Source organism: Pseudomonas sp. BN102, assembly GCF_029871245.1.
GTDB lineage: Bacteria > Pseudomonadota > Gammaproteobacteria > Pseudomonadales > Pseudomonadaceae > Metapseudomonas.
This window is the reverse complement of sequence record NZ_SSON01000059.1, coordinates 1-55,957: the sequence shown is the minus strand read 5'-3', so window position 1 is coordinate 55,957 and position 55,957 is coordinate 1. Positions and strand designations below refer to the sequence as shown.

Below are 55,957 nucleotides of genomic sequence, written 5' to 3'. Positions count from 1 at the left end.
TCACGGATGGCAACCGAGGTGTGGGTCCAGGCGGCAGGGTTGATCAGGATGCCGGCGCAGCGACCGCGCGCCTGGTGGATCCAGTCGATCAGTTCGCCTTCATGGTTGGTTTGGCGGAAGTCCACCTCGAAGCCCAGCCCGGCTGCGGCGCGGCTGCACAGGGCGGAAATGTCGGCGAGGGTTTCATGGCCGTAAGTGGCGGGCTCACGAGTACCGAGCATATTCAGGTTCGGGCCGTTGAGGACCAGGACAGTGCGAGTCATTACAGCGATATCTCCATTGTTATTCTGGCCCGGCCAGGAAGCCGGGACGGGATGACAATGAAAATGTACTAACTAGTTAATTAGGTCAATTTGCCGCAGGGATTAGCGTGCGGTTATCGGACGGGAATAGGTGGGGTCGCCGAGGGCCGGCCCGGATTCGAGGCATGCCGTAGGGTGCGCTGCGCGCACCGGAACCTCTGCGCGAGTACTTTGGTGCGCGCGGCGCGCCCTACGGATGGGGTCATGCTTGGTGCTTGAACGCCAGGCGGAACCGATGCAACAGCGGCTCGGTGTAGCCGCTGGGCTGGGCGCAGCCTTCTAAGATCAGGGCGCAGGCGGCCTGGAAGGCGATGGAGGCGTCGAAGCCCGGCGCCATCGGCCGGTAGTTCGGGTCGCTGGCGTTCTGCTGGTCTACCACCTTCGCCATGCGCTGCAGCACGTCCAGCACCTGCTCGCGGCTGACCACGCCATGGCGCAGCCAGTTGGCCATGTGCTGGCTGGAGATGCGCAGGGTGGCGCGGTCTTCCATGAGGCCCACGTCGTGGATATCCGGCACCTTGGAGCAGCCGACGCCCTGTTCCACCCAACGCACCACATAGCCGAGCAGGCCCTGGGCGTTGTTTTCCAGTTCTTCGCGTATGGCGTCCGGACTCCAGTCGGGAATTTCGGCGACCGGCACCGTCAACAGGCCGTTCAGCAGCCCTTCGCGCTCGGCGGCGAGATCGATACGCTCCAGCACCTGCTGCACCGCCTGTACATCCACCTGGTGGTAGTGCAGTGCGTGCAGCGTCGCGGCGGTGGGCGAGGGCACCCAGGCGGTGTTGGCGCCGGCCCTGGGGTGGGCGATCTTCTGCTCCAGCATGGCGGCCATCAGGTCCGGCATGGCCCACATGCCCTTGCCGATCTGCGCCCGGCCGCGCAGGCCAGAGGCCAGGCCCACCAGCACGTTGTTGCGCTCATAGGCCTGAATCCAGGCAGTGGACTTCATGTCGCCCTTGCGCAGCATGGGACCGGCTTCCATGGCGCTGTGCATCTCGTCGCCGGTGCGGTCGAGGAAGCCGGTATTGATGAAGGCAACCCGTGCCGCGGCCGCGGCGATGCAAGCCTGGAGGTTGGCGCTGGTGCGTCGCTCCTCGTCCATGATGCCCATCTTCAGGGTGTGGCGGGGCAAGCCCAGCAGGTCTTCGACGCGGCCGAAGAGCTCGTCGGCGAAGGCGACTTCGGCCGGGCCATGCATCTTCGGCTTGACGATATAGATGGAGCCGCGCCGTGAGTTGCGCCGGCTCTTCAGGTCATGCAGGGATGCCAGGGTGGTGATCACGCCGTCGAGGATGCCCTCGGGGATCTCCCGGCCTTCACCGTCGAGGATCGCCGGGTTGGTCATCAGGTGGCCGACATTGCGCACGAACATCAGCGACCGGCCGGGCAGGCTAAGCGCCGAGCCGTCGGCGGCGGTGTAGCCACGATCCGGATTGAGGCTGCGGGAGAAGGTCTTGCCGCCCTTGCTGACGGCCTCGGTGAGGTCGCCCTTCATCAGGCCCAGCCAGTTGCGGTAGACCTGCACCTTGTCGGAGGCGTCCACCGCGGCCACCGAATCCTCGCAATCCATGATGGTGCTGAGGGCGGCCTCCAGTAGCAGGTCCTTGACCCCGGCAGCGTCGGTCTTGCCTATCGGGTGGGTGGCGTCGATCTGGATCTCGACGTGCAGGCCGTTGTTCTTCAGCAGGATGGCGCTTGGTGACTCGGCTGGGCCCTGGTAGCCGACGAAGCGCTGCGGATCGCGCAGGTTGCTCTGGAGGTTGCCGAGGCTGACCTGCAGCCGGCCGTCCTCCACCCGGTAGCCAGTGGCCTCGGCATGGGAGCCGGCGGCGAGCGGCGCGGCCTGGTCGAGGAAGGCGCGGGCGAAGGCGATCACCCGCGCGCCGCGCGTCGGGTTGTAACCGGCGCCTTTCTCCGCGCCGCCATCTTCGGGGATGGCGTCAGTGCCGTAGAGCGCGTCGTAAAGCGAGCCCCAGCGCGCATTGGCGGCGTTCAGCGCATAGCGCGAATTGGATACCGGCACCACCAGCTGCGGTCCGGCCTGTTCGGCGAGTTCAGGGTCGACATTGGCGGTGCTGATCCGTTCCTGCCTCGGTTGCGGCACCAGGTAGCCGATTTCGTCGAGAAAGGCACGGTATGCCGGCATGTCACGAATCGGACCGGGGTTGGCGCGGTGCCAGGTGTCCAGTTCGCTCTGCAGGCGGTCGCGTTCTGCGAGCAGGGCACGGTTCTTCGGCGCCAGGTCATGTACCAGGGCGTCGAAGCCCTGCCAGAAGGCGGCCGGTTCCAGGCCGGTGCCCGGTAGCGCTTCGTTGTCGATGAAGGCGGCCAATTCGGCTGCCACCTGCAGGCGGTGGCGGGATAGGCGTTCGGTCATGCTGTTTCTCCGATGAATGTCAGGCCAGGCACTGGGCGCCGGCACGGGCGATCTGGGCATCCTGCTCGGCCTTGACGCCGGACACGCCGACGGCGCCGACCACCTGGCCGTCCACCAGCACCGGCACGCCGCCTTCCAGGGAGGTGAGCAGTGGCGCCGAGAGGAAGGCGCTGCGCCCGCCATTGACCATGTCTTCATACGCCTTGGACTCGCGGCGGCCGAGGGCGGCCGTGCGGGCTTTCTCGGTGGCGATGTAGGCACCTATCGGCGCGCAGCCGTCGAGGCGCTCCAGGGCCAGCGGATGGCCGCCGTCATCGACCACGGCGATGGCCACGTTCCATTGGTTGGCGTCGGCCTCGGCACGGGCAGCGGCGAGGATTCGAGTGACTTCGGTGTAGCTCAGGATGGCTTTGTGCTGCATGGGGGCCTCGAAGGGTTGTTCGATCTGTTTCCCCTCTCTCACGAGCGGGGCATCGGCTTGTGCTCGTTGGGCTTCGCTCCGCTCAGCCCAACCTACAAAGGCACCGGGGTCACCCGTAGGTTGGTGCTGAGCCTGCGAAGCCCAACATTGCTGGCAGGGTCTTTCTTCAGCCCATGGCTTCGTCCACCAGTTCGATCCAGTGCCGCACCGGTGTACGGCCGGCGCCGTCCAGGTGGGTCTGGCAGCCGATATTGGCGGTGGCGATGACCTGGGGTTGGCCGCTCTCCAGGGCGTTGAGCTTGTTGTCACGCAGCTGCCGCGACAGCGCCGGCTGGGTGATGGAGTAGGTGCCGGCGGAGCCACAGCAGAGGTGCGCGTCCGGCACCGGCGTCAGGTGGAAGCCCAGACGGGTGAGAACGCTTTCCACCGCGCCGCCGAGCTTCTGCGCGTGTTGCAGGGTGCAGGGGCAGTGGAAGGCCAGGCGCAGGTCGCCGCGGATGCCGAGGCTTTCCAGCGGCGCGTCGCGCAGCACTTCCACCAGGTCGCGGGCCAGCTGGCTGACCCGCTCGGCCTTGGCGGCATAGCGCGGGTCGTCCTTGAGCAGGTGGCCGTAATCCTTGACGAAGGCGCCGCAGCCGCTGGCGGTCTGCACGATGGCTTCGGCGCCGTCCTCGATGGACGGCCACCAGGCGTCGATATTGCGCCGGGCTCGGTCGAGGCCGGCGGCCTGGGCGTTCAGGTGGTAATCCACGGCGCCGCAGCAGCCCGCCTCGCGGGCCGGTATGACGCTGATGCCCAGGCGGTCCAGCACCCGCGCGGCGGCGGCATTGGTGTTGGGGGAAAGCCCCGGCTGCACGCAGCCTTCGAGCATCAGTACATGGCGGGCGTGGCGGACAGCGGGGCGTGGACGGGCCGGGCGAACCTCACGCGGCAGCTTGGCCTTGAGCGCTTCCGGCAGCAGCGGGCGGAAGGCGTTTCCGGTGTGCACCAGCGCCTTGAACAGCCCGGCATGGGGCACCAGGGTGCGCAGCCCGGCGCGCAGCATGCGCTCGCCAAGGGGGCGTGGCACCTGTTCCTCGACCACCGCGCGGCCGATATCCAGCAGGTTGTGATACTGCACGCCGGATGGGCAGGTGGTCTCGCAGTTGCGGCAGGTCAGGCAGCGGTCCAGGTGCTGCAGGGTGCTGGCACTGGGCTCATGGCCTTCCAGCACCTGTTTCATCAGGTAGATGCGCCCGCGCGGGCCGTCCAGTTCGTCGCCGAGCAACTGATAGGTGGGGCAGGTGGCATTGCAGAAGCCGCAGTGCACACAGCTGCGCAGGATGGCTTCGGCCTCTTCGCCGCGCGGCAGGGCGCGGGCCTGTTCACTCAGATGGGTTTGCATGTTCGGCCTCAGACCTCTGCGTACATCCGCCCGGGGTTGAAGATCCCCTGCGGGTCCAGTTGCGCCTTGAGCTGGCGGTGATAGCGCAGCAGCGCGGCCGGCAGCGGCTGGAAGGGGTTGTCGCAGGCTGCGAAGCAGGTGGCGTGGCCTCCGGCGCGGCTGGCGACGGCGCGAATCTCCTCGGCCGGTGCCTCGGACTTGAGCCAGCGCTGGGCGCCACCCCAGTCCACCAGTTGGGCGCCGGGCAGGTCCAGGGCCGGGGTGTCGTTGGGCAGGGACAGGCGCCAGAGCGGGCGGGGATCGGCGAAGAAAGGCAGGCGCTGCTCCTTGAGGTCTTCCCAGAAGCCCGGCTCCACGGTTTCGCAGCCGAGACGGTCGCGGGCGGCGGCTACCGAGCCCTCGCCACCTTCCAGGCGCAAGTGCAGAAAGTCGCCATCATGGCAGGCGGCGCTGATGGGCAGCGGCTGCTGGCCCCATTCGGCAAGCTTGCGCAGGGCTTCCGCCACCTCTACCGCCAGGCGCAGATTGGCCACGGCGCGGGGCTTGGGCAGCACCTTGAGGGAAACCTCGGTGAGTACCCCGAGACAGCCGAAGCTGCCGGCCATCAGCCGCGACAGGTCGTAGCCGGCAACGTTTTTCATCACCTCGCCGCCGAAGCGCAGGTGCTTGCCGCCACCGGTGATCACGCGCGTGCCGAGGACGAAGTCCCGCACCGAACCGGCCCAGGGCCGGCGCGGCCCGGACAGCCCGGCGGCGACCATGCCGCCCACAGTGGCGCCGGCGCCCAGGTGCGGCGGCTCGCAGGCGAGCAACTGGCCCTGGGCGTCCAGCGTCTGCTCCAGCTCCACCAGCGGCGTGCCGGCGCGCACCGTCACCACCAGCTCGGTGGGGTCGTAGGTGACGATGCCGCGGTGCTCGCGAGTCTCCAGCAGTTCGCCGGCCACTGGCCGGCCGAGGCGCGCCTTGCTGCCGCCACCCTGGATACGCAGCGCACGGCGCGCGGCGATGGCGTCATTGACCTGTTCCAGCAACCGGGCGCTGGCATCGAAGGATGTCTGGCTCATCAGAAGCGCTCCAGTTCGGGGAAGGGCAGCTGTCCCGCGTGCACGTGCATGGCGCCGAACTCGGCGCAGCGGTGCAGGGTGGGGATGTTCTTGCCGGGATTGAGCAGGCCGCTGGGGTCGAAGGCCGCCTTCACGCCGTGGAAGAGGGTCAGCTCGTCGGCATTGAACTGGGCGCACATCTGGTTGATCTTCTCGCGCCCGACGCCGTGCTCGCCGGTGATACTGCCGCCCACCGCCACGCAGAGTTCGAGGATTTTCCCGCCCAGGGCCTCGGCCCGCTCCAGTTCGCCGGGCTGGTTGGCATCGAAGAGGATCAGCGGATGCATGTTGCCGTCGCCGGCATGGAACACGTTGGCCACTCGCAGCCCGTACTCGGCCGAGAGATCGGCGATTCCGCGCAGCACGCCAGGCAGCTCGCGGCGCGGGATGGTGCCGTCCATGCAGTAGTAGTCCGGTGAGATGCGCCCCACCGCCGGGAAGGCGTTCTTGCGTCCGGCCCAGAAGCGCACGCGCTCGGCTTCGTCGCGGGCCAGGCGTACCTCGGTGGCGCCGGCCGCTTCCAGCACCTCGCGCACACGCTCGCAGTCGTCGTGGACGTCCGCTTCCACGCCGTCCAGCTCGCAGAGCAGGATAGCTTCGGCGTCCACCGGGTAGCCGGCATGGATGAAGTCTTCGGCGGCGCGGATGGCCAGGTTGTCCATCATTTCCAGGCCGCCGGGGATGATGCCGGCGGCGATGATATCGCCCACCGCGCGGCCGGCTTTCTCCACCGAGTCGAAGGCCGCCAGCAGCACCTTGGCCACCTGCGGCTTGGGCAGCAGTTTCACCGTCACTTCGGTGACCACGCCGAGCAGGCCTTCCGAGCCGGTGAACAGCGCCAGCAGGTCGAAGCCGGGGCTGTCCAGGGCGTCGGAGCCCAGGGTCAGCCGCTCGCCTTCCACCGTGAGGATCTCCACCTTGAGCAGGTTGTGCACGGTCAGGCCGTATTTCAGGCAGTGCACGCCGCCGGCGTTCTCCGCCACGTTGCCGCCGATGGAGCAGGCGATCTGCGAGGACGGGTCCGGTGCGTAATAGAGGTCGAAGGGCGCCGCCGCCTGGGAAATCGCCAGGTTGCGCACGCCAGGCTGGACGCGGGCGTAGCGCCCGGAGGGGCTGACTTCGAGAATGCGGTTGAAGCGCGCCATCACCAGCAGGATCCCCTGTTCCAGCGGCAGCGCGCCGCCGGACAGGCCGGTGCCGGCGCCACGGGCCACCACCGGCACGCGGCGCTGGTGGCAGAGCCTGAGCAGCTGCTCGACCTGCTCGACGCGCTCCGGCAGCACCACCAGCATGGGCGTGGTGCGGTAGGCGGAGAGGCCGTCGCATTCGTAGGGTTTGAGGTCTTCCTCGCGGTGGAGGATGTCCAGGTCCGGCAGGCGCTCGCGCAGCTCGGCCAGCAGCGCGGCCTTGTCGACTTTCGGCAGCGCGCCGTCCACGCGCTCGTCGTAGAGGATGTTCATCGCAGGCTCGGTCTTGTTGTTCTGGCTCCGGCGGTTGCCGGGCATTCCTGAATCCATCATTGGCCCTGTTTTCGCCTGTCGTCCACCGGTTGCTCGACTGGTCCTACCAGTTTTTTCGCCGAGGGAGGCAAAGGTGCTTCATTCGTTTTCCGGCTGTATCTATGCTGTAGGGCGTTTCATACAGGTCGTGGAAATGTGGTTGGTAACTGGTCCTACCAGTTGGAGGAAAGACCGATGCCCGGCGAAAAGCCCGCTGAACGCCGCCAGGTCGCCGATGTGGTGGCCGAGCGTATCGAGCAACTGATAGTCGATGGCGTGCTCAAGACCGGGCAGGCGCTGCCTTCCGAACGGCGCCTGTGCGACAAGCTGGGCATTTCCCGCTCGGCGCTGCGTGAGGGGCTGAAGGTGCTGCGAGGGCGCGGCATCATCGAGACCCGCCAGGGCAGCGGTTCCTATGTCGCCGAGCTGACCGGCCCACGCGACGCCAGCCCGCTGATGCACCTGTTCAGCTCCCAGCCGCGCACCCTCTACGACCTGCTGGAAGTGCGCGCGCTGCTGGAGGGCGAGTCGGCCCGGCTGGCGGCGCTGCGCGGTACCGATGCGGACTTCGTGCTGATCACCCGACGCTACGAGGAAATGCTGGCGGCCCACGCCGAACCCGAGGGATTGGACTCCCAGGCCCATGCCCACCTGGACCACGCCTTCCACCTGGCCGTGTGCGAGGCCTCGCACAACCCGGTGCTGGTGCACACGCTGCAGTCCCTGACCGATCTGATGCTGAGCTCGGTGTTCGCCTCGGTGAACAACCTCTACCACCGGCCGCTCAGCCTGAAGCAACTCGACCGCCAGCACTCGCGGCTCTACCACGCGGTGATCGAGCGCCTGCCGGAACAGGCCCAGCGCGCTGCCCGCGACCACATCCACAGCATTCGCGACAGCCTCAGGGAGATCGAGCAGGAGGAGCAGCGCCTGGTGCGGGCGACCCTGCGATTAGAGGGCTGGACCTGATTCGGATCTGCTGTGCGGAAGATGGCACTTCGATCCCAAAGGAGCACAAGGCCGTGTTCGAGCCCTATATGACGAAATGGAGCCTGCAACTCGACGGCGCGCCTATCCGCACGTCCGGCAGCGATCTGCTGCCGGTGCGCCATGAGGGGCTGCCGGCCATGCTGAAGATCGCCCGCGACAGCGAGGAGAAGGTCGGCGCCTTGCTGATGTGCTGGCCTATGCCGGGCTGCCGCCGCTGAGGCGGAATGTGCCGAGGCTACCAGATTTGCGGAATATTCAGGATGGGGCTGGACAAGAGCCCGGATGAAATCCGGGGAGGGCTGCATCGAGCCTCCAGGATTCCATCCGGGCTGCGGGTGCGGCTCAGGACCGCGAGTTGCGGGTGATCACCACTTCCAGGTACTCGCTGGGCACGACCAGGGAATCCGGCCCGGCCCGATTGCTGCGCTCCAGCAGTTCGGTCAGGTCGCGCTCCAGGGCTTCGGCGCCATCGGCGGGGAGGGCGGCGAAGGCCTTGTGGACCGGGCCGTACCAGGTGCGGAAGACCTCGATGAAATGCGCGGCCGAGCGGTAGCGGAAGTTGAACTGGCGGCGGGTCACCGAGATCGACCGGGCGCTGTCACCGAACAGGCTGTGCAGGTGCTCCTCGACGCCCCAGCGCGACGGCGGTTGCACCCCGGGTGGGGGCGGCAGGTGGCGGCCGAGGGTCTTGAACACCTGGCCGATGAAGCCTTCCGGCGTCCAGTTGGCCAGGCCGATGCGCCCACCGGGGCGGCAGACCCGCGCCAGTTCGGCGGCAGCCTTGGCCTGATCGGGGGTGAACATCACGCCGAAGGTGGACAGCACCACATCGAAGCTGGCGTCGTCGAACGGCAGGGCTTCAGCGTCGGCGGCCTGGAAGTGCACATCGAGGCGCTCGGCCCGCGCGCGTTCCTGGCCACGTTCCAGCAGGGCCGGCACGTAGTCGGTGGAGGTCACCCGGCCACCGCGGCGCGCGGCGGCGAGGGTCGCGTTGCCGTTACCGGCCGCGACGTCCAGCACGCTTTCGCCGTAACGCAGGTCGCAGGCCTCGGCCAGTAGCTCGCCGACGAGTTGCAGAGTGGTGCCGATCACGGCGTAGTCGCCGCTGGCCCAGGAGGCCATCTGCCGGGTTTTCAGGGCGCTGAAATCAGTTTCGCTGGTCATTTTCTGGGCTCACTCGGCTGTAGTAGGGTCGATGATCGAGCTGATGCGGGAGATGCGATTGGCGGGGAAGCCGCCTTGTCGGGCGTGCTCCCTCACCAGCTCCTCGCTGGCGGCGATGTAGACGCAGTACAGCTTGTCGTCGGTGACGTAGCTCTGGACCCACTGCACGTCTGGTCCGAGCTGGGCGAGCGCCCGGCAGGATTTCTGCGATATGGCCTTGAGGTCTCGTTCCGTGAGTTTTCCAGCTTCCGGTATCTCTCTTTCGATGAGGAACTTGGGCATGGTGACCTCTTGATCTTGGCTTGCGGGCACGCTTCGGGTGGATTGGGCAGCAAGGGGCGTGCAGGCGAACTATCCGCCTCCGGCGTGCCGCCGTCCTGTCCGAGCGTCGGCGAGGCTTGTCCGATCGTCCGTGAGTGCGTCCATTTATCCGGCCGGCAGTCGCGTTGCGCCGCTGGCGCCCAGAATTGCAGGGTGCGGCCTGAGGTGCGGGCGGATGGACGCTCTGTCGGAAACCCTGCGCGTCGTCCATCTGGTCGGCGCCATCTTTATCAATGCCAGGTTCAGTGCGCCCTGGTGCTACCAGTCGCCCCGCGCAGACAGCGTGGCGCCGCTGCTGGAGCCCGGCGCCGAACGGCTGGTGATCTTCCACCTGATCACCGAGGGCGAATGTTTCGTCGAGCTCGGCCGTGATGCGCCAGTGCGCCTGGTGGCTGGCGATGCGGTGATCTTTCCCCAGGGCCATGCCCATCGGATGACCTCCCAGCCCGGCCTGCCGCCGGCCACCGGCGCGCGCCTGGACGCAGTGCTGGCACGCCGGCCACGGCAGCTGTCCTACGGTGGCGGAGGCCCGATCACGCGACTGGTGTGCGGTTACCTGGCCTGCGATACGCGGCTGGCGGAGCTGCTGCTGGCCGGTCTGCCACCGCTGGTGCGGGTCAATGTGCGTGGTTCCAGCGCCGGGGCCTGGCTGGAGGCGTCGGTGCGCTATGCCCTGGCCGAGGCCAAGTCGCCGAGGCCGGGCGGCGAGGGCGTATTGGCCAAGCTGGCGGAGGTGCTCTTCATTGAGGTGCTGCGCTTGTACATGAACGAGCAGGCCGAAGGTCGCACCGGCTGGCTGGCCGGCCTTGGCGACCGCATCGTCGGCGCGGCCCTGAGCGCCTTGCACCGCAGCCCGGCCCAGGCCTGGACCCTGGAAGAGCTGGCACGTACCTCCGGCACCTCGCGTTCGGTGCTGGCCGAGCGCTTCCAGCTCTTGGTAGGCAGCTCACCGATGCAGTACCTGACCCAGTGGCGGATGCTGCTGGCGGCCAATCTGCTGTGCCGCAGCAACGCCCCGCTGGCGCGCATCGCCGAAGATGTCGGCTACCAGACCGATACCGCCTTCAGCCGGGCCTTCCGCCGCGAGTTCGGCGCGCCGCCGGCGGCCTGGCGGCGCAGCCGGGCGCAGCGCCAGCCAGCGGGATAATCCAGGCGCAATGGGTAGGGGCGCCGCGCGCACCAGCGATTGGTGCCAGCTCGGTGTCCACGGCCACTTGACCTGGTGCGCATGGCGCACCCTACGGACCGAGTCCGACTTCAATCCAGCACCACATGGGTATCGGGCGCGCCGGATGCCTTCGGCGGCCGGCGCAGGAGCAGCAAGAGGGGCAGGGCGGCGAGGGTGATGAACATCATCAGGCGGAAGTCCTGCAGGTAGGCCAGGGTCGCGGCCTGGCGGGTCACCTCGACGTTCAGCGCCGCCAGCCCGGCGGGGCTGGAAAGGTCGATGGCACCGGTTTCCGTGGCATGGGTCAGCGCCTGGTTGAAGGGGGTGATGAAATCGACGAATGCCGCATGGTTGGCCTGAGTGCGCTGGGCCAGGTAGCTGATCACCACCGAGATGCCGATGCCGCTGCCGACGTTGCGCATCAGGCTGAACAGCGCCGTACCGTCATTGCGGTAGCGCGGTGCCAGGGTGGAGAAGGTCAGGGTGGAAAGCGGCACGAAGATCAGCCCCAGGCCGAAGCCCTGGACCACCCCGGTGCGGATGATGTCGTAGGCGCTCACCTCCGCGGTGAAGTAGGTCATCTCCCACAGGGACTGGGCGGTGAGCAGCAGGCCCAGGCCGATCATCCAGCGCGGGTCGACCCGGGTGATCAGCCGGCCCACCAGCATCATCGCCAGCATGGTGCCGAAGCCCCGCGGGGCGAGCAGGTTGCCCACGTCCAACACCGGGTAGCCCATCAGGTTCTGCATGAAGGGCGGCAGCAGCGTCATGCTGGCGTACAGCATGATGCCGATCATGAAAATGAACAGCAGGCCGATGCTGAGGTTGCGGTCCCTGAACATGGCCGGTTCGATGAAGGGCTGGCGGTGGGTCAGCAGATGGACGATGAACAGATAGAGAGCGAGGCCGGCGAGCACGCCTTCGATCAGGATTTCGCGGCTGTGGAACCAGTCCTGGGACTCACCGCGATCGAGCATCAGCTGGAAGGCGCCGATGGCCAGGGCGAGCAGGGCGAAGCCGAGCAGGTCGAAGCGACGATCCCGCTCGATCGGGGTTTCCTTGAGGAAGGTCGCCAGGCCGAACCAAGCCAGCAGGCCGAAGGGCAGGTTGATGTAGAACACCCAGCGCCAGTTGTAGTACTCGGTGAGCCAGCCGCCGAGGCTGGGGCCAAGGATGGGCCCGACCATTACCCCCACGCCCCAGATGGCCATGGCCGAGCCGTGCTGCTCGGTGGGGTAGGTATCCAGAAGCACCGCCTGGGATAGCGGCACCAGGCATGCGCCGAACACGCCCTGGAGCAGGCGGAAGAGCACTATCTGCTCCAGGCTCTGGGCCGCGCCGCAGAGCATGGACGCGACGGTGAAACCGACGATGGACCACATGAACAGCCGCTTGCGGCCGAAGCGCGCGGCGACGAAGCCGGTCAGTGGCATGCAGATCGCAGCCGCGACTATGTAGGAGGTCAGCACCCAGCTGATCTGGTCCTGGGTGGTACCCATGCTCCCCTGCATGTGCGGCAGGGCGACGTTGGCGATGGTGGTGTCCAGCGCCTGCATGATGGTCGCCAGCATCACCGAAACGGTGATCAGCCAGCGGTGCGAGCCCGCGTCACGGGCGGCGGTCGCGTTCATCGCGGGCGTCCCTCAGGGCCACAGGCTGGCGAGGCTGCGCTGGTGGCCTGTGTCGATCTCGACCACCGCGCTGAGGCCGGCGCGCAGGCGCGGCAGGTCGGGGCCGGGTTGCAGGTGGATGCGCACCGGCACCCGCTGGGCCACCTTGACCCAGTTGCCGGTGGCGTTCTGCGCCGGCAGCACCGAGAACTCGGAGCCGGTGGCCGGGCTCAGGCTTTCCACCTCGCCCGGCCAGGTGCGGTCCGGGTAGATGTCGAAGCGCACGTCCACGCGCTGGCCGGGTCGCACGTAGGTCAGCTCCTTCTCCGGGAAGTTGGCTTCCACCCAGAGGTTGCCGTCGGCCACCAGGGTCATGGCGGTATTGCCGGCGCTGATGTACTGCCCCGGTTGTGGCACCTTGCTGACGCTGCCGGGCAGGGAGGCGCGCACCTCGACCCGTTGCAGGTCCAGCTTCGCCTGGTCCAGTTCGGCCTGGGCGGAGAGGTAGCTGGGGTGCTGCTCGATGGGCAGGTCGAGGCTGCCGCCGAGGTTCTCGGCGATGCGCTTGAGGTCGTGCTCACGGGCGTCGATCTCCTGCGCGGCCACTTGTGTGGCCTGGCGGGATTCGTCGAGGCGGGCAGGGGAGAGATAGCCCTTCTGCGCGAGGTTGGTCTGGCGTTGCAGGTCCTTCTCGGCAAAGGCGTGGCGGGTGCGGGCCAGCGCCAGTTCGGCGGTCTTCTCCTGGTAACCGGCCTTGAGCGCGGCGAGGTCGGTACGTACCTGGGCGAGGCGCGCCTCGGCCTTGGCCACAGCGATCCGGAAGCTGGCCGGATCGATGCGGAACAGCACCTGGCCGGCCTCCACCTGGTCGTTCTCGCGGGCCAGCACCTGGACGATGGTGCCCGAGACATCGGCGCTCACCGGTACTTTGTCGGCCTTGGCGTAGGCGTTGTCGGTCTCGACGTAGCGGCCGCCGTGGAGGTAGGCGAACAACGCCGCCACCACCACCAGCGGGGGGACGCCCAGCATCAGCACCACGCGCTTGAGGCGAGGCTGGGTGGCCACCGCTGCATCCTGCTCCGGAACTATGACGGTATGGGTGTTCATCGCATTGCCGTTCCTTGTGGAGTCAACGGGAGGACAGGTTTGCGCGCAGCTTGCGCAGCGCACTGGCAAGCACCATCGCCTCGGTTTCGCTGATGCCTTGCAGCGCCGTGACATGGATGGCGGCGCCGGCCGCGCGGATATCTTCCAGGGCCTTGTCGGCCTGCTCCCGGAGGTAGAGGCGGTAGGCGCGGCGGTCGTCCGGGTCGGCGCGGCGCTCCACCAGTCCGGCCTGCTCCAACTGGTCCAGGAGGCGGGCGAGGGTGATGGGCTTGATCTCCAGTTGCTCGGCCAGCTCCACCTGGCGGCAACCTTCGTTGCGCGCGACATGGGCCAGGGCGCGGGCCTGGCCGAGGGTCAGGGTGCTGCCGGTAATCTGTTGTTCGAAGGCGCGGCGCATCAGGCGCGAGGCGTCAGCGAGGAGGAATCCCAGGCTCTCTTCAAGGGCGGCCATGCTAAGGTCTCCATATAATAAGCATTGCTTACTATATCTCCGTGCGACGCGGCTCGTCAAAACGGGATGGATGGGCCGGTACCCTGTAGGGGCGAATTCGCCCCTACAACTGACCTTGGCCGTACCGCGCGCGGCTCGCCTGGACCACCCGGTGCGCCGGCACCCGCAACTGCGCCAGCAGGTACTCGGCGAACTCCTGCGAGAAGGGCTGCAGGGCGATGGCGCGTTCCATGCAGCCGAGCCAGGCGGCGCTGCCCGCCTCGTCGATCGGCCATTGGGCATGGAAGGTGGGGATGGAGATGGGGCCGTACTTCTCGCTGAACAGCTTCGGCCCGCCCAGCCAGCCGCTGAGGAAGCAGGCCAGCTTGTCGCGGGATTGCTCCAGGCTTTGCGGGTGCATGCGGCGCAGGTCGGCGGCTTCGGGCAATTCGTTCATCAGCCGGTAGAAGTCGTCGACCAGGCGGCGCAGGCCGTCGATGCCGCCGGCGGCCTGGTAGGAAGCGTCGCCGGTGCCGAAGGGGGGCGTGCTGCTCACGGATGGACCTCGTCGAATTTCGGGGACGGCATCATACCCGCCGTGCCACCGGATGTTCAGCCGCCAGGTCGTCGCGGTCCTCGATGAATTCGGTGGGCACCGAGCCGTCGGCGTTCAACTGGAAGATGCGCGCCGGCCGGCCCTGGGGGTCGAAGAACACCTGACCGAGGCCGGCGGAGTTCCACAGGCGCTCGCCGGCCTTGCTGTGCTCCGGCGTACGCGGCACCACCTTCATGGGCCGGCGCTTGGTGAACCAGTTCAGCGGCGAACGCGGTGAATAGAGCCACCGGTTGAGCCGGTCGAATACATCCAGCAGGCGGCGGGGGAACTCATTCTTGATGCCGCTGCTGGTGATCTGCCAGATCTTTGGGCCCTGCTGGCGATGGCGGATCAGCACTTCGTAGACGAAGGAGTAATGCACGTCGCCGGAGAGGACCACGTAGCTGCCCGGTGTGCGTGAGTGGCGGAAGATGTTGAGGATCACCTGCGCCGCGCCCCGATGTGCCATCCAGTTCTCCGCGTCCACCAGCAGCGGGTTGCCGAACCAGCTGAATACCCGCTGCACCGTTTCGATCAGCTTGACGCCGAAGATCGGCGCCGGTGACACGATGATGGCCGACGGGTGATCCAGCAACTCCTGCTGCAGCTCGCTCAGGGCCTCCCAGTCCAGCAGGCCGGACGGACGCTTCAGCTCGATTTCGCTGCGCCAGCGGCGGGTGCGGGTGTCCAGCACCACCAGTGCCGGTGTGGTGGGCAGCACGTATTGCCAGCGGTTGAAGCCCAGCAGGCGGTCGATCAGCCCGTCCTGGGGAATGCTGTCCAGGTGGCCGTCACCGGCGGCGGTGGCACTCAGGGCCTCGGCCCGGTCCAGCAGTTCGCCGAAGGCGTCCGGGTCATTGCCCCAGCCCTGGCAGAGCATGTAGGCCAGCAGCGCGTTGCCGATGATGCGTTTGGAAAAGGGATGGCCGTAGGCGGTCTGCTCCCACTGGGCGGAGAGGTTCCAGTCGTCGGTGATGTCGTGGTCATCGAAGATCATCAGCGTCGGCAGGTGGGCGAGCACCCGCGCCACGCCGGGCAGGCCGGCGCGGAAACCAGCCAGGCGGGATTCCTCCAGCCGGTAGCGCTCGATCTTGTCCGCTTCCAGGGCGGGCATCTGCGGGTCGACCAGGGTCCAGGGCACCGGCGACCAGACCAGCAGGTACATGGCCAGCACCTCGGCGAACGTCACCAGGTGGTTTTCCGCGTTGCTGCTGGTGAAGATGGGTTTGCGCGCACCGCCGAAGAAGCGCTCGCGCAGGGTTTCGTTGCTTTCCAGCGCCGGCAGCAGGTCGGCTCGGTGGTAATAGCTGGCCGGATGGGTGTAGAGCGCCGCGCTGTCGCTGACCACGGCGCCTTCCAGGCGCTCGTCGAACAGGCCGAGGCGCGCGATCAGCTGGTGGATGGCGCGCAGCATGGGGCCGGCCACATCGTCGGCGTAGACCTGGTCGCCGCTCATCAGCAACAGCGCGGGTCGATCCTCGGGCGCCGGCCCGGCAGCCAGCAGGCGATCGGCGCACAGCAGGCCGTCCGGCGCCGGATGATGAGGCTTGCGGCAGGAGCCATGGAGCAACTGGTCGATGCGTTTACGCAGTACGAAGCTCGGCTGGCGCGCCTCGCCATAGACCAGGTGTGGCGCCCAGTCGGCGATGCCTTGGCCATCGATCAGCAGGTCGTAGTCCACCTGCTGGTCCAGGGGCAGCGAGGCCTCCAGGCGCAGGTCGATCAGGTGCAGGAAGGCATGCCGCCCCAGGGCGATCACGCGGCAGGCGTCACTGTCCAGGCTGTACCCCACGCCACCGTCCAGCGACAGCCGCAGCACCGGCGACAGCGGGCGCGACGCCACCAGCCAGAGCACCAGGCGGCGGGCTTCGATGCGGCGCAGCAGGGGGCCGGCAAGGACGGAGGGGAGGTTTTCCTGGGAGGAGACTGCGGACATCGGGGCAACGGAACCTGTGCGAACGAGCGCAACAGGATACCGCGAGTGGCGCGGATGGCTCCGAAACGGCTTGAAAAAAACTCAGCCCAATAGTGCGTTTAATTCGATTGGCAGTGTGCGCGAGGGGCTTCTAGCATCCTTGGGTCCGCCCCGCGCTGGCGCCTTTGATCCGCCAGTCGCCCAGCCCTGATGGAACGGCCTGCCCACGGAGGCAACCATGCTTCAGGTTCTGCTCGATGGCCCGCTGGCCCACGACACCCCAGGCACGATTCCCGAAGCCCATTCCGGCGCTCCCTGATCCAACCCCCATCCCTTTTCCTTCCAGGGCCGCCGTATCGCCCTGGCCAACCGTAGACCGCCCGCAACGACGGGCGGCCGTCCTGATGAAAACCACTAGGAGGCGATATGGCCCTCACCCTGAAGATCAATGGCACCGAGCACAGCGTCGATGTCGACCCCGATACGCCGCTCCTCTGGGTACTGCGCGACGTGCTGGGCATGACCGGCACCAAGTTCGGCTGCGGCATGGCACTCTGCGGCGCCTGCACCGTGCACATGAATGGCGCGGCGGTCCGTTCCTGCGTGATGCCGGTGAGCAGCATGGTCGGCGCGGAAATCACCACCATCGAAGCCATCGGTGAAACCGACGCCGGCAAGCGCGTGCAGGAGGCCTGGCTGGCCACCGAAGTGGTGCAGTGCGGCTACTGCCAGTCGGGGCAGATCATGTCCGCCAGCGCGCTGCTGGCGACCAACCCGAACCCCAGCGATGCCGACATAGACGGCGCAATGTCCGGCAATATCTGCCGTTGCGGCACCTACCTGCGCATTCGCGAGGCCATCAAACTGGCCGCCCAGGCGCAACCGGCCAAGGCGGAGGATGCGGCATGAACGACCTGACCTTTTCCGGCCTCAGCCGCCGTGGTTTTCTCAAGGCCAGCGCCGCCGTGGGTGGCGGCCTGCTAATCAGCTTCAGCCTGCCCGGCCTGATGGGCGATGCGCAGGCGGCGGAGGGCGAATTCAGCCCCAACGCCTATATCCGCATTGACCGCAGCGGCAAGGTGTTCTTCATCATCCAGCCGGTGGAAATGGGGCAGGGCACCTACACCTCCATGCCGGCGCTGATCGCCGAAGAGCTGGAAATCAGCCTCGATCAGGTGGTGATCGAACACGCGCCGGCCGACGACAAGCGCTACGCCAACCCCATGCTCGGCTTCCAGGTCACCGGCGGTTCCACCTCGGTGCCGGCGAACTGGAAACCCCTGCGCCAAGCCGGTGCCACGGCACGCGTCCTGCTGGTGACGGCGGCGGCGCAACAGTGGTCGGTGCCGGTGGAGAGTTGCCAGGCCGTGAATGGCGCTGTGGTGCACGCGGAGAGCGGCCGCAAGCTGGGCTACGGAGAGCTGGTGGACGCCGCCGCCAAGTTGCCGGTGCCGGGTGAGGTGCCACTGAAGGACCCGTCCCGGTTCACCCTGATCGGCACCCCCGCCAAGCGCACGGACTCGCCGGACAAGGTGCGTGGCAAGGCGAAGTTCGGCATCGATGCCCGCCCCGAAGGGGTGAAGGTCGCCGCGCTGACCATCTGCCCGGTGATCGGTGGCACCCTGGCCGAAGTGGACGACGCCCCAGCCATGGCGGTGAAGGGCGTGCACAAAGTGGTGCGCACCAAGGATGCGGTGGCGGTCATCGCCGACCACACCGGCGCGGCGCGCAAGGGCCTGGCTGCCCTGTCGATCAAGTGGAACGAGGGCGCGAACGCCAAGGTGTCCAGCGCCGAGCTGCTGAAGAATATCGAGGAAGCCTCCAGGGGCGAAGGTGTGCAGGCCCGCGCCGAAGGCGATGTGCAGGCTGCCATGGGCAAGGCGGCGAAGAAGGTGGAGGTGACCTACCAGGTGCCCTTCCTCGCGCATGCCTGCATGGAGCCGGTCAACTGCACTGCCCATGTACGCAAGGACGGTTGCGACCTCTGGCTGGGCATCCAGGTGCCAGCCAGGGCTAAAACCCTCGCGGCGCAGCTCACCGGCCTGCCGGAAGAATCGGTGCAGGTACACAACCATCTGCTCGGCGGCGGTTTCGGCCGGCGCCTGGAAACGGACTTCGTCGGCCATGCGTTGGAGGTGGCCAAGCAGGTGGATTACCCGGTGAAGGTGATCTATTCCCGCGAGGAAGACACCCGCCACAGCACCCTGCGACCTTTCCACTACAACCACCTCGCGGCGGGCCTGGATGAGCAGGGCCGGCCCATCGCCTGGACCCACAAGGTCACCGGCGGCTCGATCATCGCGCGCTGGGCGCCGGCGCGCTTCACCAATGGCATCGACGGCGACGCGGTGCGCGACGCCTGCGGCCCCTACGGCTTCCCCAACCTGGCGGTGCACTACGTGCGCCACGAGCCGCCCAAGGGCATCACCCCCGCCTTTTGGCGCGGCGTGGGGCACACCCAGAACGCGTTCATGGTGGAGGGCTTCATGGACGAGCTGGCGGCCATGAACAAGGTCGATCCTTTCAGCTACCGCTATCCGCTGCTGGAGAAGCACCCGCGTGCGCTGAAGGTGCTGGAAACCCTGCGCGAGAAATCGGGCTGGGATTCGCCGCTGCCCGCCGGACACGGTCGCGGCCTGGCCCTGACCTACTGCTTCAGCACCTATGCCGCGCAGGTGGCGGAGGTCAGCGTGGACGCCAGCGGCGCGGTGAAGGTGCACAAGGTCACCTGCGTGGTGGACTGCGGCATCCCCATCAATCCCGACTCGGTGGTGGCGCAGATGCAGGGCGGTACCGTCTTCGGCCTGACGGCGGCGCTGTACGGCAACATCACCTACAAGGATGGCCGGGTGGAGCAGGGCAATTTCGACAGCTACCGGATGCTGCGCATCAACGAGGTGCCGCCCATTGAAACGCACATCATCAACAGTGGCGAATCCCCCGGCGGCCTTGGGGAGGTCTCCACCGTGGTCATAGCCCCGGCGGTGGTCAACGCCATCTTCGCCGCCACCGGAAAGCGGCTGCGCTCGTTGCCGATCGATCCACAGCAGCTGCGCCAGGCCTGAGTGGCGGGAGCTTGACCCGGTGAAGCTGCGCTGGGGGAGGTTGGCGACGTGAAGGGCCGGACGAGGATGCCGGCCCCGGGTCAGTCTCCCTCGGCGGTCGCCAGCTTGTGCTGGAAGCTTTCCAGGAACACGTTCTCGGCAATGGTCATCTTCTGCTCGCGGTTCCACAGCAGGAAGATATCGACATCGACTATGCCTTCCACCGGTGGCAGCCGCCACAACAGGCCGTCGTCGATGTCCTTGCTCAGCAGATGCTCCGGCAGGCAGCCGATGCCGTATCCCGCACAGACCAGGCGGTGAATTTCCTCGAAGCTCGATGAAGAGGCGACTATCCGTCCGGTAAAGCCCTGCTGGTCGCGGAACACCGCCAGGGGCGAGAGATTGCCGCCGATCTGGTCGCTGACGAAGCTGACGAAGTTCTCGCCCTGCAGCTCCTCCAGGGTCACGTCGCTACGCCCGAAGAAGCGGTGGCGCCTGCCGCAGAAGAACGCATAGCGCTGGCGCAGCAGTTGGCGCTGCTCCAGCTTCGGCTGGGCGAGGCGGCGGATCAGGTTGCTGATGTGCATGAAAGGTCTCGGTGAGGAGTGCTGGCGTCGCCGATGGCGCCACGCCTGCGGCCGCGCCGTGAATCGCCGGGTGCGGACTTTCGCTTGCGGAAAACTCAACCAGAAGTGGTCTTTATATCGTTTGTCGGGGTTCCGCCCGATGTCGACCATAGCTCCAGTCCAGAGCCGTTCGCGCGGCTTAAAACAACAGGAGGTCGACATGAACCCGCTGCCATCCCTCTGGGGGAGCGATAGCCCCCCGCGCCTGCTTGGCTCCCGTCATATCGCCAGCGGCGAGTTGGTGTTCCCGGCGTTGCCGGGGCACTCCCCACTGGCTGACCAGTACCGCATCGAAGCGCTGGCCGACGAGGGCAGCTTGTACAGCTTCAGCATCATCCACCCGAGCCCGAAGAGCGGTCTCGTGCCCTTTGCCCTGGGCTACCTGGACATGGAAGGCCCGCTGCGCCTGTTCGGCCGCATCGGCGGCAGCCAGCGCCCGGTGATCGGTGGCCGCTACCGCATCCAGCCGGATGAGACCTATGGCTATGTGTTCGAATCCGTGGAGGCCTGCCAATGAGCCAGATGCACGTAATGGGCGGGGCCATGACCCGCTTCGGCCGCCACCAGGGCGTGATGGCGCCGGAACTGGCCCAGCGGGCGATCCTCAAAGCCGTGGCTGACGCCGGCCTGGCGCTTGCGGACATCCAGGCGATCTACTGCGCCAACGTCCTCGGCGGCATGATCCTGGGGCAGGTGATCGTGCGCGACCTGGGCCTTGCCGGCATTCCCGTCTACAACGTCGAGAACGCCTGCGCCAGTGGCGCCACCGCCGTGCACCTGGCGCGCCACGCACTGCTGGCCGGACAGTACGAGCGAGTGCTGGTGTTTGGTATCGAGCAACTGACCCAGCTGGGCGGCGGCACCATCCCGATGCAACGCAATGACGAGAAGACCGACCTGTTCGCCAAGGCCGGCATGGTCCTGCCGGCGGTATATGCCATGCGCGCCACCCGCTTCCTGCATGAGCGCGGCGCCGTCCCGGCGGACCTGGCCCGGGTGGCGGTGAAGAACCGCCATCACGGCTCACTCAACGAATACGCCCAGCAGTGCAGCGAAGTGACGCTGGAAGAGGTGCTGGGCTCGCGCATGATTGCCGACCCGCTGACCCTGCTGCAGTGCTGCCCGTCCCAGGTGGATGGCGCGGCGGCCCTGGTGCTCGGCACCCGGCCCGGTCCACATGGGAAGGACGTGCGCGTGCTCGGTTCGATCGTGGTTTCCGGCCTGCGCGAAGGCGCCCGCGACGACATCCTCGATGCCGAGATCACGGCCCGCGCGGCGCGCCTGGCCTACGAGCAAGCCGGCGTAGCCCCGCAAGACGTCGGCGTGGTCGAGCTGCACGACGCCTTCACCATCGCCGAACTCCTCTACTACGAGGCCCTGAGCCTGGCGCCCCATGGCGAAGCCGTGGCGTTGCTGCAGTCCGGCGCCACCGCCCTTGGCGGCCGAGTGCCGGTGAACCCCAGCGGCGGCCTGCTGGCCAAGGGGCACCCGCTGGGCGCGACCGGCGTGGCGCAGATGGTCGAGCTGATGTGGCAACTGCAGGGGCGTGCCAGCGGTCGTCAGGCCGGCAGTCCGAAGATAGGCGTGGCCCAGTGCACCGGTGGCGGCATTGCCGGCGTCGATCACGCGGCGTCTTCCGTTCACGTGCTGGGGGTGTGAAATGAGCGTTCAACGATTCCATCGCGGCCAGGTCGCCGCCGTCACCGGCGCTGCCCGTGGCATCGGCCTGGGCATTGCCACCCGCCTGGCGCGCCAGGGTGTGACCGTCTACTTGCTGGACCGCGATGCGCCGGCCCTGCTCGATGCCGTCAATCTGCTGCAGGATCAGGGCCTCGCTGCTCACGGCATCGCCCTGGATCTCACCGACGGCGCCGCCGTCGAGCACGGCTTCGGGCAGATCCGCGAGGCCTCCGGGCGCCTGGACTTCCTGGTGAATAACGCCGGCGTGGTGCGCGACAAACGCTTCCTGAAAATGACCGAGGAGGACTGGGACCTGGTGGTGGATACCAACCTGCGGGCACAGTTCCTCTGCTGCAAGGCGGCCCTGCCGCTGATGCTCGAGCGCGGCTTCGGGCGCATCGTCAACCTGTCGTCCCGCGCCTGGCTGGGCGGTTTCGGCCAGGCCAACTACTCCGCCGCCAAGGGCGGGGTGGTGAGCCTGACCCGCAGCCTGGCCATCGAGTTCGCGTCCAAGGGCATCACGGTCAACACCATCGCTCCTGGTATCGTCGACACGCCGCTGTTCCAGGCCTTCGAACCGGAGGTGCAGGCCCGCCTGAAAGACACGGTGCCGGTCAAGCGCATCGGCACCCCGGAGGACATCGGCAACGCTGTCGAATTCTTCCTCGACCCGGCCAGCTCCTACGTCACCGGGCAAACCCTTTATGTCTGTGGCGGGCGCAGCCTGTCCTCGGCCAGCGTGTAAGGAGGCCGCCATGCCTGTCCATCTGCAAATCCATGGCGCGGTCGCCTTGCTCAGCCTCGACCGCCCGCAAGCCCTCAATGCCCTGGATATCGATTCGCTGCGCAGCTTGCGCGAACACCTGGCGGAGGTCCGTGACCGCCGCGAGATTCGCGCGGCCATCCTGATGGGAACCGGTGAACGGGCCTTCTGCGTCGGCGCCGACCTGAAGAGCACCCGCGAATCCTCGGCTTCCTATGCAGAGGCCCTGTTCCTCGGCAAGCAGCAGGCCGCCGACGCCGGGCTCTACATCCGCCTGATGGACCTGGCCGACCTCGACCTGCACAAGCCGCTGATCGCCGCCATCAACGGCCACTGCCTGGGCGGTGGCCTGGAGCTGGCGTTGCAGTGCGACCTGCGCATCGCTTCCGGCAACGCCAGCTTCGGCTTGCCGGAGGCGGTGGTGGGTTCGATACCGGCGGTGTCCGGGTTGCATCGCCTGCAAAAGGCGGTGGCGCCGGCGCACGCCATGCAGATGGCGCTGACCGGCGAGCGCATCGACGCCGCCAGGGCCTTGTCCATCGGCCTGGTCTCGGAGGTACTGGACGGCCCGGCGGCGCTGCTCGACCGCGCCTTTGCCCTGGCCGAACGAATCGCCGCCCAGGCACCGCTGGCCGTGCAGTCCCTGCAGTCGCTGGCGCGGCAGACCGCGCACCTGTCCGACGCCGACGCCCAGCGCCTCACCGAGCTCTACTGGGGCGTCCTGCGGGATACCGAGGATCGTCTCGAAGGGCGCGCGGCCTTCGCCGAGAAGCGCGCGCCGCACTACAGGGGGCGCTGACCATGGACCTGCACAATCCCTTCCTCCAGGGCCTGGGCATCGAGCTGCTGCACTGGGGGCCGGGCGAGGCGACGTTCCGCCTGGCTATCGACGACCGCCACCTCAATCGCCAGGGCGCCCTCCATGGCGGCCTGATCGCCACCCTGCTGGATGCCGCCTGCGGTTATTCCGGGCTGCATGCAGGGGAGGACGAAGAGGAGGTCCATGGCCTGACCGTGATGCTCAACATCGCCTACCTGCAAATGGCCCGCGAAGGCACAGTCACCGCCCGCGGACGGGTGCGCCGCAGCGGCCGCAGCCTGTATTTCGCCGAGGCGGAACTCAGCAATGCCAGGGGCGAGCTGCTGGCCACCGCCCAGGGCAGCTTCAAGCGGCCGTCGCCGCGTGGAGGGAACCATCATGTTGCGTGACGCCTTGCAGGGCCTGAGGGTACTGGACTTCACCCAGATCGCCGCCGGTCCCACCTGCACCATGCTGCTGGCCGACATGGGTGCGCGGGTGATCAAGGTCGAGGCGCCGGAAGGCGACCTCGGCCGCAGCCTCGGGCCCGCCTGGGTCGGTGACGACAGCGCGCTCTACCACAGCTTCAACCGTGGCAAGCTCGGCCTCTGCCTCGACCTCAAGCAGCCCACGGGGCTGGCCGTGGCGCAACGCCTGGTGGCCGAGGCCGACGTGCTGATCGAAAGCATGCGCCCGGGTGTGATGGAGCGGCTCGGCCTGGGGTACCAGGCCGTGGCGCAGCTCAACCCGGCGCTGGTCTATTGCTCGATTTCCGCCTACGGCCAGGAGGGGCCCTACGCCGACCGCGCCGGCGTGGACGGCATACTCCAGGCCGATTCCGGGCTGATGAGCCTGATCGGCACTCCCGGCGCGCCGCCCTGCAAGGTGCAGGCGCCGGTGGTGGACGTGGTGACCGGCTACATGGCCTGCATGGCGATACTTGCCAAACTGCAGGCCAGGCACCGAGACGGGCAGGGCGGGCACCTGGACGTGAACCTGATGAACTCCGCCCTGGCGTTGCAGCAGTCGTCCATCACCAGCTACCTGCGGGACGGCGAACTCCCTACCCGCATCGGCAGCGCCGCGCCCTACTCGGCACCCAACGAAGCATTCCAGACCGAGGACGGCTGGATGATGGTGGCGGCCTACAACGGCAACCGTTGGGAGCGCCTGTGCGCCGTGCTCCGTCACCCGGAATGGGCGAGCGACCCGCGCTTCGCCAGCTCCGCCCAACGAGTGGTGCACCGCGCCGAAATGCAGGAGGCGCTCACCGCCGTGTTCCGCACCGAGCCCACCGCGTACTGGTTGGATCGGCTGCGCGAGTCGGACATCCTCTGCTCCAAGGTGGCTGACTACAGCGATCTGCTTGAACATCCCCAGCTCGCCAGCAACGGCATGCTGGCGTCGATCGAGCATCCCCGCCACGGCGATCTGCGCGTGCCCGGCTTCCCGGTGAACAGCCTGGAGGCGGCGGAGTGTCCCTACCGGCCGGCGCCGGACAAGGGCGAGCATTCGCGGGAGCTGCTGCTGGAGGCAGGCTTCAGTGAAGGGGAAGTGGATGAGCTGTTTGGGTGTGGGGCGGTGATCTGAAATCGCTAACCAACTCACGAGATGAACCGTAGGGCGCACCCTACGGTCCTGTCTTGCAGATCTGGAGGGGGCTCCTATCCCAAGAATAATCCCGGCCAACTGGCCGGGATTTTTCCCTTCAGCTCATCACACCCGCTCTTCGATCCTCACCCCTGCCAGCCCCTCCAGTACCTGCACTACCTGGGTCATATCCCGGCTCGGCTCACCGGTATTCACGGCCTGGTCGAAGAACTGCTTGACCACCGCGCAGGTGAAAGCCGGCGCGCCGTTGGCCTCGGCTTCGGCGAGGAACAGGCGGATGTCCTTGCGCATCAGGTCCAGACGGAAGCCGAAGTCGAACTCGCGCCTGAGCACGGTGCCGGCGACGATATTTTCGCTGGCGTAGCTGCGCGCCGTGCTGGCGTTGAGCATTTCCAGCATTTGCTGCGGATCGAGCCCCGCCTTGATGCCGAACAGCACCGCCTCGCTGGTGGCCACCAGGGTGGCGCCGACGATCATGTTGTTGACCAGTTTGAGGGTCTGGCCCAGGCCAGCCTCGGTACCGATATGCACTACCTTGCGGCCGAACGCCGCGAACACCGGTTCGCAACGGGCATAGGCGTCGGCGTCGGCGTCACCGCCGACCATCACCGACAATGTGCCGGCTTCGGCGCCGGCGACACCGCCAGCCAGGGGCGCATCCAGGGCTTTGATGCCGCGCGCCCTGAGCGCCTGTTCCAGATGGCGAGCCATGCTCGGGCCGGTCGTCGAGTGGTCGACGAGCACGCGCACCACTTCGCCCCGGATCACGCCGTTCTCGCCCAGCACCACCTGCTCGACGATCTCCGGCGTCGGCACGCAGACCAGCACGATTTCCGCAGCATCGCCCACTTCCCGTGGCGAGCCGTGGCTGCGTGCGCCACGGGCCAACAGGGGCGCCAGGGCCCCGGGGTTGGTATCGAAGAGTTCCAGGCCGAAGCCGTGGTCCAGCAGGTGTCGCGCCATTTTCTGGCCCATGGCGCCGAGGCCGATGAAGCCGATGCGTTCGCTCATTCTTGTTGCTCCCGTTTTGCGAGGTGAGGTTCCGGCGGACGGGAGGGCGGTGCCTGGGCGCCGCCGGCAGTCAGCCGGACAGGCCCATCCTAGAAAGCGGCGAACGGCGCGGACAAAGCACTTTTTGGCGCGGAAGGCTTGAAGAAATCTCAATCGGAGTGGCGGGTCTGCCGGGCCTGTTCCAGCAGCCATTGGCGGAAGGTGGCCATGTCTTCGCTCTCCGCGCGGTGCCTGGGGGTGAGCAGGTAATAGGTGTAGGCGCCCATGTCCACGGTCTGCTCGAAGGGCCGCACCAGGGTGCCTTCGCGCAGCTCCTTTTCCACCAGGAACAGCTGGGCCATGGCAAGGCCCTGGCCGCCGGCGGCCGCCGCGTAGGCCATGGAGGAGCTCTGGTAGGTCATGCCGGCTCGCGCATCCACCGCACTGCCGACGCCGGTGGCTTGCAGCCAGTGGGCCCAGTCATCGGGGCGGGCGATGGAGTGCAGCATGGTGTAGTCGCCCACATCGGCCGGTTCGTGCAGGCCCGGGCCGGTGACGAGCAGGGCGGCGCTGCATACCGGCGCGAGGATGTTGTCGCTCAAGGTGTAGCAATTGCAGTTGGGCCAGTCGCCGGAGCCCAGGCGGATGGCCGCGTCGAGGTCTTCCTTGTAGAAATCCACCGGGTCCAGCGAGGCGGTGAGCAGCACCTCGATTTTCGGATTCTCCTGGTGGAAGCTGGCCAGCCGCGGGATCAGCCACTGCATGGCGAAGGTGGTGTAGGCGCGTACCTTGATCTGCCGGCGCTTGGTAGGACGCTTGAGTTTGCGGGTGGCGCTGCGCAGGTCCTCGATTATCCGCGCCACCGCCTTGAAGTACTGCTCGCCGGCGGGGGTGAGGGTGATCTGCCGGTGGCCGCGGAGAAACAGCGGCTGCTCCATGTAGTCCTCCAGGGCGCGGATCTGCCGCGATACGGCTCCGGGGGTGACGTTCAGTTCATCGGCGGCAAGGGTGATGCTGAGGTGCCGGGCGACGGCTTCGAAAGCCCGGACGGCATTGAGGGGCGGCAGTCTGTCCATCATCGGCAACTTCTTCTTGGAAGCCAGGAATGGCGCGGAATCTTACTCTAGTTCTGATTGAGTAAATCTCAAGCGAAAACGCTGTTTTAATCGTTTGTCGCGGCCTTCGGCGGGTTCCTAGCATCGGTTCCGGACCTATCACAACAACAAGAGAGTGCCGCTCCATGACCATCCCCAAGCGGGTCGATCATCTCGACCCTCGCGCCTTGCTTTTCCTCATCCCGATCATGACCAGCACCCCGGCCTGCGCCGAGTTCTTCAAGGACTCCAAGGCCAGCCTGGAACTGCGAAACTTCTACTTCAACCGCGACTTCCGCCAGGCCGGCGCCGCGCAGAACAAGGCCGAGGAATGGGCTCAGGGCTTCCTGCTGCGCTACGAGTCCGGCTTCACCGATGGACCGGTCGGCGTTGGTGTCGACGCCCTTGGCCTGCTGGGGGTGAAGCTCGACTCCAGCCCCGACCGCACCGGCACCGGCCTGCTCAAGTCCGACCGCGAAAGGCCCGGCCGCGCCCAGGACGAATACGGCGAACTGGGGCTGACCGCCAAGCTGCGCGCCGCCAACAGCTTGCTCAAGCTCGGCACCCTGCAGCCCAAGCTGCCCATCGCTCTGGCCAACGACAGCCGCCTGCTGCCACAGACCTTTCTCGGTACCTGGCTGACCAGCGCGGAACTGGAGAACCTGACCCTGGATCTCGGCCGGTTCAACCGCATCAACCTGCGCAACTCCTCGGATAACGAGGAGATGCAGGTATTCAATGCTGGCGCGCGCAACATTGTGCTGGGCGACACCCGGACCAGCGATGCGCTGGATTTCGCCGGCGCCACCTACAAGTGGACCTCGGCCCTGAGCACGTCCTACCACTACGCCGAGCTGGACGGCATCTACCGCCAGCACTACCTCAGCCTTGGCCATGGCCTTGACCTGGGTGCTGCCGGCAGCCTCAAGTCCGACCTGCGCTGGGCGCGCAGCCTGAAAGACGGCGGCAGCAATGTCGACAACCGTGCCCTCGGCGCCATGTTCACCTACAAGTTCGGTCCGCACGCCCTTGGGCTGGCCTACCAACGCATGTCCGGCGACACCGGTTTCGCCAACGTCAACGGCACCGACGCTTACCTGGTCAACCTGGTGCAGATCAACGACTTCGGCAACGAGGACGAACGCTCCTGGCAGGCGCGCTACGACTTCGATTTCGCCGCCCTGGGCATTCCGGGCCTGACCTTCATGACCCGCTACCTTTCCGGTAGTGACGTGGACGTGGCCGGCCGGGCGGAGGAGGGCAAGGAATGGGAACGGGACACCGACATCGCCTACGTGGTCCAGGGCGGAGCGCTGAAGAACCTCGGCATCAAGTGGCGCAATGCGAGCACGCGGAGCGACTTCGGCAGCGATATCGATGAAAACCGCCTGATCGTGACCTACACAGTGCCGCTCTGGTAACTGGCATCGGAACAAAGCAGCCGGCCCCATATGAGGCCGGTTTTTTGTGCCCGAAGCAGGGTACGTAGCGCGTGTGTAGGTTGAAAATCCACGAAGCGGATTTCCACCAGACGGAGAGCCGATGAACCGTCTTTGTGTGGGGGCGAATTCATTCGCTTAGGACAGAAAGCTGTCCCCTAGGCCTCAAGGGCAACCCTTCGGCCTGCTTGGCGAATGAATTCGCCCCCACAAGGAACGCCGGCAAAGCGCGGGATCGTTGGGCTTCGCTGCGCTCTGCCCAACCTACAAAAAAACCCCGCAGCGGAGGTGAATCCGTTGCGGGGCGCTGCTCGGTGCGATGTCAGAGCCGGATGATCACCGATTTGAGCTGGGTGTAGTGGGAGAGGGAGTCTATGCCTTGCTCGCGGCCATAACCGCTCTGCTTGAAGCCGCCGCAGGGGGTTTGCACGAAACCGCCGCTGTATTCGTTGACCACGATTCGCCCGGCTTCCAGGCCGGCGGCCATGCGGTGCACGCGGCCGATGTCGCGGCTCCAGATGCCGGCACCCAGTCCGAATTCGCTGTCATTGGCGATGCGTAGCGCGTCGGCTTCGTCCTTGAAGGGTATGACGCAGACGATGGGCCCGAAGATTTCTTCCTTGGCCAGAGTCATCTCGTTGGTCACGCCGGTGTAGACGGTGGGCTCGATGTACCAGCCGCCGCCGAGGTTGGCGCCGCTGGCCACCTTGCCGCCGATGGCAGGCTCGAGCCCCTCGCGCTCGGCGATCTCGAAGTAGCTCTGGATCTTCTCGAACTGCGCCTGGGTGGTGATGGGGCCGGAGGTGGAGTCGAAGTCGGGGCCGACCCGCAGTGCGGCGACCTGGGCCACCAGCTTTTCGACGAAGCGGTCGTGGACGTTCTCCTGCACCAGCAGGCGGCTGCCCGCGGCGCACCACTGGCCGCTGTTCCAGGTGAAGGCGGTGGTGGCGCCCTTGGCGGCGGCGTCGAGGTCGGCATCGTCGAACACGATGTTGGCGGACTTGCCGCCCAGTTCCAGGGTCAGCGGCAGGATGCGCTCGGCGGCGATGCGGCCCAGTTCCTGGCCGGCGGTGAGGCCGCCGGTGAAGGAGATCTTGCGCATCAGCGGATGGCGCGCCATCACCGGGCCGATCACGCTGCCCTTGCCCACTACCACGTTGAACACACCGGCCGGCAACCCGGCTTCTTCTACCGCGATACGTGCCAGTTCCACCAGCGAGGCGGAGGTGTGCTCGGAGGGCTTGGCCACGACGGTATTGCCGGTGGCCAGGGCCGGGGCGATGGCGCGGGCGGCCTGATGCAACGGGGCGTTCCAGGGCAGGATGGCGCCGATCACGCCGAAGGGGTCGCGGCGGGTGTAGACGTGGTAATTGGGGCCCTGGTTGATGACTTCACCGTCCATGACGTTGACCAGCCCGGCATAGAACTCGAAGTACTGGGCGGTGAGGTCCATCAGCGTGGCCATCTCGCGGCCCGGCTTGCCGGTTTCGGCGCTTTCCAGCTTGCCCAGGCGGTCTTCGCTATGGCGCACGATGCGCGCTAGCTCCAGCAGGATGCGGCCGCGCTCGGAAGGCCGCATGTCGCGCCAGGCAGGCAGCGCATCGGCGGCGGACTGGATGGCGAGCTCCACTTCCTGCGGCCCGCTGTTAGCGACCTCACCCATCTTCTCGCCGGTGCGCGGGTCGAGCTTGTCGACATAGCGGCCCTCGGCCGGAGCCAGGCAACACCCACCGATGTAGCTATCTACTTTCAAGAACATCTTCGAGTCTCCTCATTTCGTACCCCAGGCGCTCTATGGATACCGCTCTTGTTCGTCGGCCTGGGCATCGGCGGCAGGTTCGACCTTGGGCAGGGTCTCCTTCAAAGGAATTTTAGGCCGCTGGTAGTTGCGAAAAACTCAAGCGTCTAAACACCGGAACCGCGCGCCCCGCCTGGGCCGATGCTTGATTTAAAGTCAAGCGAGCCGGGCGGAAATCTCGCTTCACCGCTTGCACGGGCGGCTGCATCTTGCTCGCTAACCAGAAGAGAACGCCTTCGGGTGATCAACAACAACAAGTGTGCTCACGGGAGCGATGCGATGAATAACGACAATAGTGCGATCGGTGGTTTCATGCCTGACCCCATCCCCGCCACCGGCCCTGTCACCGAAGGGCGCAAGCTGACCTACACGGAGAAAAAGGCGATAGTCGCCGCCACGCTCGGCACCATAGTCGAGTACACCGACTGGGTGATCTACGCGACCTTCTCCTCCATTTTGGCCAAGCAATTTTTTCCCGCCGGGAACAGCCTCACGGCGTTGCTTTCGGTGCTGGCGGTGTTCGCTGTCGGTTTCCTCATGCGGCCCATCGGCGGTGCGGTGCTCGGCGCCTTCGCCGACCGCTATGGCCGCAAGAAGGGCCTGACGCTGTCCATCCTGCTGATGTCGGTAGCCTCTTTCGTCATCGGCGTCTGTCCGAACTACGAAAGCATCGGCATCGCCGCGCCCATCATCCTGGTGCTGGCGCGGCTGGTGCAGGGCTTTTCGGCGGGCGGCGAGTTCGGTTCCGCCTCGGCCTTCCTGATCGAGTCGGCGCCGGCCCATCGCCGCGCCTTCGCTGGCTCCTGGCAGTGGTTCGCGATCAACGCCGGGACCCTGGTGTCTTTCCTGCTGGGCTTTGTCCTGGCCTCGGTGGGCAGCGACACCGCACTGACCGACTGGGGTTGGCGCGTGGCCTTCATCATCGCCGCGTTCCTCGGCCTGCTGACCCTGTGGATCCGCCTTTCGGTGCGTGAAACCGAGGTGTTCAAGGCCCGCCTGGCCAAGGGGCAGGTGCCGAAGAAGCCGATCCGCGAGATTTTCACCACCCATCGCAAGGACGTCTGCCGGGTGATCGGCATCGCCATGGCCGGCAACCTGCTCAATTACGTGTGGATGGTGAGCTACCCCTCGCAGGTCCACCTGGTCACCGGCATGCCGATCCGCGAGACCCTGCTCTCGGGGGTGATCGCCGTGGGCGTGTCGTTGGTGCTGATGCCTCTGGTGGGCATGCTCGCTGACCGTGTAGGCCGCCGCCCGGTGCTGATCGCCTTCGCCGCGGCCTCCATGCTCTGGGCCTGGCCGAGCTTCGGCCTGCTGTACCAAGGCATCAGCCTGGCCGAGGTGGCGGTGCTGCAGACCATTTCCCTGGTGATCATGAGCGGCTTTGGCGCGGCCTGTGCCGTGACCATTGCCGAGCAGTTCCCGGCCGAGGTGCGCGTCACCGGGATTTCCCTGCCTTACGCCCTGTCCGTGACCCTGTTCGGCGGCACTTCGCCCTACATCATGACCGCGATGTCCGGTTGGGGTTACGGCCACCTGTTCTGGATCTACCTGGTGGCGGTGAGCTTCGTCAGCCTGGTCGTCTACCTGCGGATGCCGGAGACCAAGGGGCAGCCGCTGCGCTGATCGCTTGATGCGACGAAAAGGCCGAACTCGAATGAGTTCGGCCTTTTGCATTGCGCTTTTTGTAGGTTGGCGCCAAGCGAAGCGCGGCCCAACGCCAGAGCTGTCCCGGGCGATGAAACGTCGGGCTTCGCTTCGCTCAGCCGCAACCTGCGGAGCGATTCATTTTTCCCGCGCCGCCCGGGCGAACTCGATGAAGGCCTTGAGCGCCGCCGGCACCTGGCGGCGGCTGGGGTAGTAGAGGTGCAGGCCCGGGTAATAGGGGCACCAATCCTCCAGTACCCGGACCAGCCGGCCGGCGGCCAGGTGCTCGCTGACCATCTCTTCGAACACATAGGCCAGGCCGGTGCCGTGAAGCGCCGGGCCGAGCATCAAGCCCACGTCATCCAGGGTCAGTGGGCCATCCACCGCTATGTCCAGCTGCTTGCCATCGCGTTCGAACTCCCAGCGGTAGAGATTGCCGCCCGGAAAGCGGTGGCGGATGCAGGGCAGGCCATGCAGGTCTTCCGGCTGCTGCGGCACTGGGTGGCGCTCGAAGAACGCTGGCGCGCCTACCACCACGGAGCGCAGCTCGGGGCCGATGGGCAGGGATACCATGTCGGCCTCCAGCCGCTCGCCGAAGCGCATGCCGGCATCGAAGCCGGCGGACACGACATCCACCAGCGCGTCATTGGCGGTGATCTCGATGGCGACGTCGGGATAGGCCTCGAGGAAGCGCTCGACCAGGGGCAGCAATACCAGTTGCGCCGCCGCGCGTCCGGCATTGATGCGCAGGGTACCCGACGGCGTGTCGCGGAACTGATTGAGGTCCTCCAGGGCGTCGTCTATGTCGCGAAAGGCCGGCTTGATCCGTGCGTAGAGGCGTTCGCCGGCCTCGGTCAGGGCCACGCTGCGGGTGGTGCGGTTGAACAGGCGCACGCCCAGGCGTTCTTCCAGCGCACGAAGCGCATGACTCAGGGCGGACGGGGAAAGGCCGAGCTCAACCGCGGCGCGGCTGAAGCTGAGGTGTGCGGCGATGCTGAGGAACACCGCGAGGTCGGCTGCGGAAACGGCTTTCATTGCTGAATCCTATTCAAAAGCCCATGCCATTTTCTTGGGATTATCACAGGAGTAATCGAAGTCTAGAGTGACGTCAACTCACCAGATAACCCGCGCGGTGCGGGTTCCCCTACAGGAGGAGTTGCTATGCGTACCTGGTTCATTACTGGAGCTTCCCGTGGTTTTGGCGCCCTGATCGCAGCACAGGCCCTGGAGGCCGGCGATGCCGTCATCGCCACCGCGCGCAAACCCGAAGACGTCACCGCCCGCCTGGGCGAGCATCCCAACCTGCTGGCCGTGCGCCTGGATGTCACCCGCGAGAGCGAGGCCCAGCAGGCGGTGGCCGAGGGGGTCGAGCGCTTCGGCCGCATCGATGTGCTGGTCAATAACGCCGGCTACGGCATTCTCGGCGCGGTGGAGGAAACCAGCGCGGTGGAAGTGGAGCGCATCTACGCCACCAACGTGTTCGGCCTGCTCAGCGTGACCCGCGCGGTGCTGCCGCACATGCGCCGCCAGCGTTCCGGACATGTGATCAACATTTCCTCCCTCGGCGGTTACCAGGCCTACATGGGCTGGGGCGTCTACGGCTCCACCAAGTTCGCGGTGGAAGGCATCACCGAAGCGCTGCACCAGGAACTGGCGCCCCTGGGCATCCACGCCACGGTGGTCGAGCCGGGCTTCTTCCGCACCGACTTCCTCGATGATCAGTCCCTGGTGAAGACCGCCCTGGAGCTGCCGGACTACGAGGAAACCGTTGGCGCGATGCGCCGCTTCGCCCACGGCGCCAACCACGCCCAGCCGGGCGACCCGAGCAAGCTGGCCGGCGCCATCATTGGCCTGGTGAATGCGCCCAACCCGCCGCAACGCCTGCCGCTGGGCAGCGATGCGCTGGCACGGATCAGCGCCAAGCACAGCCTGGTGGAGGCCGAAATGGCGGTGTGGCAGCCCCTGACCCTGTCCACCGACTTCGACGCCTGAGCCAGGCCGATGACCGGCCGCCGGGCAACGCACCGGCGGCCGGTTGACGAACTACGCTGTAGGACGCATGGACATGATCTAGAGTGTGATCCCATCCCAACCGGCAAGGAGGCCACCATGCCCAGTCTTCCCATGTACTTCCCCACGGCTTTCTCCCTGTCCCAGGCGCTGCAATGCGCCAACCTGGTGGAAGCCGCCTACGACCAGTACGAGCAGTGGCTGCAGCAGGACAAGCCGCGCAAACCCCAGGACTTCAACTGGCAGCAGCCGAGCATGACCGGCTGGAGCTTCTCGGCGCCGGTCTGGAGCATCCTCAGCGAACTGCACTACATCAACGAATCCGAGCCCTTCGGTTTCGCCGCCAGCGATCCGAATGGCGAGGTCTACCTGGTGTTCCGCGGCACCGAGTCGGCCCAGGACTGGGTCGACGACCTGGACGTCAAGCAGACCACCTATCCCTGGCAGTCCAACGTCGGGCTGGTACACGCCGGTTTCCTCAAGCTCTATACCTCGCTGCGCGACCTGGCCCTGCAGGCCGTCGACGGCCTCAAGCCTGCCGGCAACCTCTGGGTCTGTGGCCACAGCCTGGGCAGCGCGCTCTCCAGCCTGGCGGTGCTCGACCTGCATGAGACCTGGCCGGACCAGCCGCTGCAGCACTACAACTTCGCCAGCCCGCGCGTAGTCGACCCAAGCTTCGCCAGCTACTACAACGGCCTGCCGGTTCCCACCTACCGGGTGGTCAACGACAGCGACCTGGTACCCGAGGTGCCGCCGGGCGTCACCGACAAGTGGGTTTACCAGCATCTGGGCCAGGCCATCACCTTCACCGCCAGCTACACCAGCGTCGAAGGCGACCACAGCATGGCGGACTGCTACCTCTATGCGCTGAACAACCCCAATGCGCCAATGAACGGCTGATCGATCACGCGACTGCCCCCGCCGCCTCCTCGATCAACGCGAAGATTTCCCTCGGCCGCGAGGCCAGCGAAGCATGGCTGGCGTCGAGGGTGATGGTCTTCCTGGCCCCGATGCGCTCGGCCATCCAGGCCTGGGTGGCGGGCGGGATCATGTGATCGCCCGACGACACCTGGTACCAGCTGGGCTTGCCGCGCCAGGCCGGGGCGCCGGCCTGGTCCTCGAAGCAGCGCGCGGCGATGGGCTTCTGCGTCACTGCCATGATCCGGGCGTCCTGTTCGGGCAGGTCGGCGCAGAAGTGCTCGCGGAAGCTGTCCCGCGCCAGCCAGAGGAATCCATCCGGGTCTGGGCGGATGCCCGCCGCGCCCGCGGGTGGATCTGTGCGGGCGAAGAGACTGCCGAGGCTGTCTCCCTCGTCCGGCGCGAAAGCCGCGATGAATACCAGGCCGGTCACGTTGGCGGCATGGCCGGCACCGGAAATCACCGCGCCACCGTAGGAGTGGCCGACCAGCAGCGTGGGGCCGCCCTGGGCTTCGGCGAGCTTGCGGGTGCGCTGGATGTCATCCGCCAGGGAGGTCAGGGGATTCTGCACGGCGCCGACGTTGTAGCCGGCATCGAGCAGCAGGGGAATCAGGTGACGCCAGTGGGATGCATCGCCCCAGGCGCCATGGACCAGCAAGATGTTCGGTTTGGCAGGCATGACCTTCTCCATCGATGAAGTGGATGCGGCACCTGCAAAGCCTAGCCAGCGCCAGTCGGGGCGCCCGGTTCCCCGTCAGATCGCCAGGCTGATCCGCATTTCGTACCGCTTTCTGCCGCTGTTTCCGCGCACCGCTGGCTCCTAGAGTCGAGGCTCAGGCCACCCCGGATGGAGTCCCCATGTACAGCTCGCTCGCCACGCCCTTCGACCCCCGCGGTTTCCAGTCGCGTGTTTACGCCGGGGATATCCTGCGCTTCGGCCAGCAGCCGGCAATGGCCGCGCTGGTGGCCTTCACCCGCGAGCTGTTGGAGACGCGCCTGCATCCCCACTGCCCGGAAGAAATCCACCTGCACCTTTCCCACGCCCGGCAGACCCAGTGCTTCGCCCAGTGTCAGCATGAGTTCGCCCGTTCGAGCGAGGTGCAGCGGCTCTGGCGCGGGCTGCTGGAGGGGCTGGGGTTCGACGCCGAATGCGTCGCCTGCGATCGCCTGCACCTGCGCTTCCAGCCGCATCAGGATGCCGGCCAGGCGCTGCCGCGCTCGCGGACCACCGCCACCATCGCCTTCCACCGGGATACCTGGGGCTCGAACCTCTACGGCCAGACGAACTGGTGGGCGCCGATCTACCCGGTCTCGTCCGAGCGCACCTTCGCCATCTATCCAGATCTCTGGCGCCAGCCGCTGCCTAACACCAGCGCGGATTTCGACATGCAGGCGATCCTCCAGCGCTCCCACAAGGACGGGCGCAACTCGGTGAATGCCGACGAGGCCATTCCCCATCTGCTCGGGCAACCGGCGGAGGAGGGCGTGCCAGTGCTGATCGAGCCGGGCGAGCTGATCGCCTTCTCTGGTGCCCATGCCCACGCGGGCGTCGGCAATAGCAGCGGCCTCACGCGCATTTCCTTCGAGACCCGCACCTTGTTGATCCAGGACCTGGCGGATGGCCGGGGCGCGCCCAATGTCGATGGCTACGCGCCCTGGATGACGCCGGGACTCTTTCGCCGCCTGAGCGACGGCAAGCGCCTGGACGATCTGCTCGGCTGCTGGTTCATCGAGCCCTACGTGGCGCCTTGAGCGGCGTCAGGTCAGTACGTAATCGACCGGCTCGAGGGCGGGGGGCAATTCGCTGTGGCCCAGGGCGTCGAGGATTTCCCGCTCCATGGTGCGCACCATGGCGTCGGTGGGCAGGTCGTTCTCGTCGTGGCCGAAGGGGTCTTCCAACTCGTCGCCGATGGCGTCCAGGCCGAAGAAGGTGTAGGCGACTATGGTGTTGAAGATGGGCGCCAGCCAGCCCAGGGGCTCGGCCATGGCGAAGGGCAGCAGCACGCAGAAGATATAGATGGTGCGGTGCAGCAGCAGGGTGTAGGGAAACGGCAGCGGCGTGGACTTGATCCGCTCGCAGGTGGCCTGGGCCTCGGTCAGGCCGTTCAGGTGCTCCTCCAGGGCAATCGCGCGCCACTCGCCGATGTCGCCGCGTCGGGCCAGCCAGGTGCACTGGTTGCCGATTTGCCTGAGGATTCCGTCGCTGAGATTCGAGCCGTGGATCTCCGGCAAATCGGCTAGCCACTTGCGCGCGGCCTCCCGTTCGTCCTCCCCGCGCAACTTGGCGTTGAGTGCATGGACGAAGCCGCACAGCTCGCGAAGCAGGGCCTCGCGTAGCCCGACATCGGTGATGGCCACGCTCTGGCGGGTGAAAGAGCGGACTTCGACGATCACCTGGCCCCAGGCCTTGCGGCCCTCCCACCAACGGTCGTAGCAGGCGTTGTTGCGAAAGCTCATGAAGATCGACAGCGACAGGCCGAGCAAGGTGAAGGGCATGGCATTGACCTTGGCGAACCAGCCGGGGTGCAGGTTTTCCACGACAACGATGAGGCAGGCCAGGAGGGTGATCATCAACGTGCGCAGGGCAATGTGGCGCGCGATGGACCCCTTCAGGGTGATCAGGATGCTGAGTGGGTTGGGTTTGGGACGGACGATCATGGTGGTAGTTGCGCCAGGCCGGTCGTTGAAGGGCCACTGGAGCGCAAACTACGGTGCAATGGCCCTTGCGTCCAATCGCTGGTTGTGACCGATTGATCGATAGCCTCTATGAGTCATGCAGCCTGCTGGCGGTTCTGCCGCTTTCCGTTCGTCAGTCAATAGAACGCATCGATCAAAAAATGTGGCACCGGAAGGGTGCCACTAGGGGAGCCGAGCCGGAGCGCCTGGACGCCCTTGTCCAGGGCGGGACTACAGGCCCAGTTCGGACAGTCCCGGATGGTCGTCCGGGCGGCGGCCCAGCGGCCAGTGGAACTTGCGCTCGGACTCCTTGATCGGCATGTCGTTGATGCAGGCGTAGCGGTTGAACATCAGGCCGTTCTCGTCGAACTCCCAGTTCTCATTGCCGTAGGAACGGAACCAATTGCCGGAGTCATCGTGCCACTCGTACGCGTAGCGCACCCCCAGGCGGTTTTCGGTAAAGGCCCAGAGTTCCTTGATCAGCCGGTACTCATGCTCTTTGGCCCACTTGCGGGTGAGGAAGGCCTTGGCTTCGGCGCGGTTGTAAGCGAACTCGGCGCGGTTACGCCATTTGGTATCCAGGGTGTAGGCCAGGGACACCTTCTCCGGGTCGCGGCTGTTCCAGCCATCTTCGGCCAGGCGAACTTTCAGGATGGCGGTTTCACGGGTGAACGGGGGAAGCGGCGGACGAACTTCATCGTTAGAGGACATGATCTGTCTCCAATGCAAATAGACGTTCAAAGTTTGAAGTTGCCCGCTCGATAACTTCCTAGGTGTTCAGCAGTTTGCGCGCTACTTCTTGCGCATTATCCGCCGCGCCGGAATCACCAAGCACATGGGCAACAGTAATGGCGCCATCGATCAGGATCAGAAACTGCCTGGCCAGGGCATCCGGATCATTGGCACCATATTCCTGGCAAATCCCCCGAACGAAGCCGAGCAACTTCTCTTTATGCTCTTTGGCAGCCAGGCGGACCGGGTCGGATGGAGCTCCCGTTTCGCCCGCGGTATTGATGAAGGCGCAGCCCCGGAAGCCTGCCGCGACGAACCAGCCTTTGAGCACGCTGAAGATGTGCAGCAGCTGTGCTTCGGGCGTTTCCGCCTTGCGGACCTCGGTCATGAACCAGTTCATCCAGCGCTCGTCACGCCGTTTCAATACCTCTGCTACCAGCTCGTCCTTGGTTCCGAAGTATTTGTAGATACTCTTTCTCGACACGCCGGAAGTCTTGACCAGAAAGTCCATGCCCGTAGCATTGATGCCATTTCTGTAGATCAGATCTTCGGCGGTTTCGAGAAGTTTCTCTCTGACATCGGAAGTTGATTTGCTGTCCATGCGAGAGATAGTAGAACGATCATTCTCCACGATCAAGCCTCATTTATGAAAAAGGTATGAATGGTCATTCTGATAGAGGTCGCAAATGACTTGATTTCGACTATCTATCATCCGGCGAGCAGAAGGCCTCGATTATCTCGCGGCATCGCCGGATGCCGGATTGTAGTCCGATCAGGCGCAGCGGAGCGCCCGGGAAAGTGCCCCGGACAGGGCCGGCTATACTTGCCTCGACCTGTGTCAGGGGGGAGATAGAGGTCGATTTTCCGCGGATGCGGAAACCGGACCGAGGGTTTCATTGCACTGCCGATGACCGTCGCACGCTCCACCAGCGCACGAGCATCTGGAACGGGATGACGGGAAAATGGCCATTGCAATCGTCTTGGTGCTCATCGTTGCTGCGTCTGTCCTGTTCCACCTCCTGGCCCCCTGGCACCTGACCCCGGCCGCGTCCAACTGGGGCTCGATCGATACCACGCTGCTCATTACCCTGATCATCACCGGCGTGTTCTTCATCGCCATCGTCGGCTTCATGGCGCTGGCGATCGTCCGCTTCCGCCATCGGGAAGGCCGCAGAGCCGCCTACGAACCCGAGAGCCGGAAGCTGGAGTGGTGGCTGATAGTGGTGACCTCCATCGGCATCGTCGGCATGCTGGCGCCGGGTCTGGTGGTTTACAACGACTTCGTCCAGGTGCCCAAGGACGCCTACTCGCTGGAGGTGGTCGCCCAGCAGTGGCGATGGGCATTCCGTTTTCCCGGTCAGGACGGCCAGCTCGGCCGCGCCAATGTGAAGTGGGTCGATGCGGCCAACCCACTCGGGCTGGACCGTGAGGATCCGGCCGGCCAGGACGATGTGCTGATCAAGCGCAACGAGGTGCGCCTGCCGCTGGATCGGCCGGTGAAGGTGCTGCTGCGCTCCAAGGACGTGCTGCACAACTTCTACATTCCGCAGATCCGCGGAAAGATGGATATGGTCCCGGGCATGGTGTCGCACTTCTGGTTCACTCCTACCGTAGCGGGCAGGTACGAAATCCTTTGCGCGGAGTTCTGCGGCGTCGGGCACTTCAACATGCGCGGGATGCTGTTCGTCGAGCCGGAGCAGGCCTTCGACCAATGGCTGGCCGCGCAACCCACCTTCGCCCAGACCCTGGCCGCCGCCAGCAAGCCCAGCCAGGGAAGCCTGATCGAGAACGGCCGCCAGCTCGCGGAAAGCCACGGCTGCCGGGCCTGCCACAGCCAGGATGGCAGCGCCAGCCTGGGGCCGGGCTGGAAGGACCTCTACGGCCGCGAGGAAAAGCTGGTGGACGGCAGCAGCGTGCCGGTGGACGACGCGTACCTGCGGGAGTCCATCACCGATCCCAAGGCGCGGCAGGTGCAGGGCTATCCGCCGGTGATGGTGCCCTATACTTTCAACCAGGACGAACTGGCCGCCCTGGTGGCCTTCATCAAATCGCTGAGCGCGGCCGGGCAGGAAGAGCAGGGCGCCGCCAGCCCGACGGGAGAGCCAGGCGATGCCACGGAGCAGGGGCAACGCCTGGCCGAGTCCCTCGGTTGCCTGGCCTGCCACAGCCTCGACGGCAGCAAGGGTGTAGGGCCCAGTTGGCAGGGGTTGTACGGCAAGACCGAGACCCTGGCCGACGGTAGCCAGGTCAAGGTGGACGATGCCTACCTCAGGGACTCCGTGCTCAAACCCGCAGATGCGCTGGTCAAGGGTTACGCACCGGTGATGCCGGCCTTCACCCTCGGTGACCAGGAACTGAACGCAGTGATCGCCTTCATCAAGTCCAGGGCGAATCCCGACGCCGCAAGGCAGGAACAGGCGCCGTAAGCTGCAGAAGGACTCCGACTCCAACCCGGAGGAAATCTGATGGCCGAAGTCGAGCATGCCGAAACCGATGTGCTGCACGAGCCGAGGAGCTTCTTTACCCGCTACATCTGGAGCCAGGACCACAAGGTCATCGCCATCCAGTACTCCCTGACCGCCATCTTCGTCGGCCTCATAGCCCTCGTGCTGTCCGGCCTGATGCGGATGCAGATCGGTTTCCCCGGCAGCCTGGAATTCATGGACCCCAGTGCCTATTACCAGGCCATGACCATGCACGGGATGATCATGGTCATCTACCTGCTGACGGCGCTGTTCCTCGGCGGGTTCGGCAATTTCCTGATTCCGCTGATGGTCGGTGCGCGGGACATGGTCTTCCCTTACGTCAACATGCTGAGCTTCTGGTTCTACCTGCTCTCGGTACTGGTGCTGCTGAGCAGCTTCTTCGTGCCAGGCGGGCCGACGGGCGCGGGGTGGACCCTCTATCCACCGCAGGCGATCACCCAGGGCACGCCGGGCACCGAATGGGGCATCGTGCTGATGCTGGTGTCCCTGGCGATCTTCATAGTCGCCGCCACCATGGGCGGCCTGAACTACGTGACCACGGTGCTGCAGGCGCGCACCCAGGGCATGACGTTGTTCCGCATGCCGCTTTCTGTCTGGGGCATCTTCATGGCCTCGATCCTCGCCTTGCTGGCGTTTCCGGCCCTGTTCGTCAGCGCGGTGATGATGCTGTTCGACCGCTTACTGGGCACCAGCTTCTTCATGCCGGCACTGATTTCGATGGGGCAGCAGCTGGACCACCAGGGCGGCAGTCCGATCCTGTTCCAGCACCTGTTCTGGTTCTTCGGCCACCCGGAGGTGTACATAGTCGCGCTGCCGGCTTTCGGCCTGGTCTCGGACCTGATCAGCACCCACGCCCGGAAGAACATCTTCGGCTACCGCATGATGGTCTGGGCCATAGTCGCCATCGGCGTGCTGAGCTTCGTGGTCTGGGCTCACCACATGTACGTCAGCGGGATGAACCCTTACTTCGGCTTCTTCTTCGCGGTCACCACCCTGGTCATCGCGGTGCCGACAGCACTCAAGGTCTACAACTGGACCCTGACCCTCTGGCATGGCGACATCCACCTGACGGTGCCGATGCTGTTCGCCCTGGCCTTCATCATCACCTTCCTGGTGGGCGGCCTGACCGGGCTATTCCTCGGCAATGTGATAGTGGACATCCCGCTGTCCGACACCTATTTCGTCGTGGCGCACTTCCATATGGTCATGGGGGTGGCGCCGATACTGGTGGTGTTCGGCTCGCTCTACCACTGGTTCCCGAAGGTCACCGGGCGGATGATGAACGACACGCTCGGCAAGTGGCATTTCTGGATCACCTTCCTCGGCACCTACGCCATCTACTTCCCCATGCACTACCTGGGCTTCCTCGGCATGCCGCGGCGTTACTACGCCTATCCCGACTACGAGTTCATCCCGCAGTCGGCCCAGGACCTGAATGCCTTCATCACCGTGGCGGCGCTGACCGTGGGTGTGGCCCAGTTCCTGTTCGTCTTCAACATGGCCTGGAGCGCCTTCAGGGGCCGGCCCGCCGGCGGCAACCCGTGGAAGGCAGTCAGCCTGGAATGGCAGACACCGGACACGCCGCCGGTGCACGGCAACTGGCGGGACAAGCTGCCGGTGGTGCATCGCTGGGCCTATGACTACAGCGTGCCGGGAGTCGAGCAGGACTACGTGCCGCAGACGGTGTCCGAAGAAGAGCTGCAGCGCATGCGCGAGGCCAATGGCAAGGCCGCTACCGCGGAGAAACACCCATGAGCGCGCAATTCTGGAAAAACGCCGGGAACTCTGATCCCGGCGGCTGGAGCGACGGCGACCGGCATGAGGCGCCGACCCGCGACAGGAGCAGGACCGCCAAGGTCGGCCTGGGGGTCTTCCTCTGTGCCGTGACCTCGCTCTTCCTGCTGTTCCTGCTGGCCTTCATCGCCCGCTCCCAGGTCTCGGACTGGCGGCCGCTGACCGATCCGCTGGCGCCCCTGGCCCATCCCTGGATGCTCTGGGTGAACACCGCGCTGCTGGCTCTGGGCAGCCTCTTCCTGCAGTGGGCGAAAGTGGCGATAGGGCGCAACCGGCAAGGCGCGGCCGCCAGGGCCTTCGTGCTCGGCGGGGCCTTCGCCATGGCCTTCCTCGGCGGGCAGCTCTGGGTCTGGCAACAATTCGTCGCCTGGGGCTATTTCGTTTCGGGCAACCCGGCCAACAGCTTCTTCTACCTGCTGACCGGGCTGCATGGCCTGCACCTCGCTGGCGGCCTGGTGGCCTGGGGTGGGGTGCTGATTCGGGTGCTGCGTCACGCGCCGCTCGCGCGGCTCAGGTCCGGCATGGAGCTGTGCGCGATCTACTGGCACTACCTGCTGGGCCTCTGGCTGGTGCTCTTCGCACTGCTGACCAGTACGCCCGAAACCTATCAGGCCATCGCGGCCTTCTGCGGGCTGAGGTGAAGCCATGGCAGCGTCCCCACGGGAACTTCAGACCCCGGTCGAATCCCCCTCCACCTGGCAGGAGATAGCCAGGGACTGGTCCTCGGATCGCGATGCCTTCAAGCAGGTGCCCTGGGGCAAGGCGATGATGTGGATCTTCCTGCTCAGCGACACCTTCATCTTCACCTGCTTCCTCACCGGCTACATGTCGGTACGCATCAGCACCACCGCCACCTGGCCCAACCCGAGCGAAGTCTTCGCCCTGAACATCGGCGGTGCGCACATCCCGCTGATCCTTATCGCCATCATGACCTTCGTGCTGATCACCAGCAGCGGCACCATGGCCATGGCGGTGAACTTCGGCTACCGCCGCGACCGCGTGCGCAGTGCGGCGCTGATGCTGACCACGGCGGCCCTCGGCGCCACCTTCGTCGGCATGCAGGCATTCGAATGGAGCAAGCTGATCGCCGAAGGCGTGCGGCCCTGGGGCAATCCCATGGGCGCGGCGCAGTTCGGCGCCTGCTTCTTCATGATCACCGGCTTCCACGGGCTGCACGTGTCGGTCGGGGTGATCTATCTGTGCACCGTGGCATTCAAGGTGCTGCGTGGCGACTACGAGAAACGCGGGAACTACCAGATCGTCGAAATCACCGGGTTGTACTGGCACTTCGTGGACCTGGTCTGGGTGTTCATCTTCGCGTTTTTCTATCTGTGGTAGAGCAGGGGAGCGATGCAGATGGCACACGTGCAAGGTCAGCAACATCCGATCGGCCTGTACCTGAAGATCTGGGGACTGCTGTTCGTCCTCAGCACCCTGTCCTACCTGGTGGACTACTTCCACTTCCAGGGTTATTTCCGTTGGTCGATGATCATCATCCTGATGCTGTTGAAGGCGGGGCTCATCGTCTCGATCTTCATGCACATGGCATGGGAACGCCTGGCGCTGGTCTACGCCATATTGGTGCCGCCGATGTGCTTGTTGGTACTGGTGGGGCTGATGGCTGCCGAGGCGGATTATGTGTTCTTCACCCGAGGCACGTTCCTCGGCCAGTAGGAGCGAGCTCTGCTCGCGAATATCCCTGCTCAGAAAGCTTCGCGGGCCGAGCTCGCTCCTACGGCATTGATACCTAGATGGTCCGCTTGAACTGATGCCAGCGATGGAGCCAGGCCACTATCCAGTGCGGCGACGCCGGGCCGGTGCCTGCGAGCCTGAGTTGCGGATGGTGGTTGATGACCCGATCGAGAATGGACTCCTGGCCGGGTTCCACATCGACGAAGAAGATATGTTCGCCGTCCTTGACCTTGTCTTTCAGGTTCCGGAAATGCGCATTGGGCACCTGGATCCCGAAGAAGCCGCCTTCCCAGATGCAGAACCCCAGGATCACCACGGCCAGAAAGACGAAGGGCACCCAACCCGCCGGCGTATCGGTCCAGCCCGCCAGCCAGGCGCCGAGGAGCACGAGTGCCGCCAGCGGAACGCCTATTGCCGCGCCTATTTCGCCGGAATGAACGACGTCCTGCTTCATGAACGAATTCACGTCGTGCAGATGGTGCTCTTCCACATCGGCATCCCTGTCGCTGAGTACGTGGATCTGCTCGGTATTTATGCCATTGGCTTCGAGCTCGGTTTCAACGGTTTCCAGATCATCAAGGTTGTTGCTGATGTAATAGTGCCGATTCATGACGCACCTCCGGACTCGTGTTCGATCTTGTTTGCCGTCTCCTGAAAACTGATGGCTTTTATTCCTGATTGTTATCGTCGAGCCCTGATTGAAAGGGCAGGGTTCTTTCACTGAAAAATTATAGCACCGGCACCTGTAACCCCTTGGCCCGCGCGGCTTTCAGTAATGTTCGTGGACTGGACCCGGCTGTGCCTTGTCTAAAATGGTGAGTGAACAGCGGGCGCAGTGACGCCAGGCGAGGAGATTGCGAGATGAACACCTTGACTATCGAAAGTTGGTACAAACCCAGCGGCGCGGAAAAGTCCATCCCGATGGGCGAGTTTCATTTCCACGTCAATGATGCTGACCATCTGCGCCTCGAAGAGGCGGAAGAGCGCCTGCAGGAAACCCATGAGCGGGAAATGTTCATCGATGCCGACATGACCAACATGGAGTTGGTGACGCCGGCCGAATGCGGGAACTTGTCGGATCTGCAGTTCCGCGTCTATCTGAGCAGAGGCGACGAACGCGGACAGTTCCACCTGGTGGGCCATCGCGAGAGCGACGGCAGCCTGATCTACACCAACTCGGTAATGATCGACCAGTTGGGGTAGGGCAGTAGACAGATTGTTCGCCAATTGACGGGGGCGGACGCCCCCGTTTGATGGGTATCGCAGGTTCCAGTGCTGAGGGTTCGTCCCTTCACACGTTTTTGGAGACGCCGCCTCAACCCTGATCGCCCCCGCCTTCCCGCCAATGCTCTTTCAGGAACTCGATGAACACCTTGACCTTGCGCGTGTTGCGCCGGTGGGCCAGGTAGAGCAGGTAGATCCAGGGCCCGAAGGCGCTGGGTTCGCGCCAGTACTCGGGCATTACTTCCACCAGCTCGCCGCGGGCGAGGTAGGGCGCGGCGCTCCATTGCGGGAGGAACTGCAGACCCTGGCCATCCAGCAGGCAAGCGAGGAGGAAGTCGTAATTGTCGCTGGCCAGGCGTGGTGTGGGCTGGGCGAGGCGGATGCGCTGGTCGCCGCGCATCACCCACCAGAAATGCCGGTTGAGCAGGGGATGGCGGAAGATCAGCCAGTCATGCTGCTGATAGTTCTCCAGTGTCACATCCTCGCCCTTGCGCGCCAGGTAGGCCGGACTCGCGCAGAGCAGGATGCGGTTTTCCACCAGCGGCTGGGCGATCACGCCCGGCTGGTCGATCGGCCCATCGCGCAGGGCGAGGTCGTAGCCGCCGTCCACCAGGTCGACGAAGGTGTCGCTCAGTTCCACCTCCAGATGCACTTGCGGATGGGCGCGCAGATAGCGGCAGCACACCTGATTGAGGAAGGCCGGACCGAAGGAGGGCGGGGCGGTGATGCGCAGGCCGCCGCGCAGTTCGTGCTGCAACTGCTCCACGCCCTCGCTGGCAAGCTGCAACTGCATCAGCGCCTGACGGGCGCCTTCCAGGTAGATCTGCCCGGCTTCGGTCAGCGCCATGCGCCGGGTGGTGCGTTCGAACAGGCGTGCGCCCAGCTCGTCTTCGAGTTGCGCGACGGCCTTGGTCAGGGCGGAGGGCGTCTTGCCGAGCTGCTCGGCGGCACGGCTGAAATTGCCGTGCTCGGCCGTGGCGACAAACATATTCAGTGCGCTCAGTTTGTCCATCAACCTATTCCTGTCGGGAAAAGAAGTTGTGCGGGATTCAGCATTCTGCCGTGCCCATGGTTTGGTTAGTCTTTGCTCCAGACTAACAAAAATCGAAGGCGCCCTCATGAAGTCGCTATTCCCCTTGGTGTTCTCTACCGCACTGGTCTGTTCCTGCCAGGAAACTATGGCTGCTGTCGACCTCATCCTCCACAACGGCAAGGTCTACACCGCCGAGCCGGGGCAAGCCCTGCAGCAGGCGGTGGCCATCGAGAACGGCAAGGTCCTGGCCGTCGGCTCCGATAGCGAGGTATTGCGCCGCAAGCAAGCCGGCACCCGCGTGCTCGACCTGGGCGGCAAGGTATTGATGCCGGGCTTCATCGACTCCCACGCCCATGTCATCAAGGGTGGCCTGCAATTGCAGCAGGCCAACCTCGATGGACAGATGCTGTCGATGGACGAACTGGAGCAGCGCCTGCGCCAATGGCGCGAAGACGGCAAGGCGAAGCATGGCGATTTCCTCAGCATCGGCGGACTGCCTTCGACCTACTGGAGCCAGGTGGAGCAGTTCGAGCAACGCTTCAACCAGGGCGAGTGGGCGGACCTGCCGATCCTCTTCGTCGGTTGGGACCTGCACACCGGCTGGGCGAACGCGGCCATGCTCGAGCGCGCCGGGATCGACACAGCCAAGGTGAAATCGCTGAAGGGTGAGGAGTTGGCCACCATCGGCCATCACCCGGATGGACGCCCCAACGGCTTCCTGGTCGACGCCGGCCTCTACCCGGTACAGGAACTGCTGCCACCACCCACCGAGGCGGAGCTGATGGCCGGCGGCCGGGCTGCCCTGGAGCACTACAAGCGCCTCGGCATCACCGGCTGGATGGAACCCATCGCCAACGAGATACCCGGGGGCGAGGTGAACAACGCGTCTGTCGGCGTCCTGCCGATCTACAAGGCGCTGGCCGAGCGGGGTGAGCTGACGGCCCACGTTGCCGCGCTGTTGATGGCCGACTCGAAAGCCGCTCCTGCCGACCTCGCTGCCCTGGACAAGGTGCGCCAGCAGTTCAAGGGCATTCCCAACCTGACGCTGCCCGGCATCAAGGTCTTCGCCGACGGCGTGGCGGAAATCCCGGCGCAGAGCGCCGCCATGCTGGAGCCCTATTCGAACTCGAAGCAGTCGGGTGAACTGCTGATCGAACCCGCGCATTTCGGCGAGCTGGTCAGCGCCGCCGATGCCCGTGGCTGGCTGGTGCACATCCACGCCATCGGCGACCGTGCGGTGCGCGAGTCGCTCAATGGCATCGAACAGGCGCGCAAGGCCCGCCAAAGCGGAATCCCGCACTCCATCACCCACCTGCAGATGGTCAACCCGAAGGAGTTCGCCCGCTTCAAGCCCCTGGATGTCATCGCCTCCATGCAGCTCTACTGGGCCAGCGCCGACGAGGCGAGCATGGACCTGGTGAAACCCTACGTCAGCGCCATGGCCTTCCAGTACTCCTACCCAGCCCGCTCGCTGCTGAAGCACGGCGCCACCATCGCCGGCGCCAGCGACTGGCCCATCACCACGGCCGATCCCTGGAAGGCCATCTACCAGGCGGTGAGCCGCACGGGGCCGAAGGGCGTGCTCAACGCCACCGAAGGCATCGACCGCGAGACCATGTTCCAGGCTTACACCCTTGATGCCGCGCGCGCCATCCGCCTGGACAGCGAGATCGGCTCGCTCAAGCCGGGCAAGCAGGCCGACATGATCCTGCTCGACCGCGACGTATTCCAGGTCGAGCCCGAAGCCCTGCGCGACACCCAGGTGCTCAAGACCTTCTTCGCCGGCCGCGAAGTCTTCTCCATAACCCCCTGACTTACCCAAGCGCACGGTTGAAGGCGCCCCCCTCACACGAGGGGTGCCTTCCGGCGGTGCATTCGCAGTGAAAATAGGAAGCTAGCAGTGAAAGTTCATTCCTTCGTGACCGACACCCTGGACCCGCACATTCGCGGACGGCAGATCGGGGAAACCTGGGCCGAGCAGATTCGCCAAACGGTGTCGCTCTATCTGGATTTCTTCTCCCAGGTGGGCGTCGCTCCCGAGCGCGTGCGCTCCCTCGGTGAGGCCAGCCTGGGCGCGCTGGAAGCCTGGAGCCCCAGCCTTGCCCAGGAAGTCTGTGCCATCGCCGATGGCGCCCGGCTGCCGCTGTGGCAACTGGCGAGCCTGAACGCCCGCACGGAAATCCTCGCGGTGATGCCGGCGTCCACCGAAGGGGAATGCTCGACTGCGGTATTCGCGCCGGCCGGCCCTCAGGTACCCCGGACCATCCAGACCTGGGACTGGCACGACTCCCTGGTGCCACACGGCCTGATGCTGCAGCTCACGGCCAGCTCCGGCATCAGCGTCAAGCTGTTCACCGAGTTCGGCATGCTTGGCAAGATCGGGGTGAACAGCGCCGGTCTCGGGCTGCACTTCAACATTCTCCACCACGCCAGCGACAACGACAGCGGTGGCGTGCCGGTGCATGCCATCGCGCGGCGCATCCTGGAGGAGGCCACCAGCGTGGAGGAGGCCATCGCCCTGGCGCGCACCGCGCGGGTCAGTGCCTCGACTGTGCTGACGGTTTTCTCCCGCCAGGATGCGGCGCCACGGGCGGCGAGCATCGAGCTCTCCAGGGAGGCGACCGCGGTGGTGTCGCCGCGCGCGGATGGCTGGATCACCCACACCAACCATTTCCTCGACGGCGCCCTGAGCCGTGGCGAACGCACTCCGGACGTCTCCACCACCTACGCCCGTCTCGACCATGTGAACGGCGAGCTGGCCGGCATGACCGCGCTCGAACTGGCGGCCCGTGCTGACGCCATGTGCGGCGCCGCCGGCAACGACGCGCCGATCTGCTTCCACCCGGACATGAGCCAGCCGCCGAAAGAGCGCTGGGAAACCCTGCTGACCATCGGCATCGACACCCAGGACTTCGCACTGGATTACGCCGCCGGCAACCCGAAGTTTCTCGCCGGCAATGGCCATGTGCGCTTCTGAGGCCTGATTTCAAGCCGCGGGCGCGCCCTGGCGCCCCTGCGGTCCTCCAGGCCGGCCAGGTTTCGCGGCCGGCCACACGCAATCTCCCCAACAAATACAAGATGGGAAAGCCAAATGGGTAAATCAGCTCAAAGAGTGGCGGGTTCGCAATCCGCGCTGAGGACATTCTTCGTATCGGGCATGGGCACAGCGCTGGAGTTCTACGATTTCGTGATCTACGGAATCGCTGCCGCGCTGGTCTTTCCGCAGGTGTTCTTTCCGGACATGGACCCCCTCACCGGCACCCTGGTGGCCTTCGGCGCATTCGGTGCGGGCTTCTTCGCCCGCCCGCTGGGCGGCATGGTCTTCGGCCATTACGGCGACAAGGTCGGTCGGCAGAAGGTGCTCGTGGTCACGCTGTTGCTGATGGGCCTGAGCACGCTGCTGATCGGCTGCCTGCCCGGCTACGACGCCATCGGCCTGGCCGCGCCGGCGCTGCTGGTGCTGCTGCGGCTGGTCCAGGGTTTCGCGGCCGGCGGCGAGTGGGGCGGTGCCGCGCTGTTCGGCATCGAATCGGCACCGCCCGGTCGGCGCGGCCTGTGGGGCAGCTTCACGAGCATGGGGATCGGCATCGGCGGCCTGCTCGGTTCCTCGGTCTTCGCCCTGGTCAGCACAGCGTTCGACGCGGACCTGGCCAGCTTCGCCTGGCGAATTCCCTTCTGGCTGGGTGGGATCCTGGTGCTAATCGGGCTGTACGCCAGGCTGCAGAACCCACTGAAGGAAAAGCCCGAGCAAAAGGAAGAGGCGCGTATTCCACTGGTGGAGGCGCTGCGTTCCCGCCCACGGGAAATGCTGCTGTGCACGGGCATCGCCTTCGGCTACGTGACCATCGCTTACATCGGCAGCACCTTCTTCCTCGCCTATGCGACCCAGCTCGGCTACGGCAGCACCGATGCGCTCATCTTCGACCTGGCGTTGTCGATAGCCATCATCATCACCGCGCCGCTGTTCGCCCTGCTATCCGACCGGATCGGACGGCGCAAGGTGATGGTCCTCGGCTCGCTGATCATGGCCATGGGCTTCTTCCTGTTTTTCCCGCTGGTGGGCATGAAGAGCATGCTGATCTCGATCGCGGCCTACGTCGTGGTCGGCGCCTTCATGGGGGCGACCCAGGGGCCGATTCCCGCTTTCCTCGCCGAGCAGTTCCCGCAGGCGGTGCGTTACTCGGGGATGTCCGCGTCCTACCAGATCGGCGCCGCGCTGGGCGGCGGCACGGCGTCGAGCATTGCGACGGCGATCCTCATCGCTACGGGCAACAACCCGTTCGGCGTGGCCCTGTATGGCGCCTTCGCGCTGAGCATCGTGGCGATCTGTTCCCTGCTTCTCAGGGAGACCGCGCACCTCGGCATGGCCGAGATCGACGAGCAGACCTGGGCGCCCGGGGCCTGCGCGGCCGACTGAGCCGGCAGCCCCTCCCGCAGGGGAGGGGCCTTGCTGGCGCTCAGACCACCAGCGAGAGCAGCAGGATGAATACCAGGCCGACCACGGACAGGATGGTTTCCATGGCCGTCCAGGTCTTGAAGGTTTCGCTCACGCTCATATTGAAGTACTGCTTGACCAGCCAGAAGCCGGCGTCGTTCACGTGGGAGAGGATCAGCGAGCCAGCACCAGTGGCCAGGACCAGCAGCTCTCGGTTGACCCCGGGAATCAGCTCGACCACGGGCACCACGATGCCGGCGCCGGTGATGGTGGCCACCGTCGCCGAACCGGTGGCGATGCGGATCAGCGCCGCCACCAGCCAGGCGAGGAGGATCGGCGATATCTGCGCATTCACCGCCAGGTGGCCGATCACATCGCCCACGCCGCTGGACACCAGCATCTGCTTGAAGCCGCCGCCGGCGCCGATGATCAGCACGATCGCGGCGGTGGGGGCGAGGCTCTCGTCCAGCAGCTTGAGCAGGCGCTTGGAGGAGAAGCCGCGGGCATGGCCGAAGGTGTAGAGCGCCAGCAGCAGGGCGAGGAGCAGGGCGCTGATGGGGTGGCCGATCATGTCCATCCAGGCGCGAGCCATGTGCCCTTCGGGAAGCACGACGTCGGCGAAGGTCTTCAGCAGCATCAGGAACACCGGCAGCAGCACGGTGATCAGGGTCACGCCAAAGCTCGGCAGGTTGCTGGCTTCCGGTTCGTGGGCGAGTTGCTCCACCAGCTCAGGCGAGGGGCTGCCAGGGATGCGGCGTGCGATCAGGCTGCCAAACAGCGGGCCGGCAATGATGGCCGTCGGCAGGGCGACGATCAGGCCATAGAGGATGGTCTTGCCGATGTCCGCGCCGAACACGCCGATGGCCAGCAGTGGGCCCGGGTGCGGCGGCACCAGGCCGTGGACCACGGAGAGGCCGGCGAGCAGCGGGATGCCGATCTTGATCAGCGACACCCCGGTACGCCGCGCGACGATGAACACCAGGGGTATCAGCAGGACGAAACCGATCTCGAAGAACAGCGGGATCCCAACCAGGAAGGCCGCGAACATCATCGACCACTGGACGCGCTCTTTTCCGAATGCCTGGATCAGCGTGCGGGCGATCTGGTCGGCACCGCCGGATTCGGCCATCAACTTGCCGAGCATGGTGCCCAGCGCCAGGATCACGCCGACAAAGCCGAGGACGCCGCCGAAGCCTTCCTGAAAGGATTTGACGATTTTCTCTACCGGCATTCCAGACGTCAGGCCGAGGAAGATCGCAGCAATGATTAGTGCAATGAAGGGGTGAAACTTGAAGCGGGTAATCAGGACGATCAGGCCAATGATGGTGACCACTGCATCCAGCAGTAGAAAGGTGTCATGGGAGATGGCAAGCATGGAGAGTTCTCATATTGTCATTGTTGTGGACGGGCGCCGCTTGAGATAGCGCTGTCTTTGTAGGGCAAAGCTTGGCCGGTTACGCCGGAGTATGGTCGAGCCACCAATGGTGGGCGGCTTCGGCCAGCCGTTCGACATCCTGTGTCGCGTCCAGGACCAGGGTCAGAGGCTCGCCCAGCGGCGGCTCCAGGGCTTCGAACTGGCTGTCGATCATGGTCGCCGGCATGAAATGGCCCGGGCGGTGGGCGACGCGCCGGGCGGCGACCTCGGGGGTCAGTTCGAGGAATACGAAGGCGACGCCGGGGACTGCGGCGCGCAGCCGCTCCCGATAGCACAACTTCAGGGCCGAGCAGGTCAGCACCGGGCGCTGCCCGGCTTCGACGGCCAGGCGCAACTCGTCGCCCAGGCGGCTCAGCCAGCCTGCGCGGTCGTGGTCGGAGAGGGGGATTCCGGCGCTCATCTTGCGGATGTTTTCCGGGGGGTGGAAGGCGTCGCCTTCGATGGCGACAGCGCCGCTGCGCACGCACAACGCGTGGCTGACGCTGGACTTGCCGCAACCGCAAACGCCCATGATCACGAGCGCATTGATGGGTTGAACCATGTGGCACCTCTGGGCGGAGACAGCGCTATCTTTCCGAATCTAAATCACGAAAAGCAGGCCGTGTCGCCGCATTTTGTCATTTTTGTGGATTGCCGCTAATGCCGTAGGGGCATTCTCGAACTGATCAGGCGGTCAGATGTGATCAGGCAATTGCCGAATCGCCGAGACAGCGCTACCTTAATGTCTGATTTTTTGTTTGACAAGCAGGCCCATGACATCCGCCAACAACGAAAAGAATACCCGCACGACGGGGCGGCCCACCCTCAACGAGGTGGCACGGCGCGCCGGCGTCAGTCCGATCACGGCCTCCAGGGCCCTGCGCGGCATCACCACGGTTGCCGAGGACCTGGCGCTGAAAGTCCGCGAGGCCGCCCGCGAGCTGGGCTATGTGGTCAACCCCGCGGCGCGCGCCCTGGCATCCGCCCAGAGCCAGTCGGTGGTGGTGCTGGTGCCCTCGCTGTCGAACCAGCTGTTCGTCGACACCCTCGAAGCCATTCACGGAGTGCTGCGTCCCAAGGGCCTGGAAGTGCTGATCGGAAACTTCCACTACTCCCGCGACGAGGAAGAAGACCTGATCCGCAACTACCTGGCCTACCAGCCGCGCGGCTTGCTGCTCACCGGTTTCGAGCGGACCGAAAGCGCGCGGCGGATGATCGAGGCCAGCGGCACTCCCTGTGTCTACATGATGGATCTGGACGCGGGGTCAGGGCTGCATTGCGTGGGCTTCTCGCAGCTGCAGGCGGGCGCAACGGCGGCGGAACATCTGCTGTCGCGCGGGCGCAAACGCCTGGCGTTCGTCGGCGCACAGCTCGACCAGCGTACTCTGTTGCGTGGCGAAGGATTCCGCCGCGCCCTGCAGAAGGCCGGGGTCTATGACCCGAGCCTGGAGATGCTGACGCCGCGGCCATCGTCCGTCGGTCTGGGCGGGGAGATTTTCACCCAGTTGCTGACCAGCCATCCCGAGATCGACGGCATCTTCTTCGGTAACGACGACCTGGCCCAGGGTGCCTTGCTGGAGGCCATGCGCCTCGGCGTGAAGATTCCCGAGCAGGTCGCGGTACTCGGTTTCAACGACCTTCCCAGTTCTGCCTTCATGGTGCCGCGCCTCAGCAGCATCCGCACCCCGCGGGAAGCCATCGGCCGCCGTGCGGCCGAGCAGATACTCGCCCTGATCGCCGGCAAGGTGATCGAGGAGCCGGTCCAGGACATGGGCTTCGAGCTGATGGTCCGCGAGAGCAGCTAGTCGGCAATGGAAATCCTGCTCTCGTTCCAACCCACTCATTGCCAGGAGTCGATCCCATGCATCCCCGCGTATTAGAAGTCACCGAACGTGTGGTCGAGCGCAGTCGCGCCACCCGCGCGCGCTACCTGGCCATGATCCAGCAGGCCGCCAGCGACGGCCCGCAGCGCGGCAAGCTGCAGTGCGCCAACTTCGCCCACGGGGTGGCCGGCTGCGGCGGCGGCGACAAGCAGCGCCTGCGCCTGCTGGACTCGGCCAACGTGGCGATCGTCACCGCCTACAACGACATGCTCTCGGCGCACCAGCCCTACGAGGACTACCCGGAGAAGCTGCGCCAGGCCCTGCGCGAGATCGGCTCGGTGGGGCAGGTGGCCGGCGGCGTGCCGGCCATGTGCGACGGCGTCACCCAGGGCGAGCCGGGCATGGAGCTGGGCATCGCCAGCCGCGAGGTGATTGCGCTGTCCACCGCGGTGGCGCTGTCGCACAACATGTTCGACGCCGCGCTGTTCCTTGGCATCTGCGACAAGATCGTCCCCGGCCTGCTGATGGGCGCGCTGCGCTTCGGCCACCTGCCGTCGATCTTCGTCCCCGCCGGGCCGATGCCGTCCGGGCTGTCGAACAAGGACAAGGCCGAGGTGCGCCAGCGCTACGCCGAGGGCAAGGCCAGCCGCGACGAGCTGCTCGAATCCGAGATGAAGGCCTACCACAGCCCCGGCACCTGCACCTTCTACGGCACCGCCAACACCAACCAGATGCTCATGGAGATCATGGGCCTGCACCTGCCGGGCGCCTCCTTCGTCAACCCGAACACCCCGCTGCGCGAGGCGCTGACCGTGGAGACCGCGCGCCAGGTCACCCGGCTGACCAAACAGAGCGGGCAGTTCCTGCCGCTCGGCGAGCTCGTCGACGAGCGCGTGCTGATCAACGCGGTGGTGGCCCTGCACGCCACCGGCGGCTCCACCAACCACACCCTGCACCTGCCGGCGATCGCCCAGGCGGCCGGCATCCAGCTGACCTGGCAGGACATGGCCGAGCTGTCCGCGGTGGTGCCGACCCTGGCCCACGTCTATCCGAACGGCACGGCCGACATCAACCACTTCCACGCCGCCGGCGGGGTGGCCTTCCTGGTGCGCGAGCTGCTCGACGCCGGGCTGCTCCATGAGGACGTCAACACCGTGATGGGCCGCGGCCTGCGCCGCTACACCCAGGAGCCGTTCCTCGAGGACGGCCGGCTGGTCTGGCGCGAAGGTGCCGGCCAGAGCCTCGACGCGAGCATCCTGCGCCCGGTGGCGAACCCGTTCTCGGCGGAGGGCGGCCTGCGGGTGATGGTCGGCAACCTCGGCCGCGGGGTGATGAAGGTCTCCGCGGTGGCGCCCGAGCACCAGGTGGTGGAAGCGCCGGTGCGGGTGTTCCATGACCAGCAGGCGCTGGCCGAGGCGTTCCAGGCCGGCGAACTGGACCGCGACCTGGTGGCGGTGATGCGCTTCCAGGGCCCGCGCAGCAACGGCATGCCCGAGCTGCACAAGCTGACCCCCTTCCTCGGCGTGCTGCAGGACCGTGGCTACCAGGTGGCGCTGGTCACCGACGGGCGCATGTCCGGCGCCTCGGGCAAGATCCCGGCGGCGATCCACGTCTGCCCGGAAGCCTTCGACGGCGGCCCGCTGGCGCGGGTGCGCGATGGTGACATCCTCCGCGTCGACGGCCGCGCCGGGACCCTGGAGCTGCAGGTGGATGCCGCCGAGTTCGCCGCCCGCGAACCGGCACGCTGGGACCTGGAGGCCAACGTCGGCACCGGCCGCGAGCTGTTCGCCTTCATGCGCGAGGCGTTCAGCACGGCGGAGCAGGGCGCCAGTGCCTTCACCCG

At 66.0% G+C, this 55,957-nt stretch carries 52 protein-coding genes and 1 pseudogene (1 of these 53 cut by a window edge); 27 read left to right on the top strand and 26 right to left on the bottom strand.

The window, feature by feature from the left end; genetic code table 11:
• The 6 genes from aroQ to glcD form a co-directional block, all read right to left on the bottom strand.
• A protein-coding gene (aroQ, locus tag E8F12_RS11670; protein WP_280325389.1) for a type II 3-dehydroquinate dehydratase crosses the window boundary here: on the bottom strand, positions 1–263 show its 5' portion. The gene continues 181 nt to the left of window position 1, outside the view; the window shows 263 of its 444 coding nt (coding positions 1–263); its start codon is at positions 261–263; the stop codon falls past the left edge of the window.
• 241 nt (positions 264–504) lie between these two features.
• A complete protein-coding gene (locus E8F12_RS11665; protein ID WP_280325388.1) occupies positions 505–2,679 on the bottom strand; it encodes a malate synthase G in 2,175 nt (724 codons plus the stop codon).
• A gap of 19 nt (positions 2,680–2,698) precedes the next feature.
• Complete coding sequence (locus E8F12_RS11660) at positions 2,699–3,100, bottom strand: heme-binding protein (RefSeq protein WP_280325387.1); 402 nt, start codon at positions 3,098–3,100, stop codon at positions 2,699–2,701.
• 166 nt (positions 3,101–3,266) lie between these two features.
• Positions 3,267–4,484: a glycolate oxidase subunit GlcF gene (gene glcF, locus E8F12_RS11655; protein ID WP_280325386.1), complete on the bottom strand. Its 1,218-nt coding sequence runs from the start codon at positions 4,482–4,484 to the stop codon at positions 3,267–3,269.
• An 8-nt stretch (positions 4,485–4,492) separates the two neighbouring features.
• Entirely contained in the window at positions 4,493–5,548 is a 1,056-nt protein-coding gene (glcE, locus tag E8F12_RS11650; RefSeq protein ID WP_280325385.1) for a glycolate oxidase subunit GlcE, read from the bottom strand.
• A complete protein-coding gene (gene glcD, locus E8F12_RS11645; RefSeq protein WP_280325451.1) occupies positions 5,548–7,047 on the bottom strand; it encodes a glycolate oxidase subunit GlcD in 1,500 nt (499 codons plus the stop codon). The genes glcE and glcD overlap by 1 nt, the downstream gene beginning before the upstream one ends.
• Before the next feature lie 234 nt (positions 7,048–7,281).
• Here glcD and glcC point away from each other — a divergent pair, with 234 nt between their 5' ends.
• Positions 7,282–8,055, top strand: coding sequence for a transcriptional regulator GlcC (glcC, locus tag E8F12_RS11640; protein WP_280325384.1), 774 nt, complete (start codon positions 7,282–7,284; stop codon positions 8,053–8,055).
• 53 nt (positions 8,056–8,108) lie between these two features.
• Positions 8,109–8,294 (top strand): aminoglycoside phosphotransferase family protein, encoded by a 186-nt coding sequence (locus tag E8F12_RS11635; protein ID WP_348532421.1) that lies wholly within the window; start codon positions 8,109–8,111, stop codon positions 8,292–8,294.
• Positions 8,295–8,418: 124 nt separating this feature from the next.
• On the opposite strand, the gene E8F12_RS11630 is transcribed toward E8F12_RS11635, so the two are convergent.
• A complete protein-coding gene (locus E8F12_RS11630; RefSeq protein ID WP_280325383.1) occupies positions 8,419–9,240 on the bottom strand; it encodes a class I SAM-dependent methyltransferase in 822 nt (273 codons plus the stop codon).
• Positions 9,241–9,249: 9 nt separating this feature from the next.
• Positions 9,250–9,522: a DUF4242 domain-containing protein gene (locus E8F12_RS11625; protein WP_280325382.1), complete on the bottom strand. Its 273-nt coding sequence runs from the start codon at positions 9,520–9,522 to the stop codon at positions 9,250–9,252.
• Positions 9,523–9,736: 214 nt separating this feature from the next.
• Between E8F12_RS11625 and E8F12_RS11620 the strand changes: the two genes are divergently transcribed.
• Complete coding sequence (locus E8F12_RS11620) at positions 9,737–10,708, top strand: AraC family transcriptional regulator (RefSeq protein WP_280325381.1); 972 nt, start codon at positions 9,737–9,739, stop codon at positions 10,706–10,708.
• A 110-nt stretch (positions 10,709–10,818) separates the two neighbouring features.
• Here E8F12_RS11620 and E8F12_RS11615 read toward each other — a convergent pair whose 3' ends face one another.
• The 5 genes from E8F12_RS11615 to E8F12_RS11595 form a co-directional block, all read right to left on the bottom strand.
• Entirely contained in the window at positions 10,819–12,360 is a 1,542-nt protein-coding gene (locus E8F12_RS11615; protein ID WP_280325380.1) for a DHA2 family efflux MFS transporter permease subunit, read from the bottom strand.
• A 12-nt stretch (positions 12,361–12,372) separates the two neighbouring features.
• A complete protein-coding gene (locus E8F12_RS11610) occupies positions 12,373–13,446 on the bottom strand; it encodes an HlyD family secretion protein (RefSeq protein WP_280325379.1) in 1,074 nt (357 codons plus the stop codon).
• Positions 13,447–13,468: 22 nt separating this feature from the next.
• Complete coding sequence (locus E8F12_RS11605) at positions 13,469–13,897, bottom strand: MarR family transcriptional regulator (RefSeq protein ID WP_280325378.1); 429 nt, start codon at positions 13,895–13,897, stop codon at positions 13,469–13,471.
• 103 nt (positions 13,898–14,000) lie between these two features.
• Positions 14,001–14,432 (bottom strand): group II truncated hemoglobin, encoded by a 432-nt coding sequence (locus tag E8F12_RS11600; protein WP_280325377.1) that lies wholly within the window; start codon positions 14,430–14,432, stop codon positions 14,001–14,003.
• Positions 14,433–14,463: 31 nt separating this feature from the next.
• Positions 14,464–16,407 (bottom strand): alkaline phosphatase D family protein, encoded by a 1,944-nt coding sequence (locus tag E8F12_RS11595; RefSeq protein ID WP_280325376.1) that lies wholly within the window; start codon positions 16,405–16,407, stop codon positions 14,464–14,466.
• 405 nt (positions 16,408–16,812) lie between these two features.
• Here E8F12_RS11595 and E8F12_RS11590 point away from each other — a divergent pair, with 405 nt between their 5' ends.
• Both E8F12_RS11590 and E8F12_RS11585 read left to right on the top strand, forming a co-directional pair.
• Positions 16,813–17,295, top strand: coding sequence for a 2Fe-2S iron-sulfur cluster-binding protein (locus E8F12_RS11590; protein WP_280325375.1), 483 nt, complete (start codon positions 16,813–16,815; stop codon positions 17,293–17,295).
• Entirely contained in the window at positions 17,292–19,451 is a 2,160-nt protein-coding gene (locus tag E8F12_RS11585) for a xanthine dehydrogenase family protein molybdopterin-binding subunit (RefSeq protein ID WP_280325374.1), read from the top strand. The genes E8F12_RS11590 and E8F12_RS11585 overlap by 4 nt, the downstream gene beginning before the upstream one ends.
• An 80-nt stretch (positions 19,452–19,531) precedes the next feature.
• On the opposite strand, the pseudogene E8F12_RS11580 reads toward E8F12_RS11585, so the two are convergent.
• Positions 19,532–19,993, bottom strand: a pseudogene (locus tag E8F12_RS11580) (LysR family transcriptional regulator substrate-binding protein); the annotation flags it as partial.
• A gap of 223 nt (positions 19,994–20,216) precedes the next feature.
• Here E8F12_RS11580 and E8F12_RS11575 point away from each other — a divergent pair.
• From E8F12_RS11575 to E8F12_RS11550, 6 genes are read left to right on the top strand one after another with little or no spacing between them, the layout of a single operon-like run.
• Positions 20,217–20,573: an OB-fold domain-containing protein gene (locus E8F12_RS11575; RefSeq protein ID WP_280325373.1), complete on the top strand. Its 357-nt coding sequence runs from the start codon at positions 20,217–20,219 to the stop codon at positions 20,571–20,573.
• Positions 20,570–21,715, top strand: a complete 1,146-nt coding sequence (locus E8F12_RS11570; RefSeq protein ID WP_280325372.1) for a thiolase family protein — start codon at positions 20,570–20,572, stop codon at positions 21,713–21,715. The genes E8F12_RS11575 and E8F12_RS11570 overlap by 4 nt, the downstream gene beginning before the upstream one ends.
• 1 nt (position 21,716) lies before the next feature.
• Positions 21,717–22,481 (top strand): SDR family NAD(P)-dependent oxidoreductase, encoded by a 765-nt coding sequence (locus E8F12_RS11565; protein ID WP_280325371.1) that lies wholly within the window; start codon positions 21,717–21,719, stop codon positions 22,479–22,481.
• A gap of 10 nt (positions 22,482–22,491) precedes the next feature.
• Positions 22,492–23,298, top strand: a complete 807-nt coding sequence (locus tag E8F12_RS11560) for an enoyl-CoA hydratase-related protein (protein WP_280325370.1) — start codon at positions 22,492–22,494, stop codon at positions 23,296–23,298.
• A 2-nt stretch (positions 23,299–23,300) separates the two neighbouring features.
• Positions 23,301–23,708, top strand: a complete 408-nt coding sequence (locus E8F12_RS11555; RefSeq protein WP_280325369.1) for a PaaI family thioesterase — start codon at positions 23,301–23,303, stop codon at positions 23,706–23,708.
• Positions 23,698–24,888 carry a CoA transferase gene (locus E8F12_RS11550; RefSeq protein WP_280325368.1) on the top strand — a complete coding sequence of 397 codons (1,191 nt, stop codon included), beginning with the start codon at positions 23,698–23,700 and terminating at the stop codon, positions 24,886–24,888. The genes E8F12_RS11555 and E8F12_RS11550 overlap by 11 nt, the downstream gene beginning before the upstream one ends.
• Positions 24,889–25,014: 126 nt before the next feature.
• On the opposite strand, the gene E8F12_RS11545 is transcribed toward E8F12_RS11550, so the two are convergent.
• Positions 25,015–25,920 carry an NAD(P)-dependent oxidoreductase gene (locus E8F12_RS11545; RefSeq protein ID WP_280325367.1) on the bottom strand — a complete coding sequence of 302 codons (906 nt, stop codon included), beginning with the start codon at positions 25,918–25,920 and terminating at the stop codon, positions 25,015–25,017.
• 149 nt (positions 25,921–26,069) lie between these two features.
• Entirely contained in the window at positions 26,070–26,978 is a 909-nt protein-coding gene (gene gcvA, locus E8F12_RS11540; protein ID WP_280325366.1) for a transcriptional regulator GcvA, read from the bottom strand.
• Positions 26,979–27,202: 224 nt separating this feature from the next.
• Between gcvA and E8F12_RS11535 the strand changes: the two genes are divergently transcribed.
• Positions 27,203–28,414, top strand: a complete 1,212-nt coding sequence (locus E8F12_RS11535) for an OprD family porin (protein ID WP_280325450.1) — start codon at positions 27,203–27,205, stop codon at positions 28,412–28,414.
• 340 nt (positions 28,415–28,754) lie between these two features.
• Here the strand turns inward: E8F12_RS11535 and E8F12_RS11530 are convergent, their stop codons facing one another.
• Positions 28,755–30,191, bottom strand: coding sequence for an aldehyde dehydrogenase family protein (locus E8F12_RS11530; protein WP_280325365.1), 1,437 nt, complete (start codon positions 30,189–30,191; stop codon positions 28,755–28,757).
• 318 nt (positions 30,192–30,509) lie between these two features.
• On the opposite strand from E8F12_RS11530, the gene E8F12_RS11525 reads away from it, so the two are divergent.
• Complete coding sequence (locus E8F12_RS11525) at positions 30,510–31,856, top strand: MFS transporter (protein ID WP_280325364.1); 1,347 nt, start codon at positions 30,510–30,512, stop codon at positions 31,854–31,856.
• 159 nt (positions 31,857–32,015) lie between these two features.
• Here the strand turns inward: E8F12_RS11525 and E8F12_RS11520 are convergent, their stop codons facing one another.
• Entirely contained in the window at positions 32,016–32,912 is an 897-nt protein-coding gene (locus E8F12_RS11520; protein WP_280325363.1) for a LysR family transcriptional regulator, read from the bottom strand.
• A gap of 126 nt (positions 32,913–33,038) precedes the next feature.
• Here E8F12_RS11520 and E8F12_RS11515 point away from each other — a divergent pair, with 126 nt between their 5' ends.
• Complete coding sequence (locus E8F12_RS11515) at positions 33,039–33,869, top strand: oxidoreductase (RefSeq protein ID WP_280325362.1); 831 nt, start codon at positions 33,039–33,041, stop codon at positions 33,867–33,869.
• Positions 33,870–33,986: 117 nt separating this feature from the next.
• A complete protein-coding gene (locus E8F12_RS11510) occupies positions 33,987–34,787 on the top strand; it encodes a lipase family protein (protein ID WP_280325361.1) in 801 nt (266 codons plus the stop codon).
• Positions 34,788–34,791: 4 nt separating this feature from the next.
• Here E8F12_RS11510 and E8F12_RS11505 read toward each other — a convergent pair whose 3' ends face one another.
• Positions 34,792–35,484, bottom strand: coding sequence for an alpha/beta hydrolase (locus E8F12_RS11505; RefSeq protein WP_280325360.1), 693 nt, complete (start codon positions 35,482–35,484; stop codon positions 34,792–34,794).
• Positions 35,485–35,663: 179 nt separating this feature from the next.
• Between E8F12_RS11505 and E8F12_RS11500 the strand changes: the two genes are divergently transcribed.
• A complete protein-coding gene (locus tag E8F12_RS11500) occupies positions 35,664–36,557 on the top strand; it encodes a hypothetical protein (RefSeq protein WP_280325359.1) in 894 nt (297 codons plus the stop codon).
• Positions 36,558–36,563: 6 nt separating this feature from the next.
• Here E8F12_RS11500 and E8F12_RS11495 read toward each other — a convergent pair whose 3' ends face one another.
• The 3 genes from E8F12_RS11495 to E8F12_RS11485 all read right to left on the bottom strand — a co-directional run bounded on the left by E8F12_RS11495 (position 36,564) and on the right by E8F12_RS11485 (position 38,814).
• Positions 36,564–37,463, bottom strand: coding sequence for a bestrophin family protein (locus E8F12_RS11495; RefSeq protein WP_280325358.1), 900 nt, complete (start codon positions 37,461–37,463; stop codon positions 36,564–36,566).
• Between the two features lie 249 nt (positions 37,464–37,712).
• A complete protein-coding gene (locus E8F12_RS11490) occupies positions 37,713–38,192 on the bottom strand; it encodes a nuclear transport factor 2 family protein (RefSeq protein WP_280325357.1) in 480 nt (159 codons plus the stop codon).
• Positions 38,193–38,250: 58 nt separating this feature from the next.
• The gene (locus E8F12_RS11485; RefSeq protein ID WP_280325449.1) at positions 38,251–38,814 is read right to left on the bottom strand and encodes a TetR/AcrR family transcriptional regulator; all 564 of its coding nucleotides are present in this window, start codon (positions 38,812–38,814) and stop codon (positions 38,251–38,253) included.
• Positions 38,815–39,175: 361 nt separating this feature from the next.
• Here E8F12_RS11485 and E8F12_RS11480 point away from each other — a divergent pair, with 361 nt between their 5' ends.
• The 5 genes from E8F12_RS11480 to E8F12_RS11460 are packed head-to-tail and all read left to right on the top strand — an operon-like array spanning position 39,176 to position 44,167.
• On the top strand, positions 39,176–40,639 hold the full coding sequence (locus tag E8F12_RS11480) for a cytochrome c oxidase subunit II (protein ID WP_280325356.1): 1,464 nt from the start codon (positions 39,176–39,178) through the stop codon (positions 40,637–40,639).
• 39 nt (positions 40,640–40,678) lie between these two features.
• Positions 40,679–42,454 (top strand): cytochrome c oxidase subunit I, encoded by a 1,776-nt coding sequence (gene ctaD, locus E8F12_RS11475; RefSeq protein WP_280325355.1) that lies wholly within the window; start codon positions 40,679–40,681, stop codon positions 42,452–42,454.
• Entirely contained in the window at positions 42,451–43,134 is a 684-nt protein-coding gene (locus E8F12_RS11470) for a cytochrome c oxidase subunit 3 (protein ID WP_280325354.1), read from the top strand. The genes ctaD and E8F12_RS11470 overlap by 4 nt, the downstream gene beginning before the upstream one ends.
• Before the next feature lie 4 nt (positions 43,135–43,138).
• Positions 43,139–43,831, top strand: a complete 693-nt coding sequence (locus E8F12_RS11465) for a heme-copper oxidase subunit III family protein (RefSeq protein WP_280325353.1) — start codon at positions 43,139–43,141, stop codon at positions 43,829–43,831.
• 18 nt (positions 43,832–43,849) lie between these two features.
• Positions 43,850–44,167, top strand: a complete 318-nt coding sequence (locus tag E8F12_RS11460) for a cytochrome C oxidase subunit IV family protein (protein ID WP_280325352.1) — start codon at positions 43,850–43,852, stop codon at positions 44,165–44,167.
• 73 nt (positions 44,168–44,240) lie between these two features.
• On the opposite strand, the gene E8F12_RS11455 is transcribed toward E8F12_RS11460, so the two are convergent.
• Positions 44,241–44,795: a magnesium transporter gene (locus tag E8F12_RS11455; protein WP_280325351.1), complete on the bottom strand. Its 555-nt coding sequence runs from the start codon at positions 44,793–44,795 to the stop codon at positions 44,241–44,243.
• A gap of 251 nt (positions 44,796–45,046) precedes the next feature.
• Here E8F12_RS11455 and E8F12_RS11450 point away from each other — a divergent pair, with 251 nt between their 5' ends.
• Positions 45,047–45,388, top strand: a complete 342-nt coding sequence (locus tag E8F12_RS11450) for a hypothetical protein (protein WP_280325350.1) — start codon at positions 45,047–45,049, stop codon at positions 45,386–45,388.
• 112 nt (positions 45,389–45,500) lie between these two features.
• Here the strand turns inward: E8F12_RS11450 and E8F12_RS11445 are convergent, their stop codons facing one another.
• Positions 45,501–46,421 (bottom strand): LysR family transcriptional regulator, encoded by a 921-nt coding sequence (locus tag E8F12_RS11445; protein WP_280325349.1) that lies wholly within the window; start codon positions 46,419–46,421, stop codon positions 45,501–45,503.
• A gap of 106 nt (positions 46,422–46,527) precedes the next feature.
• Between E8F12_RS11445 and E8F12_RS11440 the strand changes: the two genes are divergently transcribed.
• The 3 genes from E8F12_RS11440 (at position 46,528) to E8F12_RS11430 (ending at position 50,859) form a co-directional block, all read left to right on the top strand.
• Positions 46,528–48,255 carry an amidohydrolase gene (locus E8F12_RS11440; RefSeq protein WP_280325348.1) on the top strand — a complete coding sequence of 576 codons (1,728 nt, stop codon included), beginning with the start codon at positions 46,528–46,530 and terminating at the stop codon, positions 48,253–48,255.
• 87 nt (positions 48,256–48,342) lie between these two features.
• Positions 48,343–49,419: a C45 family autoproteolytic acyltransferase/hydolase gene (locus E8F12_RS11435; protein ID WP_280325347.1), complete on the top strand. Its 1,077-nt coding sequence runs from the start codon at positions 48,343–48,345 to the stop codon at positions 49,417–49,419.
• 180 nt (positions 49,420–49,599) lie between these two features.
• Positions 49,600–50,859: an MFS transporter gene (locus tag E8F12_RS11430; protein ID WP_280325346.1), complete on the top strand. Its 1,260-nt coding sequence runs from the start codon at positions 49,600–49,602 to the stop codon at positions 50,857–50,859.
• Positions 50,860–50,899: 40 nt separating this feature from the next.
• Here the strand turns inward: E8F12_RS11430 and E8F12_RS11425 are convergent, their stop codons facing one another.
• Positions 50,900–52,252, bottom strand: a complete 1,353-nt coding sequence (locus E8F12_RS11425) for a GntP family permease (protein ID WP_280325345.1) — start codon at positions 52,250–52,252, stop codon at positions 50,900–50,902.
• Between the two features lie 79 nt (positions 52,253–52,331).
• On the bottom strand, positions 52,332–52,853 hold the full coding sequence (locus E8F12_RS11420; RefSeq protein WP_280325344.1) for a gluconokinase: 522 nt from the start codon (positions 52,851–52,853) through the stop codon (positions 52,332–52,334).
• Positions 52,854–53,064: 211 nt separating this feature from the next.
• Between E8F12_RS11420 and E8F12_RS11415 the strand changes: the two genes are divergently transcribed.
• Positions 53,065–54,096, top strand: coding sequence for a LacI family DNA-binding transcriptional regulator (locus E8F12_RS11415; protein ID WP_280325343.1), 1,032 nt, complete (start codon positions 53,065–53,067; stop codon positions 54,094–54,096).
• Between the two features lie 56 nt (positions 54,097–54,152).
• On the top strand, positions 54,153–55,957 hold a 1,805-nt coding region (gene edd / locus E8F12_RS11410), incomplete at its 3' end, for a phosphogluconate dehydratase (protein WP_280323283.1).

Coding starts and splice junctions, on each gene's coding strand:
- E8F12_RS11665 (WP_280325388.1), bottom strand. CDS start 2,679: ATGACCGAACGCCTATCCCGCCACCGCCTGCAGGTGGCAGCCGAATTG.
- E8F12_RS11660 (WP_280325387.1), bottom strand. CDS start 3,100: ATGCAGCACAAAGCCATCCTGAGCTACACCGAAGTCACTCGAATCCTC.
- glcF (WP_280325386.1), bottom strand. CDS start 4,484: ATGCAAACCCATCTGAGTGAACAGGCCCGCGCCCTGCCGCGCGGCGAA.
- glcE (WP_280325385.1), bottom strand. CDS start 5,548: ATGAGCCAGACATCCTTCGATGCCAGCGCCCGGTTGCTGGAACAGGTC.
- glcD (WP_280325451.1), bottom strand. CDS start 7,047: ATGAACATCCTCTACGACGAGCGCGTGGACGGCGCGCTGCCGAAAGTC.
- glcC (WP_280325384.1), top strand. CDS start 7,282: ATGCCCGGCGAAAAGCCCGCTGAACGCCGCCAGGTCGCCGATGTGGTG.
- E8F12_RS11630 (WP_280325383.1), bottom strand. CDS start 9,240: ATGACCAGCGAAACTGATTTCAGCGCCCTGAAAACCCGGCAGATGGCC.
- E8F12_RS11625 (WP_280325382.1), bottom strand. CDS start 9,522: ATGCCCAAGTTCCTCATCGAAAGAGAGATACCGGAAGCTGGAAAACTC.
- E8F12_RS11620 (WP_280325381.1), top strand. CDS start 9,737: ATGGACGCTCTGTCGGAAACCCTGCGCGTCGTCCATCTGGTCGGCGCC.
- E8F12_RS11615 (WP_280325380.1), bottom strand. CDS start 12,360: ATGAACGCGACCGCCGCCCGTGACGCGGGCTCGCACCGCTGGCTGATC.
- E8F12_RS11610 (WP_280325379.1), bottom strand. CDS start 13,446: ATGAACACCCATACCGTCATAGTTCCGGAGCAGGATGCAGCGGTGGCC.
- E8F12_RS11605 (WP_280325378.1), bottom strand. CDS start 13,897: ATGGCCGCCCTTGAAGAGAGCCTGGGATTCCTCCTCGCTGACGCCTCG.
- E8F12_RS11595 (WP_280325376.1), bottom strand. CDS start 16,407: ATGTCCGCAGTCTCCTCCCAGGAAAACCTCCCCTCCGTCCTTGCCGGC.
- E8F12_RS11590 (WP_280325375.1), top strand. CDS start 16,813: ATGGCCCTCACCCTGAAGATCAATGGCACCGAGCACAGCGTCGATGTC.
- E8F12_RS11585 (WP_280325374.1), top strand. CDS start 17,292: ATGAACGACCTGACCTTTTCCGGCCTCAGCCGCCGTGGTTTTCTCAAG.
- E8F12_RS11575 (WP_280325373.1), top strand. CDS start 20,217: ATGAACCCGCTGCCATCCCTCTGGGGGAGCGATAGCCCCCCGCGCCTG.
- E8F12_RS11570 (WP_280325372.1), top strand. CDS start 20,570: ATGAGCCAGATGCACGTAATGGGCGGGGCCATGACCCGCTTCGGCCGC.
- E8F12_RS11565 (WP_280325371.1), top strand. CDS start 21,717: ATGAGCGTTCAACGATTCCATCGCGGCCAGGTCGCCGCCGTCACCGGC.
- E8F12_RS11560 (WP_280325370.1), top strand. CDS start 22,492: ATGCCTGTCCATCTGCAAATCCATGGCGCGGTCGCCTTGCTCAGCCTC.
- E8F12_RS11555 (WP_280325369.1), top strand. CDS start 23,301: ATGGACCTGCACAATCCCTTCCTCCAGGGCCTGGGCATCGAGCTGCTG.
- E8F12_RS11550 (WP_280325368.1), top strand. CDS start 23,698: ATGTTGCGTGACGCCTTGCAGGGCCTGAGGGTACTGGACTTCACCCAG.
- E8F12_RS11545 (WP_280325367.1), bottom strand. CDS start 25,920: ATGAGCGAACGCATCGGCTTCATCGGCCTCGGCGCCATGGGCCAGAAA.
- gcvA (WP_280325366.1), bottom strand. CDS start 26,978: ATGATGGACAGACTGCCGCCCCTCAATGCCGTCCGGGCTTTCGAAGCC.
- E8F12_RS11535 (WP_280325450.1), top strand. CDS start 27,203: ATGACCAGCACCCCGGCCTGCGCCGAGTTCTTCAAGGACTCCAAGGCC.
- E8F12_RS11530 (WP_280325365.1), bottom strand. CDS start 30,191: ATGTTCTTGAAAGTAGATAGCTACATCGGTGGGTGTTGCCTGGCTCCG.
- E8F12_RS11525 (WP_280325364.1), top strand. CDS start 30,510: ATGAATAACGACAATAGTGCGATCGGTGGTTTCATGCCTGACCCCATC.
- E8F12_RS11520 (WP_280325363.1), bottom strand. CDS start 32,912: ATGAAAGCCGTTTCCGCAGCCGACCTCGCGGTGTTCCTCAGCATCGCC.
- E8F12_RS11515 (WP_280325362.1), top strand. CDS start 33,039: ATGCGTACCTGGTTCATTACTGGAGCTTCCCGTGGTTTTGGCGCCCTG.
- E8F12_RS11510 (WP_280325361.1), top strand. CDS start 33,987: ATGCCCAGTCTTCCCATGTACTTCCCCACGGCTTTCTCCCTGTCCCAG.
- E8F12_RS11505 (WP_280325360.1), bottom strand. CDS start 35,484: ATGCCTGCCAAACCGAACATCTTGCTGGTCCATGGCGCCTGGGGCGAT.
- E8F12_RS11500 (WP_280325359.1), top strand. CDS start 35,664: ATGTACAGCTCGCTCGCCACGCCCTTCGACCCCCGCGGTTTCCAGTCG.
- E8F12_RS11495 (WP_280325358.1), bottom strand. CDS start 37,463: ATGATCGTCCGTCCCAAACCCAACCCACTCAGCATCCTGATCACCCTG.
- E8F12_RS11490 (WP_280325357.1), bottom strand. CDS start 38,192: ATGTCCTCTAACGATGAAGTTCGTCCGCCGCTTCCCCCGTTCACCCGT.
- E8F12_RS11485 (WP_280325449.1), bottom strand. CDS start 38,814: ATGGACAGCAAATCAACTTCCGATGTCAGAGAGAAACTTCTCGAAACC.
- E8F12_RS11480 (WP_280325356.1), top strand. CDS start 39,176: ATGGCCATTGCAATCGTCTTGGTGCTCATCGTTGCTGCGTCTGTCCTG.
- ctaD (WP_280325355.1), top strand. CDS start 40,679: ATGGCCGAAGTCGAGCATGCCGAAACCGATGTGCTGCACGAGCCGAGG.
- E8F12_RS11470 (WP_280325354.1), top strand. CDS start 42,451: ATGAGCGCGCAATTCTGGAAAAACGCCGGGAACTCTGATCCCGGCGGC.
- E8F12_RS11465 (WP_280325353.1), top strand. CDS start 43,139: ATGGCAGCGTCCCCACGGGAACTTCAGACCCCGGTCGAATCCCCCTCC.
- E8F12_RS11460 (WP_280325352.1), top strand. CDS start 43,850: ATGGCACACGTGCAAGGTCAGCAACATCCGATCGGCCTGTACCTGAAG.
- E8F12_RS11455 (WP_280325351.1), bottom strand. CDS start 44,795: ATGAATCGGCACTATTACATCAGCAACAACCTTGATGATCTGGAAACC.
- E8F12_RS11450 (WP_280325350.1), top strand. CDS start 45,047: ATGAACACCTTGACTATCGAAAGTTGGTACAAACCCAGCGGCGCGGAA.
- E8F12_RS11445 (WP_280325349.1), bottom strand. CDS start 46,421: ATGGACAAACTGAGCGCACTGAATATGTTTGTCGCCACGGCCGAGCAC.
- E8F12_RS11440 (WP_280325348.1), top strand. CDS start 46,528: ATGAAGTCGCTATTCCCCTTGGTGTTCTCTACCGCACTGGTCTGTTCC.
- E8F12_RS11430 (WP_280325346.1), top strand. CDS start 49,600: ATGGGCACAGCGCTGGAGTTCTACGATTTCGTGATCTACGGAATCGCT.
- E8F12_RS11425 (WP_280325345.1), bottom strand. CDS start 52,252: ATGCTTGCCATCTCCCATGACACCTTTCTACTGCTGGATGCAGTGGTC.
- E8F12_RS11420 (WP_280325344.1), bottom strand. CDS start 52,853: ATGGTTCAACCCATCAATGCGCTCGTGATCATGGGCGTTTGCGGTTGC.
- E8F12_RS11415 (WP_280325343.1), top strand. CDS start 53,065: ATGACATCCGCCAACAACGAAAAGAATACCCGCACGACGGGGCGGCCC.